Here is a 55,088-nt window from a genome sequence, read left to right as displayed (position 1 = left end):
GTCAGGGATGTCTGACTTGGAAGAGTCCCCGCTAAACATGTGTAACGATAACGATTAACATTATTGTCGGCGTATTTGATGTAGCACTCTCTCGACACTGGCACTGTGCCCTGTCGCGAGAGTGCGGCGGTAGCAACCAATGGCAACGACAGCAAGCGACGAGTTCGACGGCGCACTCGACGACCTCAGAGAGACGGTACGGGGAACAGTGATAGAGCGCGGCGACCCGGGGTTCGACGACGCGCGTGAGATATACAACGCGATGATAGACAAGCAGCCGAGACTTGTCCTCACGTGTACCGACGTCGCAGACGTGAAGGCGGCCGTAAACTTCGGACGCGAACACGGTCTGGATACGGCAGTACAGAGCGGCGGCCACAGCGGGCCCGGTCTCGGGCTCGTCGAGGACGGGTTGGTCATCGACCTCGGCGAGATGACGGGCATCCACGTCGACCCGGAGGCGGAGACGGCACGCGTCGAGGCCGGGTGTACGTGGGGGGACGTCGACCACGCGACCCACGCGTTCGGGTTGGCGACGGTCAGCGGCGTCATCTCGACCACGGGTGTCGGTGGCCTGACGCTGGGCGGCGGGCACGGCTACCTGACCCGCAAGTACGGCCTGACGATAGACAATCTGCTGAGCGCCGACGTGATACTGGCCGACGGCCGAATGGTCCACGCCAGCGAAGACGAGAACGAAGACCTGTTCTGGGCGCTCCGCGGTGGCGGCGGCAACTTCGGCGTCGTCACCTCGTTCGAGTACCAACTGCACCCGGTGGAGACGGTGGTCGCCGGGCCGATGTTCTGGCCTCTCGACGACCTCGAAGCAACGATGCGCTGGTACCGCGAGTGGCTTCCAGAGGCACCGGAAGACGTCTACGCGTTCTATATGGTAGCGGAGGTCCCGGGCGACCCGTTCCCGCCGGAGATACACGGCGAGAGTGTCTGTGGACTGATGTGGTGCTGTACGGGTGGAGAAGAACTGGCCGAGGAGATGCTCGACGAGGCGCGTGGCGTCGCAGAGCCGATGTTCGAGCACGTCGGCCCGATGCCGTACCCGGCACTGCAATCGATGTTCGACGACCTCTACCCGCCGGGTGACCAGTGGTACTGGAAAGGCGACTTCGTCCGGGACCTGTCCGACGAGGCCATCGCGGCCCACGAGCGATTCGCCGAGGTGCCGACGCCGAAGTCGACCATGCATCTCTACCCCATCGACGGCGCAGTCCACGACGTCGGCGAGGACGAGACGGCGTGGAGCGTCCGCGACGCCAACTGGTCGATGGTCATCGTCGGCGTCGACCCCGACCCGGCCAACACCGAGACGATTACCGAATGGGCACAGGATTACTGGGAGGCCGTCCACCCGCACACCGTCGGCGGGTCCTACATCAACTTCATGATGGAGGAAGGACAGGACCGCATCCGCGCCACGTACGGCGACAACTACGAGCGGCTACGGGCGGTCAAAGCGACCTACGACCCCGAGAACTTCTTCCACGTGAACCAGAATATCGAACCGGCGAACTGAGGGCGAGAGCCCAACAGCCAGTTCCTGTGCCGGTCCCCACCCGCGATTCACCATCGGAAACACATAGGTGGCCGCCGTCACAACGTGTATCCATGTACGTCCTCGGTATCGCCGGCCACTCGGACACCGGCAAGACGACGCTGGTCGAGCGCCTCGCCGAGCGGTGTTCGTCGTCCGGGTCGGTCGCGACGGTCAAGCACTGTACCCATTCGCCCGACGTCGACACGGACGGGAAAGATTCCGCGCGCCATCGCGACGCGGGCGCGAGCGAGACGGTCGCAGTGACCGACGACGGCGAGTGGTTCGCGACCGGCGACTCCCGGACGCTGACCGACACGCTCGACGACCTCGCACCGGACTACGACTACGCCTTCGTCGAGGGGTTCAGCGACGCGACGATTCCGAAAGTCGTCCTCGGCGACCGGGACGCGGCCGACCCGGTCCTCCACCGGGCCGCGGACGGCGAGTCGGCAGACGTCGACGCTATCCTCGACGCCCTCCACGACCGTGACCCCTACGTCACGCTGGAAACGCTCGTCGAGGAGGTCAAGCGCTCGCCCGACGAGGACCGAGCGGGCGCCATCGCGACGTTCACCGGACGCGTCCGTGCGAAGGAGAGCGCGGACGACCGGCCCACGGAGTATCTGGAGTTCGAACGCTACGACGAGGTGGCCGCCCAGCGGATGGCCGAGTTGCGGGCGGACCTCGAAGCCCGCGACGGCGTTCACGCCGTCCGCTTACACCACAAGACCGGCGTGGTCGACGCGGGCGAGGACATCGTCTTCGTGGTGATCCTCGCGGGCCACCGCGGCGAGGCGTTCCGCGCCGTCGAGGACGGCATCAACCGCCTGAAAGAGGAGGTCCCGCTGTTCAAGAAGGAAGTGACCGTCGACGACGAGTTCTGGGCCCACGAGCGGGACTGTTAGCGCCACGGCGTCGCCCGCAGACCGTGGACCACGAGCAACGTTCCGAGCGCGACGCTCAACAGGACGACGGCGACGGGGAGCGCCGCGTCGAGTCCGCTGGAGATGAACGACGCCCAAATCTGGACCGGCAGGGTCCGCGGGTAGTACGCGAGCATCATCGTCGCGCCGAACTCGCCCATGGCGCGAGCGAACGTGAGGACGAGGCCGGCGAGGATACCCGGTTTGGCGAGCGGAATCGTCACCGAGCGCATCGTCTCGGGCCAACTGCGGCCCAGCGAGCGGGCGGCCTCCTCGAAGTGACTGTCGACGCCGTCGAAGGCCGCCTTCACCGTGACGACGAAGAAGGGCGCGGCGACGAACGTCTGGGCCGCGACGACGCCGAACAGCGAGCGAGTCAGGCGGAGGTCCGTGAGGCCACCGAGGCCCTCCGGCCCGACGACGGTCAGCAGGAGCATTCCGCTGACGACCGGCGGCAGGACGAGGGGGAGAACCACGACGCCCAGCGCCACCGTGGCGAGGACGTGGTCGCTCCGGGAGAGCCAGTACGCAAGCGGGAGGCCGAAGACGAACGCCAGCACCGTACTCGACAGCGCCGCGAGCAGGGAGGTGGTCGCGGCGTCGACGACGTAGCCCGCGGCGAGGTTCGACAGCGCCGTCGGCGAGTAGGTGACGACGAGGACGGCCACCGGGACGACGAAGTACAGCAACAGGACCGCGCCGAGGACCGGCATGAGGTGTCGAAGTTCGAGCCCGACGCGCCGGGAGGCCGCCTCAGCCTCGGAGACCGTTCGGGACATCGCCCTCCATGCGCGGGTACTGACCGTGGACGACGAAGCCGTAGTCACGGAGCCACTCGCCCGCGAGCAGTGTCTCGAACGCCCGTTTCGTCTCGTCGTCGTCGGCCCGGCGCGTCGCGGCGTACTCGATGGGCGCGCCGCGGGCGACGGTGCCGCCGGGGAGTTCGTACTGGACGTCGGCGTAGGTGTCGGCGTGGGCCGGGTCGCCGAGGTTGACCGCCGGTGGCAGTTCGCGGAAGGGGTAGTCACGCTCTATGGCCATGCTCCGGTAGACGACGGCGGCGTCGATGCTCCCCGTCTCGAACTGCGCCAGCAGTTGCGTCTCGGGATAGCGCTGGTCGGGGGACAGCACCTCGTCGACGAGGTGCGGGTCGTCGCGCCGCCGAGCGGCCAGTTCGAGCGCGAAGATGGTCCGATAGCCGAGCGGGTCCAAGTCCGGGTCGGTCCGACCCAGCGAGACGCCCTCGTGGCCGAGCGGTGCCGCCCACTCGTCGGCCTCGGCGACGCGACGGCCGCCGGGCGTCTCTGTGTTGTACGCCAGCACGAGTTCGTTGCTCGCGACCACGGCGTACCACGGCGTCGACAGCAACCGCTCGAACAGTTCGGGGTCTGCGAGCGCGAGCACGTGCGGGTCGCGCTTGCCGTCGGCGACCAGTCGCGCGGCGTGGACCGAACCGTGGGCCTCGACGGCGAGTTGCGGCCCGGTAGCCCGTTGTAGCGACTCGCTCGCGGCCTGTAAGCTCCCGGCCACGAGCGTCCGTACGCGCGACCGTCCGACCGCACCGCACCCAGCGACACCGACGGCGGCACCGCTCCCGAGGAGACGCAGAACGTCCCGGCGATGCCAGACAGTCATCGGTCGCTGATTCAGCGTTCGGGCACTTGCCTGTTCGGATGGGCACCAACAATTGGCGGTGCTTTATCCGGACGGTGGATTTATAACCTAGTGATATAACTAGCTTATCTGATGACGCAACTGGCAGCCGCCCGACACGGAACCGTCACGGAAGCGATGGAACGCGTCGCCGAGAGGGAGAACTGTGAGGCCGAGTTCGTCCGCCAGCAGGTCGCCGACGGACAGGCCGTGATTCCGGCCAACGTGGGCCACGACGCGCTGGACCCGATGATTATCGGCCGCGAGTTCGGGACGAAGGTCAACGCGAACATCGGCAACAGCGAGGAGACGAGCGACATCGAGGGCGAACTAGAGAAACTCCACACGGCGGTCCACTACGGCGCCGACACGGTGATGGACCTCTCGACGGGGGCCAACCTCGACGCTATTCGGGAGGCCAACGTCGAGCACTCACCGGTACCGATCGGGACTGTACCCATCTACGAGGCCGTCAAGCGAGTCGACGACGTCACCGACATCACGCACGAACTACTGCTCGACGTCATCGAGAAGCAGGCCGAGCAAGGCGTCGACTACATGACCATCCACGCCGGCGTGTTGATGGAGCACCTCCCCCTGACCGACGGCCGGAAGACCGGCATCGTCTCCCGCGGCGGGTCAATTCTCGCCCAGTGGATGGAGGAAGTCGGGATGCAGAACCCGCTCTACGCGACGTTCGAGGAGATATGCGAGATATTCGCCGAGTACGACGTGACGTTCAGCCTCGGTGACGGCCTCCGTCCGGGCTGTCTGGCCGACGCCGGCGACGAGGCGCAGTTCGCGGAACTGGACACGCTCGGCGAACTCACACGGACGGCGTGGGACCACGACGTACAGGTGATGGTCGAAGGGCCCGGCCACGTCCCGATGGACCAGATAGCCGAGCAGGTAGAACGCCAACAGGAGGTCTGTGACGGCGCGCCGTTCTACGTGCTGGGCCCGCTCGTGACCGACATCGCGCCGGGGTACGACCACATCACCAGCGCAATCGGCGCCACCGAGGCGGCCCGCGCCGGCGCGGCGATGCTGTGTTATGTCACGCCCAAAGAACATCTGGGACTGCCCGACCGCGAGGACGTGCGCGACGGCCTCGCAGCGTACCGCATCGCCGCCCACGCCGGTGACGTAGCGAACGGGCGGGAAGGCGCCCGCGACTGGGACGACGCCCTCTCGGAGGCGCGCTACGCCTTCGATTGGGGCGAACAGTTCGAGTTGGCGCTGGACCCCGAGCGCGCCCGGTCGTACCACGACCAGACGCTCCCCGGCGACAACTACAAAGAGGCCCGTTTCTGCTCGATGTGCGGCGTGGATTTCTGTTCGATGCGCATCGATCAGGACGCCCGCGACGCGGGCGAGATGGAATCCATCGAGGCCGAGGACGGCGAGCGAACGGACGTCGCGGTGTCTGCCGCCGCCGAAGTGAACCGACCGCCAGTCGGCACTCACGACAGCACGCCAGTCGACGAGGCCACGCCGGCCGACGACGACTGACGACAATCTGGCGATAGTTCTTTATGAGCCAGTTGCGTATATAGAGGCGATGTCGAAGAAGGTACTCGCCGTCGTCGCAATCGCCGCCCTCGCACTGGTCTACTTCGCGAAGAAGTAAGGGCAGAGGGTCCCCAGCACAGTTTTCAACCACCCTTTTCAGAACCCTTACCCGGAACAGCGACCAACGGGACTCCATGTACGGCGTCGTCACCCGCAACGAGGAGGAGACCGAGTGGTCGGAGTTCGACCGGGCGTTCTACGAGGTCAAGGACGTCACCGGCCGGGCCGTGGAACCCATTTCCGGTGCGGTGAACATGGTGTCGTGTTTCGGCGACAACGCCGTCGAGAGCGAGCAAGACCTGCTGGCGTTCGACGACGAGGGGACCGCCGCCACCCGGAACGAACCGTACTTCGACTGGACGTACGTCTGTCCGACCCACGAGCGCTACCGCGAGGGACTGCTGGACATCGTCGAGGAGGCCGCCACCGTCAACGAGAACGTCCGCCTCGACGACGTGGGCTTCCCACGCGACGAGTACTGCCACTGTGACCGGTGTGAACGGAAGTTCGCCGACAGCGAGTTCGACGACTGGGCGGCGTGGCGGACGAACGTCATCACCTCCTTCGTCGCAGACGCCCGCGAGCGAGTGCCCGGCGACCTCTATCTCACGCTCTACCCCGACCCCTATCCCGGTCATCTCGAATCCCGGACCGGCATCGACGTGGACGCCGTCGACGAGTACGTCGACGAGTTCGTCGTCCCCATCTACGACATGGCCTACTCCACGACCTACTGGCTGGAGATTCTGGCGAAGGGGTTCCGTGACCGACTTGACACGCGGTTCAGCATCGAACTGTACGCCGTCGACGTCGACATAGACGACCTCTCGAAGGCCGTCGAGGTGGCCGCCGAGTACGGCCACTCGGTCCTGTTCGGCTACGACGCCAGCAACGCCCGCGCGACGGTCCGGCGTCTCGACGCCGACGCCCGCGAAGGGCGGTCGTTCGGTCCCGAGTAATCGCCGGTAGCCAGCGCATGCTTTTTTCCGTCCGACGCGTGTCGGGTCGTATATGAAAGCACGAATCAAGCGAACCGTCAGTCGCGCGAAGTACGCCGCAATCGGTGGCGCCGTCGGCGGCGCACTGGGCGGCCTGATAGGGCGAAACGCCGCGAGCACGGCCGCAGGCCTCGGTGCCTTCGTCGGTGCTATCGTCGGCGAGAAGTGGGCGTCGGCCGCGCCGATGGTCGAGAAAGCGAAGTCGAGAGTCCCGAAGAAAGAGACGCCGGACGCGGCCGAGGACGAGGCGTAACTTCTCGCCCGTCGACGGTCACACTGTCCGCTCGGCCGCGATGTGAGTCAGTCGAACCGCCGCTCGCGCCAACGAAGAATCTCCTCGCGGTCCCGCGTGTCATCGGGCAACTCGCCGAACCACCGGGCAGCGCTTATCTCGTGGTCCGGGTCGTCGACAGAGGGATCGATGGTCTCGGCACGCGCCTCGAAGACGGGGAGGACGCCCCACGTGTCGTTGCCGTCACAGTAGAACTCTACACGGCCGAGCATCCCCAGTCCCTCGATAGTCGCCTCGATACCGCCCTCCTCGCCGAGTTCGCGGATGGCGGCCTCCCGAAACGTCTCGTCGCCGTCGAGTTCGCCGCCGGGCAGGACCCACTTGTCGACCCCCTCGTGGCGGACCAAGAGGAGTTCGCCAGAGGGGCGGTACGCGAGGGTATGCGCGCCGAAGGGCGCCCCGTGGTCCCGGGCGTCCTCAGCGACAGTGCGGAACCGCGGGCGAGGCACCCGCCGGCGGCGGGTGAACTCGACGAACCCGTCGTGTCGCTCCGTCAGGGCGTGATAGGTCTGCTCGGCCTGTTGGCTGGCGACGTCAGCGAGATACCACAGATCGTCGACGGTGGTCATCTGTGGCCGCAGCGTGGGGCGTATCTGCCGCACGGAGACAGCGACTGGAGCAGCGTAGACGAACCGGTCATGGCCACAGATACGCGTGAGATTCACTATAACCCTTCGACACCAAGTTGGACGGACCGCGGTCGACGCCGGGTGAGCGACCGACAGCGGCAGTCGGGGCGAATCAGTCCCTTTTTGACCGGGCATCCAGTACCGCCGAGCATGGCATTCGAAGAAGACGACAGCGTCATTCTCCACGACGAGCACAGCGACTACGACGGGCAGGAAGGTACTATCACGCAGGTCGTCGAGACGATGTTCGGCGACGCCAACTACACCGTCTCCTTCGAGGACGGCCAGGAACAGGGCGTCCCCGAAGACAACCTCGAAGCGGCCGAGGAGTAAGGCCCCGATGTCGTCGGTGCCGTTCCACTACGTCGACCTCCGGACGTTCTGTTACGCCACGGAGGACGAGAAACGCGTCGAGGAAGCCCTGCGTACGTTCCTCCCCGAGGACTGGGAGATAGAGCGGACGGAGAGCGAGGGCCACTACGGCGACCGCATCGTCGTCCTCTCGGCCCGCATCGAGAACGCCGACGACGTGCGCCACGTCCTCTCGCAGGTGGCGACGCTCGACGACATCGACGACGTGCGTGCGGAACTCGACGACAGGGTCGACGACAACTGCTCGTTCTTTCTCACCTTCGACAAACAGGCCGCCTTCGGCGGCGAGGTTCGCCGCGGCGACGGGATCACACTGCGGGCGAAGGTCGAAGCCTACCCCGCAAAGCGGGAGAAGGCGGTCGCTAACGCCCGCGAACTGCTCGACGAACTGTGATGTACGAGGCCGTCCACGCGCACCCGGACGGCGACAGTACCGTCGCCAGACAGGCGCTCACCGCCGCCGAGTACGGCTTCGAGGGCATCGTCGTCCGCAACCACGGTGACGACCCCGCAGACTACGACGCGGCGGCCGTCGCCGACGCGTACGGTATCGACGTCGCCGATGGCGTCGAAGTGCGGGCAGACACCACCTCACAGGCCAGCGGTCTCGTCGGGAACCACCGCTCGAAACACACTGTCGTCGTCGTCCACGGCGGCGACCGAGCCATCAATCGGTTCGCCGTCGAGAACCCCACAGTCGACGTGCTGGCCCATCCGATGCGAGACGACGGCGACTTCAACCACGTCCTCGCGAACGCGGCGGCCGAAAACGGCGTCCGCGTCGAATTCTCGTTGGGACCGGTGCTGCGAGACAGCGGCGGGAGTCGCGTTCGGGCCCTGCAGGACCTGCGGAAGTTACGGGAACTCATCGAGGACGCAGACGCCCCCTACGTCGTCTCGGCGGACCCGCGAAGCCACCTCGAACTCAGAGGGCCGCGAGAACTCATCGCGTTGGGCGAGCGGATTGGGTTCACAGCGGACCAGATACGCGGCGGCCTCGAAGCGTGGGGGCACCTCGTCGAGCGAAACCGCCGGTTGACCGACGACTCGTTCGTCGAACCGGGGGTCCGACTGGACGAGACCGACGGCTGACACTGTCGACCGGTTGAACGACCTAGTGGATTTATTTGCGATTGGGTCGCACTCGGATATATGTCAGAAACCCGTCCGACGTTCGGTGCTCTTGTTCTCGCCTCGCTCGCCGGCGTCGTCGGCACCAAGTACCTCCTCGGCGGTGCCTTAGCGATGGTGACGGGGTCGGTGGGGAGTTCGATGCTGGTCGCCGACTCGATAACGCTGACAGTTGGCTGTGGCGTCATGCTCGGTGTCGTCACTGGCGGGTTCGTAGACGGCGCGGTCTGGGCCAGATTCGCCGCGATCGCCGCGTTCGTCGTCGTCTCCGGCCTCAGCGTCTCTGCCGTACTCGCCGCTGACCCGGTCGTCCTCGTAGAGACGGTCGGCATGGTACTGGCGGTCCCCTATCTGCTCGTCCGGAACCCGATAGAGCGTATCGCAGAACCCGACGTCGAGTCCGAGGACAGCGCCAGCAGGTTCGGTTCGACGCTGCGCTGACCGGCGACGACACCGCACTGTTCTTTACCCCGATACGCGAAGGCTAGGTATGCGACAGTCAGCGGCGGAGGGAGGGCGATGAAACACCTCCCGAAACACCTCCAACCACGGTGGCGCTACCTCGCCGTCGAACTCGAAACGTGGCCCGACGCCGACCTCGACCGCCGGGCGTTCCAGCGCGAGGTGTGGTACGCGGCACAGAACCTGCTTGGCGACACCGGCAGCGCCGACGCCGACGCTACCGTCCTCCGGTTCGAACACGCCGACGGTCTCGGTCACGCCATCGTCCGCGTCCGCCGAGGCCAGACCGACGCCGCACGGGCGGCACTGGCCTGTATCGGTTCGGTCGACGGGGTGCCAGTGGGCCTGCGCGTGACGGGCACGAGCGGGACCGTACGCGCCTGTGAAGAAAAATATATACGCGGGCCGGCGGAACCGTTCGAACAGAGACACGTCGTGTTCGAGAACGCAGAACGGCGCGCCGTCGCCCGCGAGACGCGAGTCGACGTGCGCACCGACCACACGTTCGTGGGCGCGACAGACCTCGATTTCCGATAACTATGCAGGGACAAAATCAACAGCAGGCGTACGACCGCGGGATTACTATCTTCTCTCCGGACGGACGTCTCTATCAGGTAGAGTACGCCCGTGAGGCGGTCAAACGGGGTACGGCGAGCATCGGCATCCGAACCAGTGACGGCGTCGTCCTCGCCGTCGACAAGCGCATCCGCTCGCCGCTGATGGAGCGGTCGTCCGTCGAGAAGATTCACAAGGCCGACGACCACATCGGCATCGCCTCGGCCGGCCACGTCGCCGACGCGCGACAGCTCATCGACTTCGCCCGCCGACAGGCGCAGGTCAACCAGCTCCGGTACGGCGAACCGGTCGGCGTCGAGACGCTCACGAAGGAGATTACCGACTACATCCAGCAGTACACGCAGGTCGGCGGCGCCCGCCCGTTCGGCGTCGCCCTCATCATCGCCGGCATCGCCAACGGCGAACCCCGTCTCTACGAGACGGACCCGTCGGGCACCCCTTACGAGTGGAAGGCGCTCGCAGTCGGCGCGGACCGCGGCGACATCCGCGACTACCTCGAATCGCACTACGACGAGGAGATGGATCTGGACGCTGGCGTCGACCTTGCACTCGCGGCGCTCGCGTCGGTCAACGACGACGGCCTCGCCCCCGAGGGCATCGGCATCGCCGTCATCGACGTCGAAACCGAGACGTTCCGAGAACTCTCCGACGAGGAGAAAGAGACCCACCTCGCCGAGGCGGACCTGCTCGCCACCGAGGACGAGGCCGACGAATCCGAAGACGAAGAGTAGCGTTCCGGCCGTCCCGGGTTCTGGCCGCCAACGGGGTTTCGAGCGACTGTCTGACCGTCCGACGCAGTAAGGCCTTTAACCGACCCACCGTTACCGACAGGTATGATATCGCTTGACGAGGCGGTGACGGCGCGCCTCGAGACCCACGGACAGCGGTTCGAGGTACTGGTCGACCCCGACGCAGCCCTCGCCATCAAACGCGGTGAGTTCGAGGGCGAACTGGAGGACGTCATCGCCGCCGAGGACATCTTCGAGGACGCCTCTCGCGGCGACCGACCGCCGGAGGAGAGCCTGAAGGAAGTGTTCGACACGACAGACCCAATGGAGATTATCCCCGAGGTCATCAAACAGGGCGAGATACAGATAACGGCCGACCAGCGCCGGGAGATGCAAGAGCAAAAGCACAAACAACTCATCCAGCGCATCACCCGCAACGCCGTCAACCCGCAGATGGACGACGCGCCACACCCACCCGAGCGCATCGAATCGGCCCTCGAGGAGACGGACTTCCGCGTCGACCCGATGGAACCCGTCGAGACGCAGGTCGACGACGCGCTAGACGCTCTGCGGCCGGTCATCCCGATTCGGTTCGACGAGATTACGGTCGCCGTGCAGGTCCCGGCCGAGTACGCAGGCAGCGCGCAGGCGAAGATTCGGCAGTTCGGCGACTTAGAACGCGAGGAGTGGCAGGCCGACGGCTCGTGGGTCGGCGTGTTGACGTTCCCGGCGGGGATGCAGAACGACTTCTACGACGTGGTCAACGAGAACACGAGTGGCGAGGCCGAGACGCGCATCATCAAGGACGAAGACGACATCAGTACCCGCGGATAGCGGGCACCGGGGTCAAAAAACCGCGCCGAGCGTTATCCCTTCTTGAAGCCGACGAGGAAACCGCCGGTAAAGCCCGCGCTGACGGGCAGCGCCGAGAGAATCGACATGAGCCACGAGGGCGGTTGGCCGGCCGCTGTGTCGGTCGCGCCCCGTGTGGCGTTCTGTGCGACCCCGCCGATGGCCTGCCAGTTCACTTCGAGGATGCCTCGCGTTTCGAGGAACTTGAATAGGGCCAGTTCGAGGCCGACGATGACCGCGATGAGTTTCGCGACCTTCTTGGCGGCGAAGCCGATGATGCCGCCGATGAGGCCGCCGGCCCCGAACTCCAGCCCCATCTGCTGGAGGCCGAGCCCATCCATCTGGAGAGCAAACTCTACCATACTGGATACCTGACTGTGACGTTTTAAATCCTTTGTGCTAACAGCGGTGCCGTCCCCGATTCGGTGCCCCCTACCCTGCAGATTAAATAACCGGACAGCGTAGTATCGGGCGAGTGACGGCGACACACACCACGGACCGGGCTGTTGTCGCGAAACGGGTCGACAGTGGCACGGCCGACACCGAGGAGATTCGTGACCTCGCGCGGGCCGCCGGCTACGACGTGGTCGGCGAGATAACCCAGACGCGGACCGAAGACCCCGCCTACCACCTCGGCGAGGGGAAGGTGACGCGACTCAGCAACACGGTCGCCAGAGAACGAGCGACGACGGTCATCTTCGACAACCAGTTGGGGCCCTACCAGACGTACAACATCGGGAACGAACTCCCCGAGGGCGTCACGGTCATGGACCGATTCCGCCTCATCATCGAGATATTCGGCCAGCGGGCACAGACCCGGAAGGCACAGCTACAGGTCGAACTGGCGGAACTACGCTACGAACTCCCGCGTGCCGAGGCGAAGGCCAGCCTCGCGAAACGCGACGAGCGCCCCGGGTTCATGGGGCTGGGCGAGTACGACGAGAGCCGCGAAGAGGACATCAAAAAGCAGATAGCGAACATCCGAGACGAGTTAGAATCCATCGAGGAGACCGAGCAACACCGGCGCGAACAGCGCCGGGAGTCCGGGTTCGACCTCGTGGCACTCGCGGGCTACACGAACGCCGGGAAGTCGACGCTGTTGCGCCGCCTCGCCGACGATCTGGAGGTCGACGAGAACGAGGACCTCCACCCCGACCTCGATACGACCGCCGAGAGCGAGGACCGCCTGTTCACGACGCTGGGAACGACGACCCGCCGCGCCGAGGTGGGCAAACGCGAGGTACTCGTCACCGACACCGTCGGGTTCATCCAGAACCTCCCCCACTGGCTGGTGGAGTCGTTCAAGTCGACGCTCGACTCCGTATACCGGGCCGACCTCGTGTTGCTCGTCGTCGACGTCTCGGAGTCCGTCGAGGAGATACGCGAGAAACTGGTGACGAGCCACGACACCCTCTACGAGCGCAACGAGGCCCCCATCGTCACGGTGTTGAACAAGACGGACAAGGTGGACGACGAGGAGGTTGAGCGCAAGCGTGCGGCGCTCTCGAAACTCGCACCCAACCCCGTGGCCGTCAGCGGCAAAGAGGGGCTGAACATCGAGGAGTTGGCCACTCGCATCGACGAGGAACTCCCCGATTACGAACACGAGCGCCTCGTCCTGCCGATGACCGAGGAGACCATGAGCGTGGTGTCGTGGATTCACGACCACGCCGTCGTCGAGGACGTCGACTACGGTGACCAAGTCGTCATCGAGTTCGAGGCCCGGCCGGCTATCGTCGAGCAGTCTCGTGCGAAAGCCGGTGAGTTGGTGGGCGCGTCAGCCTGACGACGTGTTTCGGTCGCTCTCGCGGATATTCTCGTCGAGGAAGCGAAGCGTCTTCGACCACGCGTCCTGTGTCGCGTTCGAGTGGAAACGCTCACCGCTCGGGTTGGCGAAGGCGTGGCCGGCGCCCTCGTAGACGTGTATCTCCGTCTCGACGCCGAGGTCGGCCAGCGTCCGGTTGAACTCACGGACGCTCTCGATACTCACGACCTGGTCTTCGGACCCGAAGATGCCTAGCACCGGCCCGTCGATGCGCTGCAGCGTCGTCTCGTCCGTCGTCAGCGTCCCGTAGTAGATGACCGTCGCGTTCAGGTCGGCGTCGCTCAGGCTCAACTGGAGACTCTGGCCGCCGCCGAAACACCACCCCAGACTGGCGACGCGGTTCGTCGTGTCCGATCGGTTTCGGAGGCCAGCGGTGGCACGGCTCATCTTCGTCACGGCCTCGTCTGGGTTGTCTCGGACCTCGCCCGACAGCTCGGCGGCGTACGAGGCGTTGGTCGCCACGCGACCGTCGTAGAGGTCGACGGCGAAGACGACGTAGCCGTGGCCGGCGAGGATGTCGGCCATGTGCCTGATGTTCTCGTTGAGGCCCCACCATTCGTGAATCATGACGACGGCGGGGTACGTCCCATTGTCGGCCGGTCGGGCCAGATACCCCGGTGTCCCGTTTATCGTCGTGTTCGCCGCCGTTATCGCCGAGAGGTTCTCGGCGTCGAATATCTCGGCGTTCGAGTCTGAGGTGACCACTCGGCAAGTGCCGTTCTTCTCGATAGCGCCCGGCTGACATCCCATATGTGGCGTCTGGGTGTAGGTCGCTTCCGCGCTGGTCGGCTGTGCGGTCGGCGTCTCCGTCGGCGTACTCGTCTCGGTCGGCGTCGTTGCACCGCTCTGAGAGAGGCCGGCACAGCCACTCAGGGCGACCAGGACTGCGACCGCCACCGCGAGCGTACTGGCGCGCATGGTCTACGCAGAGGGAGAGTTCGTGTAAATTGGTTGTTACTAGTTATCTCGCAGATAGATTCGCGCCGCGAGACGACGGGGGCGAGCGACCACACACTGCCGGCCCGGGGGTCGAAACTGCCGTCAGTCGGCGGCGTCGTCCGCCCACAGCGCCGGTGGCACCGCGTCGAGCAGGTCGGTCGCGACCAGTCCGTACCCCCGTTCGTCGACAACCGCGTCGCCGGCGCCGCCGACGGCGTGGGCCGCGATAGCCGCGGCGTGGCGCGGTTCCTGCACACAGGCCAGTGCACCGGTGACTCCCGCCAGCACGTCGCCGGTGCCGCCGACAGTCATCCCGGGATTGCCGGTACGATTGACGCGGGTGCGCTCGCCGTCGGAGATAACGTCGTAGGGGCCTTTCACGAGCACGGTATGGCCGAGTTCGGCCGCGAACGACTCGACGAGGTCCGCGCGTTCGCGCCAGTCGTCGCTGGTCTCGCCTCCATCCCGACGAGTTCGCCCTGATGGGGGTACAGACGAGGTCGGCGTCGGTCTCGATGTCGGGAACCACCGAGAGGGCGTCGGCGTCGACGACGGCAGTGCCGTCGAACCGTTCGAGGAGGTCTGTGACGGCATCGAGCGTCGCGTCGGCGTCGCCCAGTCCCGGCCGAGGACGAGCGTGTCGTGGTCGGCCGCGAAGGCGGCGAGACGGTCGACGTGGGGCGGTGCGAGCATCTCGCCGTCGTACGGTCGGACGATGAGGTTCTCGCTGTAGCCCTGAATCTCGCGAGCGACGAGTTCCGGCGCAGCGACGCGGACGAGGTCCGCGCCACCGCGAAGTGCCGCCTGTGCGGAGAGGGCTGGCGCGCCGGTGTAGGGGCCGCCGCCGACGACCAGTACCTCCCCGTTGTCGCCCTTGTGGCTGGCCGGGTCCCGCGTCAGCCGCCGAAGGTCGCCCCGTTCGACGAACAGTTCGGCGGCCTCGGGGATGCCGATGTCGGCGACGGTGACGTCCACGTCGAGGGCCGGGAGACCGGGCTTCGTGTCGTGGAACGTGACGACGTGGTCGGCCTCGACGGCGTTCTCGGCGAGGGTGCCGTCCTCGGCGTCGAGGCCGGACGGCACGTCGACCGAGAGAACCGCCGCGTCGCTCGCGTTCATCGCCGCCGCTGCGGTGGCCTCGGGTTCTCGGAGCGCCCCGCTGATGCCAGTGCCGAGCATCGCGTCGACGACGATATCCGGGTCACCGAGGTCGAACTGCGAGGCGTCGCGGACCTGTTCGGTCGGATACTCCGCCGACTGGAGGGCGTCCCAGTTCTCTCGGGAAATGTCGGTCGTGATCGTCTCGGGGCGGCCGAGCAAGAGCATTCGGAGGTCGTAGTCGTCGAGAAAGCGCGCGGCGACGAGGGCGTCGCCACCGTTGTTACCGCGGCCGGCGACGATAGTGACACTCGCACCGGGGTCGGCGAGGTCCCGGACCGCGCCCGCGACGGCGTTGCCCGAGGACTCCATCAACTGCTTGCGCGGCACGCCCAGCGCCGCCGCGTTCTCGTCGACGACGCCCATCTCTGAGCCAGTGAGCATGCGTGGCGGTTCGCCCGCCTCCGTGGTAACGGTACGGGACCGGAGGCCCCGACGGCTACCAGCGGACTTCGAACCCGTCTACCCCCTCCGGGTCTTCCTCGTCGACCTCGACGTCGGTGACGGTTGCCCGTGTACTTCCCTCGTGACAGTACTCGACCATCGCGTCGACGGCGTCCGGGTCGCCCTCGAAGACGGCTTCGACGCGGCCGTCGTCGAGGTTCTTCACCCACCCGTCGACGCTGTGTTCGCGGGCCGTATCCCGCGTCGTCGCCCGATAGTAGACGCCCTGTACCTGCCCTGAGACGTAGACGTGGACTCGCTTCCGACTCATGGGCGACAGTCCCGTCGGCGACTACAAAAATCAATCCCCGGCGGACGATCACCAGAAACGATAGTATCCAGTATTACCGGATGGTTGCTTGCGGCAGTTGCGTTACTTGGAATAGTATTTCTATTCATACGAGGTCTCAAAGAAACATGAACTAGTGTATCGTTTGAGTGGCAGTGGTTAGTTACGAGTGCAAGTGCGGCGGTCGGCAAGTCGGAGATGGTCAGCGTCTCGACGCCGTTCTCGCTGTGGACTGGCTCACGACCACGAGCGGCACGGGCTCGGTGACTTCGCGACGTAGCGCGCCGGGGTGAAAACACCCGGCGCAGATGGTGGGGGTGTGGGAATGGCGGACACGCCGAGAGTGATGGCTCCAGCGGTGTCCGCAGCGGAGGCTACCTGCGTGATACGTAAACTGGTTCTGGTACACGCGTCTAACTGTGAAACGTAACCGGTGGATTGGGGTTGGTGCAGGACGTGTCAACCCCAAATACCGTGAGTGGTCCCACTGACGGCCGCTGTGGTGCCTCTGACAGCCCGCGTCAAGCGTATCGAACCGCCAGTATAGAATAGTACCTATCAATTACTATTCGAGTTGTAAAACCCGCTGGGGAGGGCACCCCAGCGGCGAACCACTGCCGACCCGCACTGCGTCATGGCCGGCAGCGGCGGCTGTCAGAGGTGCGGGCGCTGTGCCCGCACCAGAAATATCACGGTCAATGTACATAGGTGTTGTGAGCGTATATTCAACTCCCCCACTATTAACTCGTATAGGTGTACATTTCCCAACCTTATCATCAATATCGATATGTTTGTCGACTTTTTAGACAGGTATCGTTGACATCCACTGACGGAGTGTGATGTACGCACCGGGGTGAAAACACCCGGCACGATCGTGGGTGGTGAGGGTGAGAATGTGGTAATCTGCGGGCACCTGAGGGGGTGGGGTTCGGCAGTGCCCGCACTCCGACTATCTGTCACAGACGGATGGCCGTTGGGACTAGACAATTAAAACCGAGCGGCGACGTTGCCCATCGGCGGTCGTGTCGCCGTCGACGAACTCGACCCCAGCGCCGGACAGCGCCGACGAGGAGCTGGGCCTGCGTGACCATCTGCCGGCGGACGCCCTCGACCAGCCCCCGGGCGTCGCGAGCGATCTGTGAGGATGCTCCTAACACTGGGGGTTATTCCGTCCTCGGGATAATTGTCAAGTGGGATCGGGGAGGCCTCTGACAGTTCGAACCCCCCAGTTTCCGAATCGGACTCCCCGTTGCCCCTCTACTGGAATCCAGACGATTGGAGAGTGTACTCTGTACCGCCTGAGGACTGAGCGCTCATCCGTCGATCACCTCCCACGCAGGCTCGTGGCCGTCGGCACGGATTTGCCCGACAGCCGCCTCGAGGACCACCTCGTTTACAGGGATGTTCGGGTTGCCCAGTTCCCGCCCCTCGGCGACCATCTCGGCCTCCAGCCGGAGCATCTCGACGTCGTCAGTCGTCGGGGACCGACGATGGTCTGCTCGCGTGTCTCGTGCCCGGCTTCGTTGGTCTCGTCGTAACGGTCGCTGTCGATGAACGACGTGTCGAGGTTGGCCTTGCGGCGCCGACGCGATTCTGCGCAGTGTCGATCTCGCTGACGCCGTCGTCGCCCTCGCGATGGATATCGACGGGGCGCGTGAGTGTGTCGGCGCTCATGCCGCTCTCACCTCGGGTTCGAGACAGCCGAAAATGCCGAAAACCGCTACTCGGGACTGCTTCTTCCCGTTCGTAAGAAATGGAACAGATAGGTCTGCGTGTAGCCCGCGTACTCGCCGCCGAGCGTCTCGCGGATGGCACGGGAGGTGTCCGTGTAGTTCCCCCGTTCGCACTCGGGGTAGTACTCCTCGATGGTCTGGCGAATCCACGTATCCAGCGGGACGGCCTCCAGGTACCCCAGCGAGAACAGGAGGATGCAGTCGGCCACCTTCTCGCCGACGCCGACGAACTCGGTCAGTTCGTCGCGGGCGTCCTCGTAGGGGAGTCCCGCCGCGTCTCCCGGGTCGGCCTCGCCCTCGGCGACCATCTCGGCCGAGCGCTTGACGTAGGGCGCCCTGTAGCCGAGGTTCAGGTCCCGCAGGTCCGTCTCGCTCGCCTCGGCCAGCGCCGCTGGCGTCGGGAAGGCGTAGTAGGTTCGGCCGTCGAAGGTGACCGCTTCCCCGAACTCCCGGCGCATGGCCTGTTGCATCCCGTGGATGCGTCCGACCCGCATCTGGGCCGAGCAGATGAACGAAATCAGGGTCGGGAACGGCGGGTCCTGAACGATGCGCATCCCCCAGTAGGCGTCGTAGGCGTCGTCGACGACGGCGTCATGGGGGGCCGTCTCCCGAATCGCGGGCAAATCGTCGTCGAGGCCCAGCAGCGTCCGCAACCGGGACGCCGCATCGAACGACGATTCCCAGACGAGGGCACCGTCGGTCTGCCGGACCCGGATTACGTGGGGGTCGCCGTCGACCCGAACCGTGGTCCAGTACCACGCGTCGCCGCCGCTGGCGGCCGTCCGCTCGTACATCTCGCCGTCCTCGCGGTCCCAGAGGTAAGACTGGCCGCTCTCGACGGTCGCTTGCAGGTCGATGCCCCCCGAGAGCGCCCCCACGTCGATGCGTCCGCGTTCCATCGTCTCGTGGAAGGGTTCGGAGGCCTTTCCGGGTTTCTATCCTGTGTGACGGCGAGCGCCCGTCAGGTCGCGGCGTCCGCCGTGGTCCGGAGAAGCAGGATGGCTCCGACGACGCCCACGACGGCGGCGCCCGCCGCCTGCGGAGCGGTGACTGAGACGCCGACGACGCCGCCCAGACCGGAGACGAGCGTGAACGCGAGGAACAGCGGAAGGGCGACGGCGACGGCGTAGTACCACGGCAGACCGACCATCCGGGCGACGGGGCCGGCCCCCTTCTCGTACTCGTCGAGCGCTGCCTTCCCCAGCACCCACCCGTCGAACAGCAGGAATCCGAGCAGTCCGGCGGTCAGGACGAGGTTGGCGACAGTGTTCGCAAGCAGTGCGAACAGCGACGGCGACAGCGCGGTGACGCTCCCGGTGACGAGAAACAGGCCGCCGACGCCGGCGGTGGCCTGCGAGCGGGTGACCTCGTGTTCGTCGACGAGGTACGAGACGAGCACCTCGAAGATGCTGATGGCCGACGACAGCGCCGCAAGCAGGACGACGCCGAAGAAGACGACGCCGACGACGCGACTGTACGGGAGGTCGGCGAACGCGCCGGCGAGACTGACGAACAGTGCGCCCGGGCCACCTTCGCCCGGCGAGACGCCCAGCGAGAACAGCAGCGGGAAGATGACGAGGCCCGCGAGGACGCCGATGCCCGTGTTCAGCCCGGCGATGATGGTTCCGTCGGCGGCCAGCGAGCGGTCCTCGTCGACGTAGGAGGCGTAGGTGAGCATCGCACCGGCCCCGACAGAGAGGGTAAAGAGCGCTTGTCCCGCCGCGGCGACGAGGACGTCGACGAAGTTCGCCCGGAGGTAGCCCACGTCCAGCGAGAGGTAGAACTCGTAGCCGCCGGCGCTGCCCGGTAGCGTCGCGGCCCAGACGGCCAGCGCGCCGAAGAGGACGACGATACCGGGCACCATCACCGTCGTCGCCACTTCGATACCGCGGTCGACGCCCGCGTAGACCACGGCTATCGTCGCGAGTAGGAACAGGACGTGAAAGCCCGCCGCGCCGACGCCGTAGTCGATGGCGGCGAAGTACCCCTGCGGGTTCCCGAAGTACGCGCCGGTCGCGCTGGCGAGCGTATACCGCAGAATCCAGCCGCCGACCACCGAGTAAAACGAGAGAACGACGACGGAGGCGAGCAAGGCCACGCCGCCGAGTACGCGCCATCGCCGCCCGCCAAGCGCGCCGAACGCGCCGACCGGGTTCCGGCGACTCCGCCGGCCGATGACCATCTCGCCGAGCAACCCAGGGACGCCGACGAGGACGATGACGAGGACGTACAGGAGCAGAAACGCAGCGCCGCCGTTGGTCGCGGTCAGCCACGGGAACCGCCAGATGTTCCCGAGGCCAACGGCGCTCCCGACGGCGGCGAGGACGAACCCGAGTCGCGTCCGCCACGTGGCTCGCGCCATCGTCTCACCGTCCTCCCACGCGTCGACCGTCGTACGGAGAGCGTTGTATGCACATCAGAACGGTTGGAAGAAGTCGGCGTTCTCGACGAGAAACATCTCGTTGATACCGAGGCCAAGCGTGCCGAGGATGGCCACGACGACGACCAGACGGAGCGTCCAGAGCCACACCGGCCCGACGGGGCCGAGGCCTTCGGTCCCCCGGGTGAGTTCGTCGACGGCGTCGTGTCCGACGACCCACCCGACGAAGAGGACCAACGCGAGCACCGAGAGCGGCAAGAACACCTGATAGGCAACGCGGTCGAACCACGTCAGCCAGGCGGTGTCCCACGCCGACGGGAGGCCGAGTACAAACAGGCCGACACCCGTCGCGGTCGCGAGGTACGGTCGCGGTATCCCGAAGTTGTCGTTGGCGTAGGAGACGGTCACTTCCAGCAGACTGATGGCCGACGACAGCGCCGCGATGAGGACGACGCCGAAGAAGACGACGCCGAAGACGCGACCGAAGGGGACGGACCCGAACCCGGCCGCCGTCGCGACGAACAGCGCTCCCGCCCCGCCAGTCTCGGAGGTGACCTCCGCGCCGATAGTGAGCAGGATGGGGAAGACGACGAGGCCGGCGAGGACGCCGACCAGCGTGTTCGTGACCACGACCGTCCCACCGTCGAAGACGAGGTTGTCGTCGCTGCCGACATACGAGGAATACGTGATCATGATAGCCATTCCCAACGAGAGCGTGAAGAAGGCCTGTCCGACGGCAAAGGGAATGATGCTCCCGGCGTTTGCGACCATCGTGTCGACGTTCGGCGAGAGGAAGAAGGCATAGCCCTTGGCCGCGCCGGGCAGCGTCGTGACCCACGCCGCGAGCGCGACCATCAACACGACGATGCTGGGGACCATCACTTTCGTCGCCTTCTCGATACCGTCCTCGATGCCCAGCGCCACGATGCCGACGACGATGGCGAGGAAGGCGGCCTGTGCGAGCACAGCACCCGGGCCGGAGGAGACGGCCCCGAAGTAGCCGCCGGGGTCGGCGAAGTACGCGCCCGTGACACTGCCGACGACGTAGCGGATGACCCACCCGCCGACGACGTTGTAGTAGGACAGAATCCAGAACCCGGTGAAGACGGCGAGGCCGCCGACGACGCGCCACTGTCTGTGGCCCAGTTCGCCGAACGCGTCGACGGCGTTGACGTTGGTCCGGCGGCCGACGACGAACTCGGCGAGCATCGCCGGGAACCCGACGAGGACGACCGCCGCCAGATAGAACACGACGAAGGCCGCCCCGCCGTTGGTTGCGGTCTTGAACGGGAACTGCCAGAGGTTCCCGAGACCGACTGCGCTCCCGATAGCCGCGAGGATGAACCCGACCCGCGTGGCCCACGTCTCTCGTTCGCTCATAGACGCGCCCTATCTCGTTCGTCCGGTTAACCGCTGTGATTCGGCCTCGATATCACGCCGTGGCACCCCCGCTCACGTGACCCATTGAGCCCTATATACCAATATTATCAACGCACTAATGCCGCGCCCCGTGAGTATCACCCGTCCACACTCGTTGCCAGCACCAACCAGTCAAGAGCCTCATTGTCATGGTGTCCCAACGTCTCTCGTCTACCGCCAGTGTGGACAGGCAATCGTGCGACACGACGGCGACTCCCCACCGTCGTCGTTCCTCTCTTTCGGATTCGGTAGGCGTCGTCTCAGCGCTCGTCAGCGACGTCGCCTCCCCTCGGTCTACGCCTCCCCGTAGACCGGGACGGCGGCGCCACTCGTGACCGACGCCGCGTCGGAACACAAGAACACCATCGTCGCAGCGATGTCCGCCGGGTCGACCCACTTCTCGAAGTCCGAATCCGGCATCATCTCGCGGTTCATCGGCGTGTCGATGACGCTGGGCATCACCGCGTTCGCGCGAACAGTCCCGAGGTTCTCCTCGGCGATGGTCTCTGTCAGCAGTCGCACCCCGGCCTTCGTCGCACGATAGATACCGTCGCCCTCACCGCCTTCGAGCGACGAACGAGCGGAGACGGAGACGATAGCGCCCCCCGTCTCCTGTAGGTGGGGTAAGGCGTGTTTCGACGCGAGAAACATCGTCTTCAGGTTGACGTCGAACAGGAAGTCGAACGTGTCGACCTCGGTCTCGTGTATCGGGTCGCCGCCGCGCCACGTGCCGGCGATGTTCAGCAGGTAGTCCAGACGGCCGTGTTCGTCGACGACGGTCTCGACGACCGACGACACGTCGTCCTCGTCGGTGAAGTCGCCTCGATGGAAGTGGATGCGGTCGGGGTCCGATAGCTGGAAGTCCTCGCTGTCGGGTTCGACCACGTCAGCGCCACAGACGGTAGCGCCCGCTTCGAGGAAGGCGTTGGCGACGGCACTGCCGAGTGCCCCGCCGACGCCGGTGACCAGTGCGACCTCGCCGCCCATGTCGAACGTGACGGACATGTGAACGGAGAGGTGCGGCAGGCGGTTAAAGGGTCAGGGCGTGACGACCAGTTTGCCGAGGAAGCTCTCCGACATCACGTCTTCCTGTGCGTCGGCCACCTCGACGAGGTGGTACGTGTCGGCTACCTCGGCCGTCAGGTCGCCGTCCTCCAGCAGGTTCGCGAGGCGACCGAGGACCGCGCCGAAGTCCGGCGTGTTGAACATCGAGACGTGGTGGACCGACACGTCCTTCGCGCGACACTGCGGGACGTTCTCGAAGGTCGCGGCCGGGTCCGTGTTCCCCATCGCCGCGATGCGACCGCTCTGGGCGGCGACGTCGACGTCGAACGAGAGGTAGTCGTCGAGGCGGTGGTCTACAATCACGTCGGGTCGACCGGCCTCGACGACCGCGTCTTCGAGGTCCTCGCGGCGGTAGTCGAGGACGTCGTCGGCACCGAGTGTCCGCAATCGGTCGTGGTACTCCGGCGCGGCCGTCGTCGTGACACGCGCCCCCGTCGCGGCGGCCAACTGGACGGCCACGTGGCCGACGCCGCCACTCCCGCCGTGAATCAGGGCGCGCTCGCCGGGTTCCAGCGAGCAGGCGTCGACGAGCGTCTGCCACGCGGTGACGCCGACGAGCGCTATCGCCGCGCCCGTCTCGAAGTCGACGCCGTCGGGGAGGTGGGCGAGGTGTGACTCGGGGACGGCCGCGTACTCGGCACAGGTCCCCTGTAGCCAGTTGCCCAGTCCCGTCGCGAAGACGCGGTCGCCCTCGTCGTAGCCGTCGACGTCGGCCCCGACCTCGGCGACCGTTCCCGCACAGTCCGACCCCGGAATCCACGGCAGTTCGCCGGGGTCGTACCCGCCCTCGCGGAAGTACGTGTCGACGGGGTTGATAGCCGCCGCGTCCACGTCGACCAGTACCTCGTCGGCATCCGGTTCTGGCCGAGGAATCTCCTCGACTGTGAGTACCTCGGGACCGCCGTGCTCGTGAAATCGGACTGCACGCATGGGCCATACGTGGACGGGTGCCAGCAAAAGGATAGTGCTACAGGCTAGCGAGGTTCTGCCGGAGTTTGATGGTCGCCGTCATCAGCGTCGTCGCGGTCATGATGACGAACACCACCTGTATGTGGAGGACGATGACGCGGTCTAACCCCGCCAGCACGGCGATTTCGACGGCCGGTACCAGCGACGCGAACAGGAGGACGGGAAGGAGGTGGCGTAGGAGGGTATCGACGACGGTGCCCTGCACGCGCGTCTCGGCGGCCCCGCGCCGGCCGAAGGAGAACCCGGCCACGGCAAAGGCGAGGGCACTACCGCTCAGCACGGCCAGCAACGCCGGTCGGCGACCGACGAGCGCGAACCCGACGAAGACGACGGCGACGCCGAGAACGGCCGCCCGGGCCAAGGTACGCTCGCGAGAGGTCCCGCCATCGGCCGCAGCGGGAACGACGCTCCGATAGAGCATCCGCATCGTCACCGCGAGCAGGAACACGTGTGCGAGCAACAGCGCGCTCTTGAACGGCAACACGTACGTCGTCAGAATCTCGACCAGACCGAGGACCGCGAACCCGACCGCGAGGAGGCCGACGAGTGCGAGGTAGTCCCACAGTCTGTGTTCGGCCACGAGTTCGCTCTCCCGCCGGTTGCGGTAGGCGTAGAAACTGAACCGAAGCCCCAGCACCACCAGTAAGGTGAGCGCGATGAAGAAGATGAACGTCAGGTTCGGGTTGTTCGGCGCGAACGGTAACCCCACCGCGATGCTACCCACCATCGTCCTCCTGTGGGTCCCTGAGAGCACGTAGCTCTTGCGCAAGATGTGTCGCCGTCTCGTAGCGGGTGAGTTTCTTCGTCGCCATCGCTTTCCCGACGACGGCGTCGAGTTCCGCGGGCACGTCGGCCACGTCGGTCGGAACGGGTGGCGGCCCGCGGAGCACCTGCTCGCGGACCGCGTCGAACTCGCCCCGGTAGGGTGGCTGGCCGGTGAACAGGCGGTAACAGACCGCGCCGAGTTGGTAGATGTCGGTCGCGTGGTCGATGCGACCGAAACGCCGCTCGTAGTACTCCGGTGCGGCGTAGCGCGGGTCTAAGAACTGTGACGGGTCGGCGTGCTGTCTGTACACCGAGAGGAGGCCGACGTTGTCGAGCAGGGGTGGCTGTCGGTCGCCCTCCCGGAGGACGTTCCCGTAGTACGCGACGGCGGCCGAGTCGATGCCGGCGTGGACGATGCCCCGTTCGTGGAGCGTCGCGAGGGCGCTCGCGAGTCGTTCGGCGTGCCACGCCGCCTCGGCGGGCGGGAGACGGTCCCGGTCGGCGAGTCGCTGGTCGGTGTACTCGCTGGCGATCCAGAACCGCGGGTCCTCGTTCCAATCGTACAGCGTCACGACGTTGGCCTCGTCGCCCACCGACGCCCAGTCGGACAGGCGATTGCGGAGGCCCGAGCGGTAGTCCGTGTCCCGAGTGTCGCCGCCACGGAGGATACGGAGGGCAACGGCGTACTCCTCGTCGTCGACGACGCCGAGGGTGCGGTACGTGTCGCTGTACCGTCGACGGTCCCGTGGTGCCAGAACGGTGAGCGTCTCGAACCGGCTCTCGTACTCGACCAGCGAGAGCCACTCGGCGTCGTTCGCCCGCGGACGCTGGGGGATGGTTCGGCCCGTTTCGTCGGCCAGTTCGTCCGGGACGTCCTCGGTCTCCTCCTCTGTGTCACCGTCGGCGTCGGCCTCGTCGGTGTACACGCGCCGCGGCCCGGGAGCGACACCGGCCCCGGCGAGCGTCGTCCGTCCGATGTCCCGGTTTCCGAGGCTGCCACGCATCGGCGTCGACTGCTCGACGTCGTAGGACGATTCGTCGGCCCCGAGGAGCGCGTCGAGTTCTCGCTCGACGGTCTCTGGATGGCGAGCGGCGAGATAGTCGAGTACGAGGGCGGCCGGGAGGTCGTCGTCGCTCTGTATCCGGTCGAGCAATCGTCCGGTCAGGTACGCCACCGTGTTCGGATGCTCCTCGGCGAGGACACAGAGCGCCGTCGCTGCCCCGAGACGAACCTGCCGGTCGCCCACCTCCAGCAACGCCAGCAGCGTCGGCAGACGGTCCCGGTCGACGTTTGCCCCGGTCAGTACGTCCGCCACGACGGCGCTGGGTGCCGCTCCCCCACCTGACTCCGGCGTCATTGGCGCGATACGAACACAATCGACGGTGAGAACGTATCACTGTTTTGGCGCGAATCGTGTAGTCCACCCGTCGGCGTCCGGCTTATCAGGTGTGAAAATGGCGGAGGAAGCCTTTAACCGACGTTTTCCATACATCTTGGAGATGCCAACAGACAGGGATTCGCCGCTCCCGAGCGTCGTCGGGGATAGCTACGCCGCGCGCCTCGGAGTCGCGCTCGCGTTCGCTATCGTCGTCATCGTCGCGTTCGGCGCCGTCGTGAGCCTGCAAGCCTCCGCAACGCTGGAAGACGACGTCGCCAGTGACATGACCGCGTTGTCCGACACGCAGGCCAGCCAGCTGGACGCGTGGCTTACGACGACGCGGCGGGACGTGCGGACGACCTCACGGCTACCAGTCTTCACCGACGGATCGCAGGCAGAGATACAGGACAGACTGACGGACCTCGTAGCGAACGACGAGGTGCCGCCGGACGTGGTCGCGGTCCACTACGTGAACACCGGTACCGGTGAAATCGTCGCTAGCTCGAACGAGCAGTTCGTCGGCGTGAACGCCGCCGAGCAAGGTGCGCCCTTCGCGACGGACCCACCCTCGTTCAGCGACCCGGACGACACGCACGTCACCGAACCGTTCAACGTCGCCGTCGTCGACCACCCGATCATCGCCGTCGTCTCGCCGGTTCCGGGCGCGGAGAACCGCGCTATCGTCTACATGACGGACCTCGAATCGAAGGCGGACGACATCTCGAATCAGCGGTCGGGGTCGTACACCACCGTCGTCAACACCGACGGCGAGTTCGTCGCCCACCCGAACACGTCGAAGATTGGGACGACTGCACCCGTCTCGCAGTTGGCGCGTGATCCAGTCACCTCGCTGGCCCCGGGCAACAGCACCTTCGTCGAAACGGGGTCGATGTTGATGGGTCTCACCCGACTGCAGTCACACGGTTGGGTCGTGATGGTCCACTCGAACGCCGAACAGGCCTACGCGCTGAGTGACCAGATCAACTCGGACCTCGTCGGTCTCATCCTGCTGGCCGTCATCAACCTCGGACTGGTCGGCGTGACCATCGGCGGGAACACGATAGCCTCGCTCCGCCGCCTCTCCGCGAAGGCCGAGACGATGGCAGAGGGCGACCTCGACGTCGAACTCAGGACGTCCCGGACCGACGAGTTCGGGACGCTCTATGACGCGTTCGACGACATGCGGTCGAGCCTCCGAGAACAGATATCGGAGGCCGAGACCGCCCGTGAGGAGGCCGAACGGGCCAAGCAGGAGGCGCAGGCCGCGAAGGAAGACGTCGAACAAGAGCGCAACGAGATGCAGGCGCTCAGCGGCCATCTCGAACTGAAAGCCGACGAGTACAGCGACGCGCTGGAGGCCGCCGCGAACGGTGACCTGACCGCCCGCGTCGACGAGGATAGCATGAGCGACGCGATGGCCGACGTCGGGACGGAGATTAACGCCACGCTCGACGCGCTCGAAGACACCATCGCGGACATGAAGGCGTTCGCGGCGAACGTCCTCCAGTCCAGCGACCGCGTCGGCTCGAACGCAGAGCGCGTCGATCGGGCGAGTCAGCAAGTCTCGAAGTCGATTCAGGAGATATTCGAGGGCACCACCGAACAGAGCGAACGACTGCAAGAGGCCTCTGGCGAGATGGACAACCTCTCGGCGACGGCAGAAGAGGTCGCCGCCTCCGCACAGCAGGTGGCAGACACCTCACAGTCCGCCGCCGAGGTGGGCGAAGACGGTCGCGAAGCCGCACAGGAAGCCATCGAAGAGATGAGCGCCATCGAAGCCGAGACCGAGGAGACCGTCGAGGAGATTACCGCACTCGACGAGGAACTCGACGAGATCGGCGAGATTGTCGGCGTCATCACGAACATCGTCGAGCAGACGAACATGCTCGCCCTGAACGCCTCCATCGAGGCCGCACACGCCGACGGCGACGGGGCCGGGTTCGCCGTCGTCGCAGACGAGATCAAGGGCCTCGCCGAGGAGACCAAATCCGCCGCCGGCGACATCGAACAGCGCATCGAGCGCATTCAGTCGCAGGCCGGCGACACCGTCGAGACGATGGAGTCGACGAGCGAGCGCATCACCGAGGGCGTCGGTACCGTCGAGGAGACGGTCGACGCGCTAGAGACCATCGTCGAGTACACGGAGGAGGTCGACACCGGCATTCAGGAGATCGACCGGGCGACCGAAGAGCAAGCCCGCACGGCACAGGAGGTCATGGGCACCATCGACGACCTCTCGACCATCTCACAGCAGACAGCGACCGAGGCCGACACCGTCGCCGGGGCGGCCGAGGACCAGTCGGCCGCCATCGCGGAGGTGGCCGACTCCGCCCGGGAACTCCGCGAGCGAGCCGACGACCTCGAATCGCTGCTCGACCGCTTCGACGTCGACACCACCGACACCGCGGGTGTCGGCGGCGCGACGGCCACGACGGACGACTGACAATGGACACGATAACTATCTGGTTCACGCTGGGACTGCTCGGAGAACTGCTCGGGACGGCCGTACTGGCCTACGGCTACACGCTCGTCCCCGAAGCGACGCGCAAGCGGTACCTGCTACTGGTGGCGATTCCGGGAGTGGCCATCGTCGCGTACGTCCTGCTGACGCTCGGTGTGGGCAGGATACAGGCGGCCGGGCACACGGTGTACGTCGTTCGCTACGCGGACTGGCTGGTGACGACGCCCATCAACGTCCTCTATCTGGGACTGCTCGCACAGGCTGCTCGCGACGATATCGCCAAACTGGTCGGCTTGCAGGCGCTGACCATCGTGTTCGGGTTCGCCGGCACGGTGGTCCCCGACCCACTGAACTACGGCCTGTTCGCCCTCGGTGCCGCCTGCTTCGCCGGCGTCGTGTACCTGCTGTATGGCCCCGTAGCGTCCGCTGCAGTCGCGGCGCTCTCCGATCTCGAAGTGAGCCTCTACCGGACGCTGCGGAACTTCGTCGTCGTCCTCTGGATGGTGTATCCCGTCGTCTGGCTCCTCGGTCCCCCGGGAATCGGTCTGCTTGACGTCGAGACGGCGTCGCTGGTCATCGTCTACCTCGACGTGGTGACGAAAGTCGGGTTCGGCGTCATCGCGCTGCAGGCGTGGACGACGATACGGGAAGTCACTGTCGGGGACAGCGTCGTGACGGTGACCGCCGACTAGCGGCGAGAAGCGTTCGGAGAAACGGCGGACGAGACGAGTGTGGCGATGCGGGCAGTCAGTGGATGCCCATCGCTTCGATCTGCTCTTGATACCGGTTCCGGATGGTGACCTCTGTCACCTGTGCCACGTCGGCGACCTCACGCTGTGTCTTTTTCTCGTTACAGAGTAGCGACGCGGCGTAGATGGCGGCGGCGGCATAGCCCGTCGGGGACTTCCCCGAGAGCAGGCCCTGTTCGGCAGTGGTGTCGATTATCTCGTTGGCCTTCGACTGGACCTCCTCGGAGAGGTCCAGTTCCGAGGCGAACCGGGGGACGTACTGCTTGGGGTCGACCGGTTCCATCTTGAGTTCGAGTTCCTGGGCGACGTACCGGTACGTGCGCCCGATCTCCTTCTGCTCGACCCGTGAGACGTCCGAGACCTCTTCGAGACTTCGTGGGATGCCCTCCTGTCGACAGGCGGCGTACAGACAGGCCGTCGCGACGCCCTCGATGGAGCGGCCTCGGATGAGGTCCTCGTTCAGCGCCCGTCGATAGATGACGGAGGCGACTTCCCGCACCGACCGCGGGACGCCAAGCGCGGAGGCCATCCGGTCGATTTCCGAAAGCGCGAACTGGAGGTTGCGTTCACCGGCGTCTTTCGTCCGGATTCGCTCCTGCCACTTTCGGAGACGGTGCATCTGGGAGCGTTTCTCCGAGGACAGGGACCGCCCGTAGGCGTCTTTGTCCTTCCAGTCGATCTGTGTGGTCAGCCCCTTATCGTGCATCGTCTGCGTCGTCGGCGCCCCGACGCGTGACTTCGACTGGCGTTCGGAGTGATTGAACGCGCGCCACTCGGGCCCGCGGTCGATGTTCTCGTCTTCGATGACCAGCCCACAGTCCTCACAGACGAGTTCACCCCCGCCGTCACTGGAGATATTCTCCGACTCACATTCGGGACAAGTTTGTTGACCAGTGTCCTCGGACTCCTGCTCACGCTCCTCTTGGTCCGTATCCCGCTGGCGCGTCGGCCGTTCCATGTGTTCTTTTACGGAGAAAGGCCTATTACGTATAAATGTTTGGGTGGTTGGTACCGCCTAGAGGGGGGGAAAACCCGCCGACCGGGGCTCCATAGCGGCCGAATAAACGCTTAACCCGAGGGAGTGCGGTAGTTGGTGCATGATTGTGGCCGTACTGGGGGCCGGTCCACACGGGCGAGCCCCAACCCGACGATGCGTGCGCGCAGGCCACGCCGTCCGTCTGTACGACGAGGACCCAACCGCTGTGATGGACAGCGTCGACGCACTTGACCGAACCCTCAGCGACGTGGCCGTCACGGACTCGCTCGACGGCACTACGGGACTGCAGAGTGCCGTCGACGGGGCCGACGTCGTCGTCGACGCCACCGACCGCGACCTGGCGTCTCGGCGGGACTTGCTCGCAGAGGTCGAGACGATGCTGGCCGAGGACACCCTCGTCGCGACGGGCGGGACGACGGTGTCGGTGACCGCTGTCGCGGCCGGGTTACAAGCACCCAACCGGGCAGTAGGACTTCACTTCCCGGCTCCGACGGCGAGCGACGTCGTCGAAGTCGTCCTCGCGGATCAGACGACGGCGGCGACGCGGGACCGCGCGACGACGTTCGTACGCGGTCTTGACGGCGTGCCAATCGTCGTCCGGGACGTGCCGGGGTTCGCCACCGCTCGCCTCGAACTCGCGAGTATCGTCGAAGCGGTCAGGATGGTCGCAGACGGCGTCGCCACCATCCCCGACATCGACCGGGCGGCAACGCGCGCCGACGCTGACTGGGGGCCTCTCGCGCGCGCCGACGCCATGGGACTCGACGCCGTCCTCGCTGGACTGGACGACCTGACCGCACGACTCGACGCGCGATTCGACCCACCGGCGATGCTCCGCGAGGCGGTCGAAGCGGGCCGACTCGGGAAGCCGACCGGCGAAGGATTCTACGTGTGGACGAACGGAGAGCCGACTCGCCCCAGCGAACTGAACCCGGCCGTCACAGCGCGCGCAGACGGGGTCGACGAGCGATGAGTACCGACGACCTCGAGACCGACGACGATGGCATCAATGAGCTATTCGACGAACTAGAGGAGTTAGCGACCATCGTCGACTCGCCGGAAGAACGCAGGCAGGTCAGAGAGGCGATGCGGGCGGCGGCCGAGGCTCAGGACGACGAACCGGTCGTCTTCGGTCGCATCGTCTACGGGTTCGACCGCAAGGACCTCGCGGAGTCCGTCCTCGGGTCGCTCCTGTTCGGTATCCCGATGGCCGTCGAAAGCGGGACGGTAGAGGCCGGTCGCCACATCGCCCAACACCCGCTGTATCTGTTTGGGACGCTGGCCTCGGCTGTCGTGATGGTCATCGGTATCCTCTACGTCGCCGACTTTCAGGACGTCCGGGTGGCCAACCGAATCCTCGGCCTCGTCCCCCGTCGGCTTGCCGGGGTCACTCTGACGGCGTTCGTCGTCGCCGTCGCCCTCCTGACTGGCTGGGGGGTAGTGGAGTGGTCGACCACCGACCCCGCCGTCGTCTGGGCGTCGTTTTGCGTCTGTAGCGTCGCGTTCGTACCGATGGCGATCGGTGCGGCACTGGGCGACATCCTCCCGGGGAGCTAACCGTGGCACACTCTCGCGTGGTGGCGGCGACGTTTGGCAACCGTTAAAAGCCGCGGTCGGATACGGGGTGGTATGAGCGAGAGCCAGCAAAAGCGGACGCAAAAGTGCGTCTCGTGTGGCATCAACATCGCCGGCACGAACGCCGCCGCGTTCAAGTGCCCGGACTGCGGCCAGCAGATTTACCGCTGTTCGACCTGCCGCAAGCAGAGTAACCTCTACAAGTGCCCCGACTGCGGATTCACGGGTCCATAACCATGGGAAAGGTAGCCGCCAAGATCAAGATCATGCCGCAGAGCCCGGAAGTCGACCTCGACGACCTGCAGGAACGTCTCGAAGGGTCGCTTCCCGAAGGAGCGAAGATCAAAGGCTTCGAGCGTGACGACGTCGCGTTCGGCCTCGTCGCACTCCTCCCGACGGTCATCGTCCCCGACGACGCCGGCGGGACCGAGGCCGTCGAGGAAGCGTTCGCCGACGTCGACGGCGTCGAGTCCGTCGAAGTCGACAGCGTCGGTCGCCTGTAACCACTGGCTCCCGTTTTCGCGTTCCTCGAGTTCGGTAGCCGCGGCACCGCGAGAACCCGTGCCGCCCGCGGTCGTGGAACGCACGTTTTATTAGGGCGACCGGACAAGCGGTGAGCAAGAATGCCTAGTTCAAACGGCCCTCTCGAAGGAACTCGTAACAAACTCAAGAACAAGCCCCGAGACGGTGGTACCTCGCCGCCACAGCGCGCCGTCGAGCAGTTCGAAAACGGCGAGAAGGTCCACCTCAAAATCGACCCCTCGGTGCCCGAGGGTCGCTTCCACCCGCGATTCGACGGCCAGACCGGCACCGTCGCCGGCCAGCAGGGACGTGCCTACCGGGTCGAAATCGTCGACGGCGGCAAACAGAAGACGGTCGTCGTCAAGCCCGCGCACCTGCGTCGCCAAGAGAACTGAACTGAGCGATGACCATCTTCAAAGAGAAGGTCGACGAGGAGTATCTGACCGTCGCCGAGACCAAGGAGGTCCTCGAGGACCTCGAGATGGAACGAGCGGCAGACGAAGAGCGTGAGATGCGCTACGAACTCAAGCGAGCCATCGAACACGTCAACCGCTTTGCCCTGCTCGACCCCGAGGAGTCTCTGGAGTTCGTCGAGCAACTGCAGGAATTGGAGAAGGTCGACGAGGCGACAGCCTACAAGATAGCGAACCTCCGTCCCCTCGACCGGGACGAACTTCGCGCCGTCTTCGCACAGGAGCGCTACACGCTCACCGGCGAGGAACTCGACGACATTCTCGACATCGTCAAGCAGTACGCCTGAACGGCCGGGTTTCGACCCGACGGGCGTAGTACGTCTATCCATCGCCATTAAGTGCGTTCTCATCGTACCGCAGTACATGAGCAGCACGGAGAGCGGTGGCGACGACATGGTCGCGGCAGTGCTCGACGTCCTCCCACACGGCCGGAGCGACGACGACAGGCCCCAGCACCAGAAAGAGCCGCTCGCATATGCCCTCGGTATCGAGGAGTTCTACATCTACGAACTGACGCTCTCGGACGACGCCGACATCGCGTTCGGGGACCGCATCGACCTGACCGAGTTCGGTCGCGTACGGGAGCGAGAGTTCGACGACCTCCCCAGCGGCGCCCGCTCGGAACTGGAGTACGCCGTCGAGGAGATCGTCGAGGCCGACCAGCAACGGTTCGTCGACTTCTACAACGACGCCCAGCCGATTACCCTGCGACTCCACCAGTTGAACCTCCTGCCGGGCATCGGGAAGAAACTCCGAAACACGATTCTCGACGAGCGAAAGCGAAAGCCCTTCGAGAGCTTCGAGGACCTCGAAGACCGGGTCAGCGGCCTCCACAACCCCAAAGAGGTACTCATCGAGCGCATCCTCGAAGAACTGCGCGAAGACGACCTGAAGTATCGGTTGTTCGTCCGCCGGAGCGAGCAAGGCGAGGGTGAGTGAAACGAACCCTCGTAGCGGAACGGTGAACGGAGTGAACCGTGGAGCGAGGCGAGGGCGGCGAGTAAACGGAGTGAAGGCGTCCGCCTCGAAGCGGAGCGGCGGTCCCGTAAGCGTAGCGACGCCCGAGGCGGCGCGGGCCGAGTAGTCGGCCTTTTCAACCGCCGACCGTCTACGGGGTCACAATGACCGAGACGCCGACCGGCAGTCGCGACCCCGACGCGCTCGTCCGCCGGGCGGGCAAACGCGCCGACACCCGGCAGGACCAGCACTTCCTCGTCGACGACCGTGTCCTCGACCGCATCCCCGAGTACGCCGTCGAGACGGGGATGGACCTCGCACACGTCCTCGAAATCGGTGGCGGCCCCGGCGCGCTGACCGACCGCTTGCTTGCGGTCGCCGACCGAGTGACCGTCGTCGAACGGGACCGCGACTTCGCGGCCCACCTGCGCGAGGAGTTCGCCGACGAGATCGCGGACGGGCGCTTGACCGTCGTCGAGGGCGACGCACTCGACGTCGGCCTCCCCGAGTTCACGGCGAGCATCTCGAACCTGCCCTACGGCGCATCGTCCGAGATAGCGTTCCGGTTGCTGCCCCACGGTCGTCCGATGGTGCTGATGTTCCAACAGGAGTTCGCCGAGCGGATGGCCGCGGACCCCGGGACGGACGACTACGGCCGGCTGTCGGTGACGGCGGGCCACTACGCCGACGTGGAAGTCGTCGAGACGGTGCCCAAGCAGGCGTTCGACCCACAGCCACGGGTCACGAGTGCGCTCGTGCGAACGACTCCCCGGGAACCGGACTACACCGTCCCGGACGACGACTTCTTCATGGACTTCCTGAAGGCCGTGTTCACCCAGCGCCGGAAGACGATGCGTAACGCCGTCCGGAACACCGCCCACATCTCTGGACTGGGCGACCCGGACGCGGTGGTCGACGCCGCCGACGAGGACCTGATGAGCGCCCGCGCCGGGAACCTCACGCCGGCGGACTTCGCGGATCTCGCGACGCTGGCGTACGACGTCGGCGACCCGGAGGCGTGACCGATGCGCGGTGACGGGGGGAGCGACGAGACCGAGGGGTCCGGACGGCCAGCGCTGGCCGACCAGCGCGGCGTCGAGTCGGTGTACCAACCGGCCGAAGACTCGGCGCTGCTCGCCCGAGCGGTGAGCGAGCGCGTCGACGACGGCGACCGCACGCTCGACGTCGGAACCGGATCCGGATTCGTCGCGGCGACGATGGCCGAGGCCGGTGCCGACGCCGTCGGCGTGGACGTGAATCCGCTCGCCTGTCAGCAGGCCCGCAAACGAGGGGTCACGGCGGTTCGAGGCAACCTCGTCGACCCGTTCCGCGACGAGGTGTTCGACCTCGTGGCGTTCAACCCGCCGTACCTCCCGACCCCAGCGGAAAAGGAGTGGGACGACTGGATGGAACACGCCCTCTCGGGCGGCGAAGACGGCCGGCGACTCGTCGACCCGTTCCTCGAATCGGTCGGCCGAGTGCTCGGCCCCGACGGCGAGGCGCTGCTGTTGGTCAGCAGCCTCACCGACCCCGACGCAGTCCGCGAATACGCCCGTCAGCACGGGCTGGTCGGCGAACAGATCGCGAGCGAGAAGCACCCGTACGAACGGCTCGTCGTCCTCCGGTTCGTGCGGGAGTGATTACTTTGGCGCATTTTCTCGAATAGGAAATATTAAAGCCCGTCATTTCGTAGCCGAGTGCAATGACACAGATAGTCGCCACGACACCCGGCCTGTTCCCGCTACCGGACTGGGCCAAGGACGAACTGTCTGACCTGAAGGGTCACCAGAAGACGGACCTCATCAGCGGTGACGAAGGTGGGGAAATCGTCGACGCATACGACCGCGCTCGCGAAGAAGTGATTTCGCTCCAGCAGGACGCCGGACTCGGCCGCGTCGTCGAGGGACAGCTCCGCTGGGACGACATGCTCGCCCACCCGCTTGCGGTCCACGACAGCGTCGAGACCCGCGGCATCGTCCGCTACTACGACAACAACAACTTCTACCGAGAGCCGGTCGTGCAGGACGACCTGACGGCAGACGGTGACGTCGCCGCCGAACTCGACGCCGCCGCCGAACTGGTCGACGACGGCCTGCAGGCGGTCCTGCCGGGCCCGTACTCGCTGGCGGACCTCGCGACCGACGACTACTACGGCGACGAGGCCGCCTTCCTCGACGCCATCGCCGAGTTCCTCGCCGGCGAGGTCGAGCAGTTCCCCGACGTCGAGACGCTGTTCCTGCTAGAGCCGTCGCTCGTCGAGAACGACCCCGATGACGGGACGGACGAACGCGCGAGCGAAGCTATCGACGCCGTCGCAAACGCCACCGACGCCGACGTGGTCACCCACACCTATTGGGGTCCCATCGAGGAGAAGACCTACGCCCACCTGATGGACGCCGACGTCGACGCCATCGGCTTCGACCTCGTCTCCGATCACGACAGCAACGTCTACAACGTTCAGGAGTACGGTACGAAAGACGACGTCGCCCTCGGCGTCGTCGACGGCCAGAACACGCTGGTGGAGTCCCCCGAAACCATCCGTGACCGCATCGACTGGTTCGAACAGCAGACCAACACCGTCTATGACACCGTCTATGCCACCGCGAACACCGAACTGTTCTATCTCCCCGTCAACAAGTTCGCGGACAAACTGGAATCGCTTGCGAACGCCGCTGACTTAGAAGAGGTGGAAGCATGACTGGCCCACGAGAGCAGTTCCGACCGGAGGATCACCCGAACGACCACTTCCTGCTGACGACAGTCGTCGGCTCCTACCCCAAGCCGAAGTGGCACGACCGCGCCCGCGAGATGTTCGAGGACGAGGACGCCGACTTCGGCGAGGAAGAGTGGGAGGAGTCGAAAGACGACGCCTCGCGACTCATCACACACGAGCACGAACGCTGTGGTCTCGACGTCATCTGTGACGGCGAGATGCGACGCAACGAGATGGTCGAGTACTTCGCTCACCGCATCGACGGCTACGAGTTCAACGGCCGCGTGAAGGTGTGGGGCCACAACTACTTCGATAAGCCATCCGTCGCCGACGAAGTCGAGTACGGCGAGCAGTGGCTCGTCGAGGAGTTCGAGTTCACCGACGAGGTCGCCGAGCGACCCGTGAAGGTCCCGATTACCGGCCCCTACACGCTCGCGAACTGGTCGTTCAACGAGGTCTACGACAGCGAGGAGCAACTGGCCTACGAACTGGCCGACCTCGTCAACGAGGAGATAGAGGCGCTGGTCGAGGCCGGCGCGCGCTACATCCAGATCGACGAACCGGCGCTGGCGACGACGCCGGACGACCACGCCATCGTCGGCGAGTGTCTCGAACGCATCGTCGACGAGATTCCGGACGACGTGCGACTCGGCCTGCACGTCTGTTACGGCGACTACTCTCGTATCTACCCCGAGATTCTGGACTACCCCGTCCACGAGTACGACCTCGAACTCGCCAACGGGAACTACGAGCAACTCGACGTGTTCAAGGAACACGAGTTCACGAAGGACTTCGCGATGGGCGTCCTCGACGCACACACCGCGGAGGTCGAATCCGTCGAAAGCATCAAGGACAACATCAAGAAAGGGCTCGAAGTCGTCCCGCCGGAGCGACTCACCGTCTCGCCGGACTGTGGCGTGAAACTCCTGCCTCGCGAGATTGCGCGTGGCAAGATGGAGAACATGGTTCAGGCGGCCCGAGAAGTCGAACAGGAACTCGACGCCGGCGAAATCGACGTCGTCGCGAGCGGTGCTGAAGCAAGCGCGGACGACTAACGAGGTACCGACCGTAGGGGCTGCCCCTCGAATAGCGAGCGGGGAACGCAGTGACCCGCGATCGAGTACCGTCACGAGCGGTCTCTTCTCGAACCGTCACTGTCGAAAGCGGCTACCGGCCAGTCGCCACCACGGCGGGCGGATTTCGTCCGTCTCGCTCGCCGGTCGAACCACCGGTGAATACCGCGTGGTAGTACACCCCGGAATATTTCGACGCCGGACGAAACAGCCATCGACCAGCGCAGAAATATCGTTGTTACTTGTTGTCATATTACGACGTGATATATACTCCGAAAAGTGAATATTACGGCACTTTCGAGCTCCATTGCTCGCAATTCCTTCGTGAGAATATGTAGTTACTCGAATATGGAAATCTGGGAAAGAGTTTAGTTGTCGTCAGGAGATGGTTCGAACGAGAGGGCCATGACAGACGACACACACCTTCGGGCGGAACTGTATCTTCGCGGAGACACTTACGGCACGTTCGATGCCCAGCAGCAGGTGCTCAATCGGGTCAAGCGGCTCGAAGCCAACGGCGTCTTCACGGACTCGATGGTCGCTGGTGAGTGGCAGCGCATCCGGACGATGGCCGAGGACAAGCGGTCCGGCGCGCTCGCGACCTACGAGGAGTTCCGCGACTGGGCAGACCGGAACGGTTCGTCGCTCGAACCGGCGTTCGAGCGGCGGACTCGAAGTTACGTCGGACTGGACCGGGTCGACGACGTGGTCGTGTTCCCCGTCGTCTCGCTGGCCATCTACGACGACACGCAGTTGGAGGCCGTCTTCCCCTGCACCGACGACGACATGACCTACACCGTGGGTGACGCACTGGAAGCGTTCGAGCGTGGCGACGAGGACTGGCTCGTCCAGTTCGATTCGGTGACGGTGGGCCGGACCGAACCGTGGCTCGAACCCGGCGTCGAGACGACGCCCTAACCCCGTAGCGCTTCGACCGGTTCTTCGCTCGCTGCTTTCCACGCCGGATAGAGACCGCTGACGATGCTCGTCACCACGGCGAAGCCGAAGGCGGCGAGCAGGTACCACGCGTTCGCGAGGCGGAACACCGCCGTCGCGTCGCCGACGGTGTAGTGGTTGATAGCGAGGCCGGCCCCGAGGCTGAGGACGACGCCGACCAACCCGCCGATGATGCCCAGCAGCGTGGCCTCGGTCAGCATCACTTTGAGGACGTCGCGCTTCTGGTAGCCGACGGCTCGCAGGACGCCGATCTCCTCGCGGCGTTCGACGGTCGACATGAGCATCACGTTGAGGATGGAGATGCCGGCGACGAGCAGCGAGATAGAGGCGATGCCGACCAGCACCGTATTGATTATCTGGAACTGCTGTTCGATGGTGTCGACGAGCGATCCGAGTTCGTTCACCGTGACTCGTTGCTCTCGGTCGTTGAGAGCGCCCCTGATGGCGCTGGCCGTCTCGTTGGCCTGCGTGCCGGTCCGAGCGGTGACGTACACCTGTGCGTACCCGCGCTCGTCGAAGTGTGAGGGAGGGAGGATGAGGCGGCTGTCGGGGTTCAACTGGGAGAAGGCGTCGCCCGATTCGAGCACGGCACGGACCCTGACGGTCGTCCCGTTGACGGCGATGGTGCTCCCTGGGTGTAAGTCGTGTTCTTCTGCGATGTTCGTCCCGACGAGGGCGCCCGAGCGGAACGGTTCTGGGATACGCCCCTCCGATGCGTTGTATACCTCGCTGGGACGCTCTAACCCGTAGATGAACTCCGACGTGTTCTGCTTGCGGTCGTACGCGACCGGTTCGATACCCTGCTTGACCGGAGAGACTGTCACGCCCGGCCCGGCGACGCGCTGAATCTCCCGGATGTCGCGTTCCGAGAGCGAGGTGACGCCGGCGTCCCGGTTCGGCGAGACGGTCACCTGATTCCCGAGGTCACCGAGGTTCTGTGTAAACGAGTACTGCAGTGCGACGCCGAACATCCCCAGGGAAGCGATGGCAATGACGCCGATGACGATGCCAAGTGACGCGAGCAGCGAGCGCATCTTCGTCCGTGTGAGGTTCCGTCGAGCCATGAGTACCGACGGAAACCGGCGGTACAGGGGGTCAAGCATTCAGCACCTCCTTGCCGACGGTGCCGTCGACGAGGTTGACGGTCCGGTCGACGTACTCGTTGACCAGTTCGTCGTGTGTCACGGCGACGATGGCGACGTCCTGTTCGTCGGCGATGCGGCGGAACTCGTCGAGAATCTGCCGACCCGTCTCACGGTCTAGGCTCCCGGTGGGTTCATCGGCGAGGACGATAGTCGGGTCGTTGATGAGCGAGCGAGCGATGGCGACGCGCTGTTTCTGCCCGCCAGAGAGTTCGTCGGGTCGGTGGTCCAGACGGTCACCGAGTCCCACGCGCGTCAACAGGTCCTCAGCGCGGGCGGTTCGGCCGGGATCACGGTCGAACAGGCGAGGGACCTCGACGTTCTCGACGGCAGAGAGCGTCGGGAGGAGATAGAAGTGCTGGAAGACGAATCCGATTGTCCGTTTGCGGAGGCGCGTTCGCTTCCGGTCGCCGAGGTCAGTCACGTCGCGGCCGTTCAGCGTGAGACGGCCCTCCGTCGGCGTCGCGAGTAACCCGAGGATGTTCAGGAGCGTGGTCTTCCCGCTGCCGCTCGGCCCCATGATCGAGACGAACTCGCCGGCAGACAGCGAGAAGTCGACACCGCCGAGCGCTTCCAGCGTCTCGCCACCGGTTCGATACCGCTTGACGAGGTCGTATGCGTCGATGACGGTCATAGGTCCTCGTCGTCGTCCCCGCGCTGATACCGCCGGACGAGGATACCCCCGACGATGAGGAGGGCGACGGCCCCGACGGCGGCGACCGGCAAGAGACCACTGCTGGACCGCTGGTCCGTCGGCGTCCCGTTCTGACTGGTGTCGGCGCTGCCGACGTTCACCTGTACTGTCCGGCGCTTGCGGTCACCGTCGACGAGATACGACACCTCGACCGGGACCGACGTGACGTTCCCGTCGGTCCGCGCAGTCAGGTCGAACGAGACGAAATCGCTCGCCGGAACCGTCCCGACGAAGTAGTCTTTGTTCGGCGCCGCCGGTTCCACGCCGTCGGCGGGGACGACGCTGAGGACGACGCTGTTGGCCTCGGTCATCCCGAGGTTGCTCGCACTGCCCGTAACCTGGACGACCCCACCCTCGCGGGTGACCGACAGGCCGGTCAAGCCGATAGTGCCCGGGGCCGACCGGAGTTCGGCGGTCGCCGTCGCACGTCGCTCGGCCGTACCAACTTCGTACCGAGTCTCGACGGTGACGTTGGCGCGCGGTTCCGAGAGAGTGGCGTTCAGACGGACGCGTTCGGACGACCCGGGTTCGACCTCCCGTACGATGGCCTGACGGAACGTCGCGCTGTCGGACGCGGCCGTGACGACGACGTCCTCGATAGGCGCGTTGCCCTGATTGATGACGTCGACGGCGAGGGCACGGTCGCCGCCGCTGCCGACGCCGGTCGCATCGAGGACGACACCTTCTCGGAGGCCCTCGCTGCGAATCGTCTTGCTCCGGGTCACTGTCCGTTCGGTGTCACCGGCGATGGTGTACGAGAGCGTCGCTTCGAGTTCGTGCGGGCCCTCGCTCTCCGGACGGAACCGGAACGGCGCTGTCACGGTCTCGCCCGGACCGAGCGTGGCCACCACGGTCCGCTCTTCGAGCATCGTGACGCCGTCGCCGGAGACCGTTATCTCGGCGTTGGAGACGTTGGTATCGAGGCCGTTCGCGACGGTGACGGTTCCCGACGAGGGGACGCCAGCGACGGAATCGTTGGCCTTGATATCGAGTTGCGGATGCCGCTCCCGAACGGAGACTGAGACCGGATACCGGAGCTGGACAGTCTCGCTAGCGTTGGGATTGTACGCGTAGACGAACACGCGCATATCGCGGGTCCCCGCCGTCTCGAACGTGTGTGTGAGCGGCACCTGAATTTCGGATCCCGGTGTGATGGTCCCGACGTTGCGCACTCGCGTATATTCGGTGATGCCCCCGCCACCGGCGCGGCGGAGCGCGATGGCCCGAATCTCGAGCGAGTCGCTGCTGCTCTGGAGGTTCCGTACCGTCGGTGTGAACGTGACCGTCTCGCCGGGAGCGGGCCCGGACGGCGTGACGTCGACGCCGGTGACCGACGCGTTGATGCCGGCACCGGCGACGGTCACCGGCACGACGGCGACGAGTACCGCGACCGCGAGGAGCGTCAGACGTCGCATCGTCGCCTCCGAACCGGCCGAACGTTCGTTCGAGAATCGATGCACAGAGGGACGACTCGCGAGGGGAGGGCGACCGTCATAGGTCGGCTTCCGTATAGCTACGGATTAAAACTACTGAAATTTGTTCCCAACTCACTTCTGAACGCTGCTTTGGCGTGTTCGAAGTATGTCCGTCGGCCGCACCGTCCCACACGGCCTGTGTAGGTCGGCGGTCGCCGGGACCGCCCTACGAGTGGAAAAGCGGGGCGAGTCAGGACGGAATCGTCTCGATGAGACGCTCGAACTGCTGGCGGTACTGTGCCTCGGCACGGGCCTGTGCGAGGCCCGATTCCTCGGCGAAGGCGGCGTCGAACCCGGCCATCCGCCACAGCAGCGTCGAGAGCTGATAGAGGGGACGTCGGTTCTCGTATCCCTCCTCGAACGTCATCGGCCGCTGTGAGCGATAGCCCTCGTGGAACGCCGAGCGGAGCGTCTCGCGTATCTCCGGGTCGCGAAACGAGGAGTCGACAAAGAGAAACTCCGTCTGTGCGAGGTTGTATTCCGGTAAGGCCGCCAGTACGTCCTGCCAGTCGAGGACGGCCGTGATAGGGGCTTTGGCCTCGGCGTCGAACATGAGGTTCGCCGGCCGGAAGTCGTCGTGGACGAGTCTCGGGACGCCGTCCTCTGGGACGACGTCTAGCGCTGGCTCGATGCGCGTCGTCGCACGGTCGGCGACGTCGGCGAACCGAGTATCGTCCAGCCGCGAGAGGTGGGTCCGGGTGAGCTGTTCGAAGTACTCGCGCCAGCTCCCCATCCAGTCGCGGACGATGAGCCGACCGTCGTGCAAGTCGAGGCGGCCGAAGGCCTCGAACCCGATTTCGGAGTGCATATCTCCGAGAATCGTACCCGCCTGTCGAAGGATTCGGGAGCGGTGGTCGGTCGAGAGCCCTGCGAACTCCTCGGCGAGGTTCTCGCCGTGGACGCGTTCGGTGACGAAGTACGGTGGGACGTCGACGGTCGGGTCGCGCTTGAACACGAGGATTCGCGGAACCGGCACGTCAGTCCGGTTCGCGACGTACTCGTGGAGTTTCGGTTCGACGTCGAACGGCACGTCGCCCGGCGGTTTGAACTTCACCACCACCTCGTACTCCTCGCCGGCGTGCGAGAGCGTCACCAGGTAGACGTCGCTCTGGTGGCCACCACCCGGAGTCTCGAACGAGAACCCGTCGTAGTCGGGACCGGACTCGTCGAGAACCGCCTCGATGTCTCGTTCCGGCGTCGACACACTGAGCGGCTAAGCGGGAGGGCTAAATAAAACTGTCAGTCGCCTCGTCGCGCCGACCGCCCGTCCAGAGTCGAGGTGTGACTCACCGATAGCCCAGTTGTTCGAGGTGCCGGACAGTGTCGTCGTCGACGGTCGCCGCCGCAGTCCCGTCGACCGCGCCTCGCTTGGCGGACTCGATTGCGGTCTCGAAGGGCGGGTCGGTGTCGGCGGCCGGGAGGCCGTCTCGCCGTCCGACCCTCGACTGCCAACTTGGTCGGTCGGCGTCGAGGGTGTACCGTCGCGTCTCGCCGGTCGCGTCCCACACGGTCTTCGTGCCGTCCTCGTAGACGCACCGCACCGCGCGGTCCCACCGGGGGTCATCGGGCGGGTCGTCCCACGTCGGCGTGCGTCCGAGGACTTCAGCGGCGACCCGGTCGGCCGTCACGTCGCGGAGTTCGTCGACGGTGAGGCCGGAGACGAACGCACCGAGACGACGAAGCGGGAGGTGACGGCCAGCGTTCAGCGACGGCACGGCGCCGTCGGTCGGTGGATTCACCACGGCGAACGGGACGTGCAACAGCCCCTCGGTGAGGCTGCTGGTGTGGTCGAGGAGACCCCTGTCGGCCGGATACGCGAGGTTGTGACCGTGGTCGCTCGTGACCACGACGGTGGTCTCTCGGTCCGTCTCCGCGACGACCGAATCGACGAAATCGGCCACGATGCGGTCGAGATAGCGGACCCGTGCGTCGTAGATGGCTCTGAGGGAGTCGACGTCGTCGGCGTACGGCCCCATGTCCTCGGCCGTGTTGACGGCCCACGTATCCAGCCGTCGGTCCGACCACCGTCTGGAGACCCCGTGGTCGGCCATCCCCCGCCAGTGCCAGTAGGGGGCGTGTGCGTCCATGACGTTCGCGAAACAGACGACCGGCGCCTCGCGGTCGACGACCGCTCGGCGCGCGCGTTCGAGTACGGCGGTGCCGCCGTTGTCAGTGGGGGCGGGGACGGGCAACCCCTGCAGACGAGGGCGGTCGAGCATCGCCGAACGGACCCGGTCGGCGGCGACGTTGGTCAGTTCGCCGAGTGGTCGGTCACCGGTGACTGCGGCACGGACCGCAGTCAGCGTTCCGTCGGCATCCCACGCGGGGTTCCGTGCGTCGGGGACCACGCACCCCCCGGGAACGAACACCGTCTCGTCGAAGAACCGGTCGATGCCGAACGCATCGCTCACCCACCGGTTCGCGCTGATACAGGCGGTGTGGTACGCGTCCGGGAGGTCGCCGAGGAACGTCTCACTCGGCCCGACGCCGTCGTAGTGTCGAGCGTGCGTGTGGACGCCGTGCTGGTGGGGTAACTCGCCGGTGAACAGGCTGGCGTGGCTCGGGACGCTCCACGCGCTGGGTGCCCGACAGCCACCGTGGACCAGGGCGGCCCGGTCGCGTATCCTGTCGGCGTGGACGCAGAAGCTGTCGGCACGGACCGTATCGAGACACAGGACGACGACGTTTCGCTGGGCCATCGTGACGAGAGCGGGTTGTGTGTCGTTAGGACTGCCCGCAAAAATACGTATCGTGCCCCGACGGAAGTGGAGGGTCTATGTACACGCAGTCCTCAGTCCCGGCCATGCGCACGGTCGACATCGACGGCCTCCCGGTGGGGGACGGTCACCCGACGCGAGTCATGAGCGTGTTGAACATGAGTTCGAACTCGGGGTACAAGCCGAGCGTCTATCTCGACCCGGCCGAGGCCGCCGAGGCCATCGAGAACACGCTCGTCCCCGCCGGGGCCGACATCGTCGACGTCGGCCTCCAGTCGGCCAACCCGAAGTACGAGTCTAAACCCGTCGAGAAGGAACTGGACCGACTGGAGGAGGTCGCGCCCCTCGTCGACGAACTAGACGCCGACGTGCCGCTCTCGCTGGAGACGCGGTACGCCGAGGTGGCCGAGGCAGCCATCGGCTACGGGTTCGACCTCATCAACGACGTCTGTGGCTTCGCGGACCCGGAGATGAAGTCGGTCGTCGAGGCCCACGACATGCCGGTCGTGAAGATGGCGAGTCCGCCGGACCTCGCCGCGCCCGGCGCGTTGAAGACGATGGACGAACTGTTCGAGGCCCTCCAGCGTGACGGCTTCACGGACCAGACCATCATCGACCCGGCCTTCGGTGGGTGGTACGACGGCAAGGAGTTCGAGGACAACTGGGAGCTGTTCCGCCGCCTGCGGGAGTTTCGCGCGTTCGGCCGGCCGATGCTCACTGCGACCAACCGCGAGGACTTCCTCGGTGACCTCGCCGGGCGACCGGAGACGGAGGACCAACTGGCCGTCAGCCTCGCCGCGGCGACGATGGAGGTCGAACGCGGGTCCCACATCATCCGGACACACGACACGAAAGAGACACACGACGTCGTGAAGGTGGCCGACGCACTGGGCGACGAGCGGACCGTCCGACCGGAGACGGAACCGGGGCCGACCGTCGCCGAACTGACCGACGTGACCGTGCGAGAGGTCGAGCGCAACCAGTCGCTCGGCGAGACGCTGGCTGGCGACACCGAGGACGGTGCGACGCTGACGTTCCTGCTCGGTGACCTCGCCGGAGACGAGGCTGCGAGCGTCCGTGCCGTCGCGGACGTCGTCGACGTGGTACTGGTCGAGAAGTCAAACGGCGCGCTGTATCTCGGCGGGTCGGCGGCCGCCGTGAAAGTCGTCGCCGACAGTCTGGCCGAGGACGGCCACCGCGAACTGGCGGGCGGGATTCGAACCTCGCTCTCGCGGCGGGTTTGAACCAGCGCGGGCCACCTATCGTTATTGTGTCGGAGAACGCTCAGGTTCGGTATGGACCGGACTGCAGCGTGGGGACTGCGGATTCGGATGCTCGTGATACTGCTCGTCCTCGGGTGCGTGGTGCTCGCCCTGCCCGTTCTCGCCCTACTGGCGGGGTCTTCGTGACTATCCCGGTGTTTCTCTTGGTCGCGTTCGCCGTCGACACCGTGACGTCTCTCACCGCGATACCGAGCGCACTGTGGGTGGCTGGCTTCGTCCTCGGGACCGTCGTATCGACCGTCGTCATCCTCCGAGACGTGTGGCGTCTGTCTGTGCGTCCCGGCGAGTCGGTGGTCGACGACTTGGAGACGGAACCCGCCCGTCCGGAACTGGTGCGGACCGTCGAGCGACTCGCACAGCAGGTCGACTGCCGGCCACCGACGGTCCGGGTGACCGACGTGGCCATCGGTGGAGCCATGACGGTCGGTACGCGCCCCTCGGCGTCGACGCTCGTCCTCTCCCGTCGGGCGGTCGACACGCTCGCCGATGGGGAACTGCGGGCGGTCGTCGCCCACGAACTCGCGCACCTCTCGAACCGTGACGCCGCCGTGTTGACGCTCGCCTCGAAACCGCTGGTCGTGCAGTCGACCGACGAGGGCGACGAGTCGACCCGGCTCTGGGGCGCGACGGTCAGCGAACTGCTGGTCGCGTGGCTCTCGCGGACCCGCGAACTCGCGGCCGACCGAGGTGCCGTCGGAGCGACCGGCGACCCGGCGGCGCTAGCTAGCGCACTGGAGGCGCTCGACGACGGGGCCGAGGCGCCGGACGAGGACCTACGGACCACCACGCAGGCGGCGTTCGGCATCGTCCCGCCCGACGACGAGCGGACGGTGGGCTACGACCCGTCGTGGCCCCGCGAGCCCCTGTTCTGGTCCGTCCGAAAGCCGATTCGGAAGGCGCGCGCCGCGCTCGGGGCGACCCACCCCCGCACCGAGGACCGCATCGAACGCCTCCGAGAGATGGCCGAGTCCGCGGAGCAGTAGTCCGGGCGTGGCACGGCGTTACGCCAGTTCGTCCACGAGGTCGTGGAACGACCCGATGGTCAGGTCGGGATCGCCGGCGAAAGCGTCCCACGGGCCGTCGTCGCGGTTCACCCACACGCCCTGCATCCCGGCGTGCATCGCGCCGTAGACGTCGAAGTAGCCAGCGGTGACGTGGGCGATTTCGTCGATGGGCGTTCCCGTGCGCGCGGCGGCGTGGCGGTACAGTTCGGCGTCGGGTTTGAACGTCCCAATCTCGTCGGCGCTGACCGTATCCTCGACGAGGCCGCCGATGCCGGCGTGGTCGACCATCGAGTCCAGCATCTCCGGATTGCCGTTCGAGACCACGTAGAGGTCGTAGTCGGCGTCGTACAGGCGGTTCATCCCCTCACGCACGTCGTCGAACACGTCGAGTTCGTGGTAGACGGCCAGAATCTCGTCGCGGTCCTCGGCCGAGATGTCGACGCCGTGGGCGTCCAGCGCGTACTGGAGAGCGTCGCGGTTCATCTCGTAGAACGGCTTGTAGGCGTCGACGGCGTTGGCGATGAACGTGTAGGCGAGCGACCGCGAGCGCCAGAGCCGCGAGACTGGCTGCGGGTCCGGAACTCGCTCACTGAGCGCCTTTTCGGCGGCCTCGACGTCGACGATGGTGCTGTACGAGTCGAACGTTATCGTCGTGACGCGGCCGGGGTCGAACGTCATAGCACCCCATTGGTGGGCCGGACGGAAAAGAACGGCCGGCCCATTGAACTCCGTTTGCACACCGCGACCCCGACGCGCCTGTGGGTTTATGCCACGCCCGCTCGCAGTCCGGGCTATGCCGGACAGGTTCGGCGTCGGCGGGTCAACGGTAGTCACCGGCGCGTCGAAGGGGATCGGACGGCCCGTCGCCGCCTCGTTCGTCACCGGCCAGACGCTGACCGCGCGCGGCCTGCCGCCAACAGAGGAGACACCCGACCGATGACAGTCAGAGACATCTACCTGCCAGTCGCCGCACAGCCCTCCGTCGACGCGCTCGTCGGGATGAGCCAACTCGCCGAAGACGCCGGCTACGAACGCGTCTGGCTCCCTGAGACGTGGGGCCGGGATGCCGTCACGACACTGACGAGTATCGCCGAACACACCGACGGCGTGGGCATCGGCACGTCGGTGATGAACGTCTACTCCCGGTCGCCGGCGCTCATCGGGCAGACGGCCGTCACCTTACAGGAAGTGTCCGAGGGCCGCCTTCGGATGGGCGTCGGACCGTCCGGCCCCATCGTCATCGAGGGGTGGCACGGCGTCGACTTCGAGCGACCGCTCCGCCGGACACGAGAGACCATCGAGGTCGTCAAGCAGGTTCTCGACGGCGAGACAGTGAATTACGACGGCGACATCTTCCAGTTGTCCGGGTTCCGCCTGCGCTGTGACCCGCCGGACCCCGTCCCCCCAGTCGACGCCGGCGGCCTCGGCCCGAAGTCCGTCGAACTCGCCGGCCGGTTCGCCGACGGGTGGCACGCCCTCCTGATGACCAGAGCAGGGTTGAGAGACCGACTGGAAGACTTCGAGCGCGGGACGGCCCTCGGAGACAGGAACCGCGAGGACCAGCGTGTGACGCTCTCACTGCCCTGCTGTGCGCTCGACGACCGGGAGCGGGCCCGGGACCTGACCCGTCAACACGTCGCGTTCTACATCGGCGGCATGGGCACCTACTACCGGGACGCGCTGGCGAGACAGGGGTACGAGGACACGGCGTACGAGGTGGCCGAGAAGTGGGCCTCCGGCGAACAGGCGGCCGCCACCGACGCCATCGGCGACGACCTGTTGGATGCGATCGCCGTCGCCGGGACCCCCGAGGAGTGTCGGGAGCAGATCGGACAGTTCGAGTCGCTGTCCGGCGTCGACGCACTCAACGTCTCGTTCCCGCGAGCGGCCGAGCGAGACGACATCGAGGCCACTATCGACGTGCTGGCGCCCTGAGTCTGCCGTCACCGCGGACTGACGACCGGTGTAATCGAGTCTCGGCGGCCGTCGAGGACGTCGAACCGTTCGCCACGTCGGAGTTCGAGCCAGTGGAGGAGGCGTTCCGCCCACTGGAGTTTCCGTCGTTTCTCCGGGTTCACGTCCGGGTCGTCGAAGTCCCACCCGACGAACCGGAGCGAGTCGGCACCGAAGTGGTCGGCGAAGAAGGCCGCCCGGTCCCCGTCGGTGAACCCACCGAAATTGTGGACGGTATCGGTGGGTGCAGCCTGTGTCGTCGGGACGACGAAGGCGGGGTCGTACGTCGGGACGTGGTCCTCGACCGCAGGGACGTTGTCGCCGTGTGCGTGGACGAGGACGGGAGTCGCCGATTCCGTGAACTCGCGTGCGGTCTCGGGGTTCTTATCGAGGTCAGTCACCATGCAGTCGACGGCGACACCCACCGCTCGTAGTCGGTCGGCGGCCGTCGAGGCGGCAAGCACCACGTCGGCGTCGGCGGCCCGGTCGGCCCCACTCTCCAGCGAAGGGCCGGCCCCGGCGATAGCTACCGCCTTCGACCCGAGGGCGAGAGTCGCCGGTCGGTAGGTCTCGCTGTCGGAGAGCAACGCGTCGAGTCTGTCACGGGCCCGTTCGTCGCCGGCACGACCGTAGCCAAAGTCCGTGAGGATGGCGGTGTAGACGGGTTCCCAGGTGTCGAAGTCCATAGCTGTCGCTATCAGTTCGGTACCAGATAAACCGGATTGAGCCGAAATGGCACGTCCGTGTACCCCTACCCGGGTGCCCTTTCGGCTTTCACTCAAGTCTTCTGACGCCTCCGGTATAAGCTTTCTCTTACTCCCACCTGTAACGCACGAACGTCCCGGGTTATTACCAGTCCACGACAGTCTAAAGGCGGAGACGCATCTACTATAGCGGAAGATGGATGAGTCGAGTGCCGATACGCTCCCGGACTCACTGGTAGTCGTCTCGAACCGTCAGCCCTACAGCCACGAGTGGGTGGCTGGCCCCGTCGACGGTCCCGTCGAGGACGACGACGTGACCGTCACGGAAGCGACCGGCGGCGTCACGAGCGCACTCGACCCGCTGATGCGGGCCCGCGGCGGGACGTGGGTGGCCTGGGCCAGCGGCGGGGCGGACATGGCCGTCGCCGATGACGGTATCGTTCCCGTGCCGCCCGGCGAGGAGTCTTACCGCCTGAAACGCGTCCCGCTGTCGGACGAGGCCATCGACGGATACTACCACGGCTACTCGAATCAGGTCCTCTGGCCGCTCTGTCACGAGGACACCGGCCGGATGTGGGGCGAACCCGCCTTCTGGGAGCAGTACTGTGCGGTCAACGACCGCTTTGCCGACGCCGTCAGGACCGTGACAGACGCCGACGAACTCGTCTGGTTTCAGGACTACCACCTCGCTCTCGCCCCCCGAACGGTACGCGAGGCGCGACCAGACGCGACGCTCCATCACTTCTGGCACATCCCGTGGCCGGCGCCGTCGGTGTTCGAACACTGCCCGCACGCCGAACGACTCCTCGATGGGTTGCTGGCGTGTGACGCCGTCGGCTTCCACACGGCGGTGTTCGCCTCGCGATTCCGCCGTTGTGTGGAGGCGACGCTGCCAGAGGCGACAGTCGACGAGGATTCGGGCGTGGTCCACTACGACGGGGCGTCCACCCACGTCGTCGCGAATCCGCTCGGTATCGACGTCGACGGCGTCAGGAAGCGGGCCAAAGCAGCGGACACCGCGGCGGTCAGGCGGCGCGTCCTCGGCGAGACGGTCCCGGACCCGTCGATTCCGGTCGTACTGGGGGTCGAACGCCTCGATTATTCGAAGGGGATTCCGGAACGCATCGCCGCACTCGACCACCTCTGGGAACGGCGCCCGGACCTCAGGGGGGCGTTCACCTACGTCCAGAAGGCCAGTCGGACCCGGGAGGGTATCGCCACGTACCGACGGTACCGACAGGACGTCGTGTCGGAGATACAGCGTGTCAACGACGTCTACGCCACCGACGACTGGCAACCGATAGCGTACACGGAGCGGCAACTCAGTACGGAGACGCTCGACGGCCTCTACCGGGTGGCCGACGTGGCGCTCGTGACGCCACACCGAGACGGCATGAACCTCGTCGCACACGAGTACCCCACCGCCTGCGTCGACGGCGACGGCGCACTCGTCCTGAGCGAACTCGCCGGGGCGGCGACCCAACTCGACGGCGCGCTCACCGTCAACCCCCACGACATCGCCGGTATCGCGGATGCACTGGAACGAGCGCTCGAACTCGACCCCGACGAGCGTCGGGACCGACTCGAACGGTTACAGGAGAGCGTCGCGGCCCTCGACAGTCGCCACTGGGTCGAGCGACAGTTCGCCGCCGGTCCAGACTGACCCCAGCCGGACAACGGTGTGTTTCGGCGTATTCGCGCGGTAGAGATCCCTTTATGCCGAATTATTCGAGCGTTCGATTCCCAGCCTTCGGGAATGTCCCCATAGATATATCTCATATTAAAGTATACTATTAGACATGAGTACGAGACAGACACTTCAATCGGAGATACTCGGCCGGGACGTCACCTTCGACTACTCGGAGACGTGGGTCGGCTACTCGCTGTTCCTCCTCCGCATCGTGATGGGCTGGACGCTGTTTCAGGGCGGTGTGACGAAGCTCGTCACCTACCTCGACGGCAACCCGGAGAACAACTGGACCGCGGCGGGCTTCCTCGCCAACGCCATCCCCGAGGGGAACCCCTTCACCGGGATGTTCGCCGCGATGGCCGGGAACCCCGCCATCGACTGGTTGAACATGCTGGGCCTGACGCTGGCTGGTTTAGCGTTGCTCCTCGGGGCGTTCGTCCGGTTCGCCGCGTTCTGGGGCGCCGTGATGATGCTGTTCTACTGGCTCGCGTCGCTGCAGGGCGGCCTGCTTGCGGGCCTGCCGGTAGCCCACGGCTGGGTCGTCGACGACCACATCGTCTACGCCGTCCTGCTGTTCGGCCTCGGCGCGTTCGGTGCCGGTCGCATCCTCGGGTTGGACAGCTACCTCGAAGACATGTCGCTCATCGATAACAACCAGTGGCTCCGTTACGTCCTCGGATAAGAGTCACACCGCGCTCTTTTAGTCTCGCTGCCGACTACGGCGGCGTATGGCCAAGGTCAACATCGGACTCCGCGGGTGGCGGTTCGACGAGGACGTACTGAACGACGAGGGCAAAGTGCGACCGCTGAAGACGCTGGAACCCGAGGTGCGCCAGCGCATCCTCGTGCTGGCCGACCGGGTCGTCGACCCGTGTGACGCCTGCTGGCTCGTCCACGGCGAGGAGAACGTCGAGGAGTGCAACGTCGCCGAAGTCATCTACGGCGAACCCCGCGGGTCGGTCGTCCTCTGTTCGGTCCACGAACCTGACTTCCTCTACTGGTTTCGCGAATCCGGCGGCGACGCCTACGCCGGCGAACTCGAACTCCGCGATGCGTTCTACGAGTGGTTCGACGACGGGAACCGGGCCCCCGACGACTACGAGGGCCTCGACCACGTCGAGGAGGACCCCACGGCGCTCCCGGACGCCCCGGACGCCTCAGAGGCCGTCCCGGGCCTACAGGAGGAAGTCGACGAACTCGACGACGAGGACCTCGAAGCGATCGAGACGGACCTCAGCGACCTCGACGTATGATCGCCGTCGCCGTCGTCGACGCCGAGACGCCGGGCAACGTCGGCACCATCGCTCGCTCGATGAAGAACTTCGGCCTCTCGGAGTTACTGCTCGTGGACCCGCCGGAACTGGACCCGGACGGCGAAGCGTACGGCTTTGCCGGACAGGCCCGAGAAGACATCCTCCCGGAGGCTCGTGAGGTCACGTTCGACTACCTCGTGGAGAACTACCACACCGTGGCCTGCACCGCGACGACGAACGAGGACGCCTCCAACCACGTCCGCTACCCCGCGAAGACGCCGTCGGAACTCGCCGACTCGCTCGCCGGCGTCGACAGCGACACCTGCCTCGTCTTCGGCCGCGAGCGGGTGGGCCTGACGAACGACGAACTCGCTCGGCTGGACGAACTCTGTTCGATTCCGGCCGCTGCCGACTACCCCGTGTTGAACCTCGGACAGGCCGCCACTATCGTGCTGTACGAACTCCGGTCGGTGACGGTCGAACGCGACCAGCACCCCGAGGAGCTACACGCTCGGGCCGACGAGCGAGCCCTCGAAGGCCTTCACGGCGAGTTCGAGACGTTCCTCGACGCCATCGGTCACCCGGCGGAGAAGCAGGCGAAGACCCAACGGATGTTCCGCCGCTTACTGGGGCGGGCCCATCCGACGGGACGGGAGACGCGGACACTCCGAGGCCTGTTCCGCCGGGCCAGACAGCGTATCGACCGGGCCGCCGCCGAGTCCGACCCCGAAAACGAGACGTGAGTCAGTCGGTCGCCGGTTGGCGCTCCCGTCCCGCCGAGGGGTCGCCGTACGTCTCCGTGAGGTAGGCGTCGGTACGCCGGACGAAGTCACTGTCGTACGTCCAGACCCCCTCGTATTGCCCGCCGCCGTCTCGCTCGACGGCGAGCACGGCGGCCTGCTGCTGGGGGTCACCGTCGCCGTCGAAGACGACGAACCACGACTCCGATAGTTCGCTCGCCTCGCCACTGTGGACGGTCACGCCGGGGAGCGACGCGTCAGTGTCGTCCACGCCGTAGACGTGGACGTCGAGTCCGCTGTCGGCCAGACGCTCGTAGATGCGGGCGCTCTCTGGGTCACCGGTCAGCCGGGAGAGGTACTGGAATCCGGCGTGGAGACGGCCGCGGCCGACTCTGTTTGCCAGCAGTTCGATGGTGTGACTCACGTCGGCGAGGAGGGTCTTGTCCGCCGCGGCGGCGCCGAAGACGGACCGGTCCAGTTTGGCCAACAGGTCGCTCGTCTGTCGTTCGGTGAACGCGTCGTCCTCGTCGGTCTGGATGTCGATAGCCGCGGCCAGCGCCGCCACCGACTCGCTTCCTAGCAAGTCGTCGCCGTGGTGTAAGAGGGCGATAGAACGCGGTTCGGCCACGTCGAGCGACGCGTCTCGAACGGTGACGCCGTGCCGGTCGAAGTACCGCTCGACCGACTCGAGCGCCTCGGCCGCCCCCTCGTAGTTACAGACCGTAAGCGTCGGGACGTCCGCGCGGACCGAGTCCAGTACGGAGCGAAGCGACTCGGGGACTGCTCCGTCTGTCGGGTGGGTCCGAGCCGACCGGTCGGTCGGGTCGAACGGCGTCCACGGCGTCGGTTCGGGTTCGACGCCCAGAACCCGGAGTTCGGCCCCGCCCTCGTCTTCCCGTACCTCGACGACGCCGTCGGCGAACGAGCGGAGTCGCTGGAGGTGTTCGGGGTCCATCGTGTCAGAGTGTACGACGACGAACCCGATGCCGTCGGCCTCGCCGATACGGTTCGTGACGACGTGCAGGAACCGGACGACCTGTTCGGGCGACGCGTAGAGCGACATCGTCGTCAGCGAAAAGAGTCCGAACCGAATCCGGGTCGAGTGGTCCGTGTACAGGTCCTCCAGCAACCGCGTCAGCTCCATCCCGATGCCCGTCAGATCGGCGGGAGAGCCGACGCGACCGTCGAGCGGCGCCAGTCCGCTCGCCCCGTGTGTACCACTAACGCAATCTACGACGCCGAGCGGCAGCTTCTCCGGTGACCGACCGACCGACCGACGGCGTCCGCGAGCGACTCGCGGACGTCCTCGGCGCTGGTGTCCGTCGAGACGACGGCGGCCGCCTCACCGTGGTCGAATCCGTCGGCGAGGAGTCGGGTTACGAGGGAGCGCTTGCCCGTCATCGGCGGCCCACGACGAGCAGGGTCGACCCCGGGTCCAGATACTCGACGGGGAGGTGATCCCCGATATCGTACATACTGTTCGTACAGGCGAGCGGGATAGAAGTGTACCGGCCCACCTATCAACGCGTCGGCATCTCAGGCCCGCTTCTGTATCTCTTCGCGCAACACGTCACTGACCGTGTCGCCGTCGGCCTTCCCGCGCAGGGCACCCATGCACTCGCCCATGAGCGCGGAGAACGCACCCATTCCCTCCTCGGCGACCTGTTCCTCGTGGCGTTCGACTACGTCGGCGACGGCCGAACGGACCTCGTCCTCGTCGACGCCTCCGAGGTCTTCCTGTTCGATGGCTTCCTCGGCGGTGAGCGACGGGTCCGCTGCGAGCGCCGTCAACAGGTCCTCGATACCCTCGCGAGGCACCTCACCGCTGTCGACCAGAACGAGCGTCGCACG

60 protein-coding genes and 1 pseudogene (1 of these 61 running past the window's edge) are annotated in these 55,088 nt (G+C 66.0%); 35 read left to right on the top strand and 26 right to left on the bottom strand.

What is annotated here, in order from left to right; all coding sequences use genetic code 11:
• Positions 1-139 precede the first annotated feature (139 nt).
• The gene (locus tag G9465_RS09755; RefSeq protein ID WP_166969426.1) at positions 140-1,531 is read left to right on the top strand and encodes an FAD-binding oxidoreductase; all 1,392 of its coding nucleotides are present in this window, start codon (positions 140-142) and stop codon (positions 1,529-1,531) included.
• Between the two features lie 92 nt (positions 1,532-1,623).
• On the top strand, positions 1,624-2,457 hold the full coding sequence (locus tag G9465_RS09750; RefSeq protein ID WP_166969424.1) for a molybdopterin synthase: 834 nt from the start codon (positions 1,624-1,626) through the stop codon (positions 2,455-2,457).
• Here the strand turns inward: G9465_RS09750 and G9465_RS09745 are convergent.
• Both G9465_RS09745 and G9465_RS09740 read right to left on the bottom strand, forming a co-directional pair.
• Entirely contained in the window at positions 2,454-3,254 is an 801-nt protein-coding gene (locus G9465_RS09745) for a molybdenum ABC transporter permease (protein ID WP_166969422.1), read from the bottom strand. The two genes, G9465_RS09750 and G9465_RS09745, sit on opposite strands and share 4 nt — an antisense overlap.
• A complete protein-coding gene (locus G9465_RS09740; RefSeq protein WP_166969420.1) occupies positions 3,229-4,110 on the bottom strand; it encodes an extracellular solute-binding protein in 882 nt (293 codons plus the stop codon). Before G9465_RS09740 ends, G9465_RS09745 begins: the two co-directional genes overlap by 26 nt.
• A gap of 111 nt (positions 4,111-4,221) precedes the next feature.
• Between G9465_RS09740 and thiC the strand changes: the two genes are divergently transcribed.
• The 3 genes from thiC (at position 4,222) to G9465_RS09725 (ending at position 6,951) form a co-directional block, all read left to right on the top strand.
• Positions 4,222-5,640 (top strand): phosphomethylpyrimidine synthase ThiC, encoded by a 1,419-nt coding sequence (thiC, locus tag G9465_RS09735; RefSeq protein ID WP_166969418.1) that lies wholly within the window; start codon positions 4,222-4,224, stop codon positions 5,638-5,640.
• Between the two features lie 194 nt (positions 5,641-5,834).
• Positions 5,835-6,659, top strand: a complete 825-nt coding sequence (locus tag G9465_RS09730; protein WP_166969416.1) for a hypothetical protein — start codon at positions 5,835-5,837, stop codon at positions 6,657-6,659.
• A gap of 52 nt (positions 6,660-6,711) precedes the next feature.
• A complete protein-coding gene (locus G9465_RS09725) occupies positions 6,712-6,951 on the top strand; it encodes a glycine zipper 2TM domain-containing protein (protein WP_166969414.1) in 240 nt (79 codons plus the stop codon).
• Between the two features lie 47 nt (positions 6,952-6,998).
• On the opposite strand, the gene G9465_RS09720 is transcribed toward G9465_RS09725, so the two are convergent.
• The gene (locus G9465_RS09720; protein WP_166969412.1) at positions 6,999-7,559 is read right to left on the bottom strand and encodes an NUDIX hydrolase; all 561 of its coding nucleotides are present in this window, start codon (positions 7,557-7,559) and stop codon (positions 6,999-7,001) included.
• 210 nt (positions 7,560-7,769) lie between these two features.
• Here G9465_RS09720 and G9465_RS09715 point away from each other — a divergent pair, with 210 nt between their 5' ends.
• The 7 genes from G9465_RS09715 (at position 7,770) to G9465_RS09685 (ending at position 11,722) form a co-directional block, all read left to right on the top strand.
• Entirely contained in the window at positions 7,770-7,952 is a 183-nt protein-coding gene (locus tag G9465_RS09715) for a DUF1918 domain-containing protein (protein WP_166969410.1), read from the top strand.
• A 7-nt stretch (positions 7,953-7,959) separates the two neighbouring features.
• Positions 7,960-8,385 carry an RNA-binding protein gene (locus G9465_RS09710; RefSeq protein ID WP_166969408.1) on the top strand — a complete coding sequence of 142 codons (426 nt, stop codon included), beginning with the start codon at positions 7,960-7,962 and terminating at the stop codon, positions 8,383-8,385.
• Positions 8,385-9,083: an RNase P subunit p30 family protein gene (locus tag G9465_RS09705; protein ID WP_166969406.1), complete on the top strand. Its 699-nt coding sequence runs from the start codon at positions 8,385-8,387 to the stop codon at positions 9,081-9,083. The genes G9465_RS09710 and G9465_RS09705 overlap by 1 nt, the downstream gene beginning before the upstream one ends.
• 60 nt (positions 9,084-9,143) lie before the next feature.
• The gene (locus G9465_RS09700) at positions 9,144-9,563 is read left to right on the top strand and encodes a hypothetical protein (RefSeq protein WP_166969404.1); all 420 of its coding nucleotides are present in this window, start codon (positions 9,144-9,146) and stop codon (positions 9,561-9,563) included.
• A 78-nt stretch (positions 9,564-9,641) separates the two neighbouring features.
• The gene (locus tag G9465_RS09695; RefSeq protein WP_166969402.1) at positions 9,642-10,121 is read left to right on the top strand and encodes an Rpp14/Pop5 family protein; all 480 of its coding nucleotides are present in this window, start codon (positions 9,642-9,644) and stop codon (positions 10,119-10,121) included.
• 2 nt (positions 10,122-10,123) lie between these two features.
• Positions 10,124-10,891: an archaeal proteasome endopeptidase complex subunit alpha gene (psmA, locus tag G9465_RS09690; RefSeq protein ID WP_166969400.1), complete on the top strand. Its 768-nt coding sequence runs from the start codon at positions 10,124-10,126 to the stop codon at positions 10,889-10,891.
• A 102-nt stretch (positions 10,892-10,993) separates the two neighbouring features.
• Complete coding sequence (locus G9465_RS09685) at positions 10,994-11,722, top strand: ribosome assembly factor SBDS (RefSeq protein ID WP_166969398.1); 729 nt, start codon at positions 10,994-10,996, stop codon at positions 11,720-11,722.
• Between the two features lie 32 nt (positions 11,723-11,754).
• Here G9465_RS09685 and G9465_RS09680 read toward each other — a convergent pair whose 3' ends face one another.
• Positions 11,755-12,102: an FUN14 domain-containing protein gene (locus tag G9465_RS09680; protein ID WP_166969396.1), complete on the bottom strand. Its 348-nt coding sequence runs from the start codon at positions 12,100-12,102 to the stop codon at positions 11,755-11,757.
• Between the two features lie 113 nt (positions 12,103-12,215).
• Between G9465_RS09680 and hflX the strand changes: the two genes are divergently transcribed.
• Positions 12,216-13,526 (top strand): GTPase HflX, encoded by a 1,311-nt coding sequence (hflX, locus tag G9465_RS09675; protein ID WP_166969394.1) that lies wholly within the window; start codon positions 12,216-12,218, stop codon positions 13,524-13,526.
• Here hflX and G9465_RS09670 read toward each other — a convergent pair.
• The 11 genes and pseudogenes from G9465_RS09670 to G9465_RS09620 form a co-directional block, all read right to left on the bottom strand.
• Positions 13,518-14,483 carry a dienelactone hydrolase family protein gene (locus G9465_RS09670; protein ID WP_166969392.1) on the bottom strand — a complete coding sequence of 322 codons (966 nt, stop codon included), beginning with the start codon at positions 14,481-14,483 and terminating at the stop codon, positions 13,518-13,520. The genes hflX and G9465_RS09670 overlap by 9 nt on opposite strands.
• Positions 14,484-14,606: 123 nt before the next feature.
• Positions 14,607-16,046, bottom strand: a pseudogene (locus tag G9465_RS09665) (NAD(P)H-hydrate dehydratase).
• 55 nt (positions 16,047-16,101) lie between these two features.
• Entirely contained in the window at positions 16,102-16,377 is a 276-nt protein-coding gene (locus G9465_RS09660; protein ID WP_166969390.1) for an acylphosphatase, read from the bottom strand.
• Between the two features lie 1,331 nt (positions 16,378-17,708).
• A complete protein-coding gene (locus G9465_RS09655) occupies positions 17,709-17,855 on the bottom strand; it encodes a hypothetical protein (protein ID WP_166969388.1) in 147 nt (48 codons plus the stop codon).
• 260 nt (positions 17,856-18,115) lie between these two features.
• Positions 18,116-19,027, bottom strand: a complete 912-nt coding sequence (locus tag G9465_RS09650; protein WP_166969386.1) for a DNA-3-methyladenine glycosylase — start codon at positions 19,025-19,027, stop codon at positions 18,116-18,118.
• Positions 19,028-19,089: 62 nt separating this feature from the next.
• Positions 19,090-20,490, bottom strand: a complete 1,401-nt coding sequence (locus G9465_RS09645) for a sodium-dependent transporter (RefSeq protein WP_166969384.1) — start codon at positions 20,488-20,490, stop codon at positions 19,090-19,092.
• A 54-nt stretch (positions 20,491-20,544) separates the two neighbouring features.
• A complete protein-coding gene (locus G9465_RS09640) occupies positions 20,545-21,888 on the bottom strand; it encodes a sodium-dependent transporter (protein WP_166969382.1) in 1,344 nt (447 codons plus the stop codon).
• A gap of 333 nt (positions 21,889-22,221) precedes the next feature.
• Entirely contained in the window at positions 22,222-22,932 is a 711-nt protein-coding gene (locus G9465_RS09635; protein ID WP_166969380.1) for an SDR family oxidoreductase, read from the bottom strand.
• 33 nt (positions 22,933-22,965) lie between these two features.
• Positions 22,966-23,922 (bottom strand): NADPH:quinone reductase, encoded by a 957-nt coding sequence (locus tag G9465_RS09630; RefSeq protein ID WP_166969377.1) that lies wholly within the window; start codon positions 23,920-23,922, stop codon positions 22,966-22,968.
• Between the two features lie 37 nt (positions 23,923-23,959).
• The gene (locus G9465_RS09625) at positions 23,960-24,688 is read right to left on the bottom strand and encodes a hypothetical protein (protein ID WP_166969375.1); all 729 of its coding nucleotides are present in this window, start codon (positions 24,686-24,688) and stop codon (positions 23,960-23,962) included.
• A complete protein-coding gene (locus G9465_RS09620) occupies positions 24,678-26,084 on the bottom strand; it encodes a hypothetical protein (RefSeq protein ID WP_166969373.1) in 1,407 nt (468 codons plus the stop codon). The genes G9465_RS09625 and G9465_RS09620 overlap by 11 nt, the downstream gene beginning before the upstream one ends.
• Before the next feature lie 142 nt (positions 26,085-26,226).
• Here G9465_RS09620 and G9465_RS09615 point away from each other — a divergent pair, with 142 nt between their 5' ends.
• On the top strand, positions 26,227-28,548 hold the full coding sequence (locus tag G9465_RS09615; protein ID WP_166969371.1) for a methyl-accepting chemotaxis protein: 2,322 nt from the start codon (positions 26,227-26,229) through the stop codon (positions 28,546-28,548).
• Positions 28,549-28,550: 2 nt separating this feature from the next.
• Positions 28,551-29,258, top strand: coding sequence for a bacteriorhodopsin (locus G9465_RS09610; RefSeq protein WP_227015516.1), 708 nt, complete (start codon positions 28,551-28,553; stop codon positions 29,256-29,258).
• A 55-nt stretch (positions 29,259-29,313) separates the two neighbouring features.
• On the opposite strand, the gene G9465_RS09605 is transcribed toward G9465_RS09610, so the two are convergent.
• Complete coding sequence (locus G9465_RS09605; protein ID WP_166969369.1) at positions 29,314-30,273, bottom strand: transcription initiation factor IIB family protein; 960 nt, start codon at positions 30,271-30,273, stop codon at positions 29,314-29,316.
• 139 nt (positions 30,274-30,412) lie between these two features.
• On the opposite strand from G9465_RS09605, the gene G9465_RS09600 reads away from it, so the two are divergent.
• From G9465_RS09600 to G9465_RS09545, 12 genes are all read left to right on the top strand, one after another.
• Positions 30,413-31,285 (top strand): 3-hydroxyacyl-CoA dehydrogenase family protein, encoded by an 873-nt coding sequence (locus G9465_RS09600; RefSeq protein WP_166969367.1) that lies wholly within the window; start codon positions 30,413-30,415, stop codon positions 31,283-31,285.
• On the top strand, positions 31,282-31,869 hold the full coding sequence (locus tag G9465_RS09595) for a DUF2391 domain-containing protein (protein ID WP_166969365.1): 588 nt from the start codon (positions 31,282-31,284) through the stop codon (positions 31,867-31,869). Before G9465_RS09600 ends, G9465_RS09595 begins: the two co-directional genes overlap by 4 nt.
• Before the next feature lie 72 nt (positions 31,870-31,941).
• Entirely contained in the window at positions 31,942-32,121 is a 180-nt protein-coding gene (locus G9465_RS09590; RefSeq protein WP_166969363.1) for an HVO_2753 family zinc finger protein, read from the top strand.
• Positions 32,122-32,123: 2 nt separating this feature from the next.
• Entirely contained in the window at positions 32,124-32,390 is a 267-nt protein-coding gene (locus G9465_RS09585) for an elongation factor 1-beta (protein WP_166969361.1), read from the top strand.
• A 120-nt stretch (positions 32,391-32,510) separates the two neighbouring features.
• On the top strand, positions 32,511-32,804 hold the full coding sequence (locus G9465_RS09580; RefSeq protein WP_166969359.1) for a 50S ribosomal protein L21e: 294 nt from the start codon (positions 32,511-32,513) through the stop codon (positions 32,802-32,804).
• A gap of 8 nt (positions 32,805-32,812) precedes the next feature.
• Entirely contained in the window at positions 32,813-33,169 is a 357-nt protein-coding gene (locus G9465_RS09575; RefSeq protein ID WP_166969357.1) for an RNA polymerase Rpb4 family protein, read from the top strand.
• Positions 33,170-33,245: 76 nt separating this feature from the next.
• Positions 33,246-33,821 carry a DUF655 domain-containing protein gene (locus G9465_RS09570; RefSeq protein ID WP_166969355.1) on the top strand — a complete coding sequence of 192 codons (576 nt, stop codon included), beginning with the start codon at positions 33,246-33,248 and terminating at the stop codon, positions 33,819-33,821.
• Between the two features lie 182 nt (positions 33,822-34,003).
• Positions 34,004-34,861 (top strand): 16S ribosomal RNA methyltransferase A, encoded by an 858-nt coding sequence (locus G9465_RS09565; RefSeq protein ID WP_166969353.1) that lies wholly within the window; start codon positions 34,004-34,006, stop codon positions 34,859-34,861.
• Positions 34,862-34,864: 3 nt separating this feature from the next.
• Entirely contained in the window at positions 34,865-35,479 is a 615-nt protein-coding gene (locus tag G9465_RS09560; RefSeq protein WP_166969351.1) for a HemK2/MTQ2 family protein methyltransferase, read from the top strand.
• Between the two features lie 62 nt (positions 35,480-35,541).
• Positions 35,542-36,537: a 5-methyltetrahydropteroyltriglutamate--homocysteine methyltransferase gene (locus tag G9465_RS09555; protein WP_166969349.1), complete on the top strand. Its 996-nt coding sequence runs from the start codon at positions 35,542-35,544 to the stop codon at positions 36,535-36,537.
• Positions 36,534-37,607 (top strand): methionine synthase, encoded by a 1,074-nt coding sequence (locus G9465_RS09550; protein WP_166969347.1) that lies wholly within the window; start codon positions 36,534-36,536, stop codon positions 37,605-37,607. Before G9465_RS09555 ends, G9465_RS09550 begins: the two co-directional genes overlap by 4 nt.
• 423 nt (positions 37,608-38,030) lie before the next feature.
• Complete coding sequence (locus G9465_RS09545) at positions 38,031-38,543, top strand: HTH domain-containing protein (protein WP_166969345.1); 513 nt, start codon at positions 38,031-38,033, stop codon at positions 38,541-38,543.
• On the opposite strand, the gene G9465_RS09540 is transcribed toward G9465_RS09545, so the two are convergent.
• From G9465_RS09540 to G9465_RS09520, 5 genes are all read right to left on the bottom strand, one after another.
• On the bottom strand, positions 38,540-39,685 hold the full coding sequence (locus G9465_RS09540) for an ABC transporter permease (RefSeq protein ID WP_227015515.1): 1,146 nt from the start codon (positions 39,683-39,685) through the stop codon (positions 38,540-38,542). The two genes, G9465_RS09545 and G9465_RS09540, sit on opposite strands and share 4 nt — an antisense overlap.
• Entirely contained in the window at positions 39,678-40,358 is a 681-nt protein-coding gene (locus tag G9465_RS09535; protein ID WP_166969343.1) for an ABC transporter ATP-binding protein, read from the bottom strand. Before G9465_RS09535 ends, G9465_RS09540 begins: the two co-directional genes overlap by 8 nt.
• A complete protein-coding gene (locus G9465_RS09530) occupies positions 40,355-41,833 on the bottom strand; it encodes a hypothetical protein (protein ID WP_166969341.1) in 1,479 nt (492 codons plus the stop codon). Before G9465_RS09530 ends, G9465_RS09535 begins: the two co-directional genes overlap by 4 nt.
• Before the next feature lie 250 nt (positions 41,834-42,083).
• Positions 42,084-43,097 carry a phosphotransferase family protein gene (locus G9465_RS09525; protein ID WP_166969339.1) on the bottom strand — a complete coding sequence of 338 codons (1,014 nt, stop codon included), beginning with the start codon at positions 43,095-43,097 and terminating at the stop codon, positions 42,084-42,086.
• 82 nt (positions 43,098-43,179) lie between these two features.
• Positions 43,180-44,592 (bottom strand): sulfatase-like hydrolase/transferase, encoded by a 1,413-nt coding sequence (locus tag G9465_RS09520; protein ID WP_166969337.1) that lies wholly within the window; start codon positions 44,590-44,592, stop codon positions 43,180-43,182.
• A gap of 104 nt (positions 44,593-44,696) precedes the next feature.
• Between G9465_RS09520 and G9465_RS09515 the strand changes: the two genes are divergently transcribed.
• Together G9465_RS09515 and G9465_RS09510 are read left to right on the top strand one after the other, a co-directional pair.
• Positions 44,697-45,854, top strand: coding sequence for a dihydropteroate synthase (locus G9465_RS09515; RefSeq protein ID WP_166969335.1), 1,158 nt, complete (start codon positions 44,697-44,699; stop codon positions 45,852-45,854).
• Positions 45,855-46,015: 161 nt separating this feature from the next.
• Positions 46,016-46,876 (top strand): M48 family metallopeptidase, encoded by an 861-nt coding sequence (locus tag G9465_RS09510; RefSeq protein ID WP_166969333.1) that lies wholly within the window; start codon positions 46,016-46,018, stop codon positions 46,874-46,876.
• 18 nt (positions 46,877-46,894) lie between these two features.
• Here G9465_RS09510 and G9465_RS09505 read toward each other — a convergent pair whose 3' ends face one another.
• Positions 46,895-47,575, bottom strand: coding sequence for a haloacid dehalogenase type II (locus G9465_RS09505; protein ID WP_166969331.1), 681 nt, complete (start codon positions 47,573-47,575; stop codon positions 46,895-46,897).
• Between the two features lie 115 nt (positions 47,576-47,690).
• Here G9465_RS09505 and G9465_RS09500 point away from each other — a divergent pair, with 115 nt between their 5' ends.
• On the top strand, positions 47,691-47,837 hold the full coding sequence (locus G9465_RS09500; protein WP_166969329.1) for a hypothetical protein: 147 nt from the start codon (positions 47,691-47,693) through the stop codon (positions 47,835-47,837).
• On the top strand, positions 47,834-48,832 hold the full coding sequence (locus G9465_RS09495; protein ID WP_166969327.1) for a TIGR04024 family LLM class F420-dependent oxidoreductase: 999 nt from the start codon (positions 47,834-47,836) through the stop codon (positions 48,830-48,832). Before G9465_RS09500 ends, G9465_RS09495 begins: the two co-directional genes overlap by 4 nt.
• 8 nt (positions 48,833-48,840) lie before the next feature.
• On the opposite strand, the gene G9465_RS09490 is transcribed toward G9465_RS09495, so the two are convergent.
• A complete protein-coding gene (locus G9465_RS09490) occupies positions 48,841-49,536 on the bottom strand; it encodes a 6-hydroxymethylpterin diphosphokinase MptE-like protein (RefSeq protein WP_166969325.1) in 696 nt (231 codons plus the stop codon).
• Positions 49,537-49,750: 214 nt separating this feature from the next.
• Between G9465_RS09490 and G9465_RS09485 the strand changes: the two genes are divergently transcribed.
• From G9465_RS09485 to G9465_RS09470, 4 genes are all read left to right on the top strand, one after another.
• Entirely contained in the window at positions 49,751-51,217 is a 1,467-nt protein-coding gene (locus G9465_RS09485; RefSeq protein ID WP_166969323.1) for a trehalose-6-phosphate synthase, read from the top strand.
• A 136-nt stretch (positions 51,218-51,353) separates the two neighbouring features.
• Positions 51,354-51,926 (top strand): DoxX family membrane protein, encoded by a 573-nt coding sequence (locus G9465_RS09480; RefSeq protein ID WP_166969321.1) that lies wholly within the window; start codon positions 51,354-51,356, stop codon positions 51,924-51,926.
• 46 nt (positions 51,927-51,972) lie between these two features.
• The gene (locus tag G9465_RS09475) at positions 51,973-52,497 is read left to right on the top strand and encodes a hypothetical protein (protein ID WP_166969319.1); all 525 of its coding nucleotides are present in this window, start codon (positions 51,973-51,975) and stop codon (positions 52,495-52,497) included.
• Entirely contained in the window at positions 52,494-53,240 is a 747-nt protein-coding gene (locus G9465_RS09470; RefSeq protein ID WP_166969317.1) for an RNA methyltransferase, read from the top strand. Before G9465_RS09475 ends, G9465_RS09470 begins: the two co-directional genes overlap by 4 nt.
• Before the next feature lies 1 nt (position 53,241).
• Here the strand turns inward: G9465_RS09470 and G9465_RS09465 are convergent, their stop codons facing one another.
• The 3 genes from G9465_RS09465 to gatE all read right to left on the bottom strand — a co-directional run.
• Positions 53,242-54,381: a DICT sensory domain-containing protein gene (locus tag G9465_RS09465; protein WP_166969315.1), complete on the bottom strand. Its 1,140-nt coding sequence runs from the start codon at positions 54,379-54,381 to the stop codon at positions 53,242-53,244.
• 86 nt (positions 54,382-54,467) lie between these two features.
• Entirely contained in the window at positions 54,468-54,638 is a 171-nt protein-coding gene (locus tag G9465_RS09460; protein WP_166969313.1) for a hypothetical protein, read from the bottom strand.
• 135 nt (positions 54,639-54,773) lie between these two features.
• On the bottom strand, positions 54,774-55,088 hold the final stretch of the coding sequence (gene gatE / locus G9465_RS09455; protein WP_166969311.1) for a Glu-tRNA(Gln) amidotransferase subunit GatE. Its footprint extends 1,560 nt past the window's final position; only the last 315 of its 1,875 coding nucleotides appear in the window; its start codon lies beyond the right edge, outside the window — the gene reads right to left on this strand; the stop codon is at positions 54,774-54,776.

It is taken from the genome of Haloarcula sp. JP-L23 (genome assembly GCF_011602445.1).
Lineage (GTDB): Archaea > Halobacteriota > Halobacteria > Halobacteriales > Haloarculaceae > Haloarcula > Haloarcula pellucida.
The sequence above is the reverse complement of the archived record's forward strand: the minus strand, read 5'-3'. Positions and strand labels throughout refer to the sequence as shown.

Excerpts from the sequence above, each read along its gene's own strand:
- G9465_RS09755 (WP_166969426.1), top strand. The coding sequence starts at position 140 with ATGGCAACGACAGCAAGCGACGAGTTCGACGGCGCACTCGACGACCTC.
- G9465_RS09750 (WP_166969424.1), top strand. The coding sequence starts at position 1,624 with ATGTACGTCCTCGGTATCGCCGGCCACTCGGACACCGGCAAGACGACG.
- G9465_RS09745 (WP_166969422.1), bottom strand. The coding sequence starts at position 3,254 with ATGTCCCGAACGGTCTCCGAGGCTGAGGCGGCCTCCCGGCGCGTCGGG.
- G9465_RS09740 (WP_166969420.1), bottom strand. The coding sequence starts at position 4,110 with ATGACTGTCTGGCATCGCCGGGACGTTCTGCGTCTCCTCGGGAGCGGT.
- thiC (WP_166969418.1), top strand. The coding sequence starts at position 4,222 with ATGACGCAACTGGCAGCCGCCCGACACGGAACCGTCACGGAAGCGATG.
- G9465_RS09730 (WP_166969416.1), top strand. The coding sequence starts at position 5,835 with ATGTACGGCGTCGTCACCCGCAACGAGGAGGAGACCGAGTGGTCGGAG.
- G9465_RS09725 (WP_166969414.1), top strand. The coding sequence starts at position 6,712 with ATGAAAGCACGAATCAAGCGAACCGTCAGTCGCGCGAAGTACGCCGCA.
- G9465_RS09720 (WP_166969412.1), bottom strand. The coding sequence starts at position 7,559 with ATGACCACCGTCGACGATCTGTGGTATCTCGCTGACGTCGCCAGCCAA.
- G9465_RS09715 (WP_166969410.1), top strand. The coding sequence starts at position 7,770 with ATGGCATTCGAAGAAGACGACAGCGTCATTCTCCACGACGAGCACAGC.
- G9465_RS09710 (WP_166969408.1), top strand. The coding sequence starts at position 7,960 with ATGTCGTCGGTGCCGTTCCACTACGTCGACCTCCGGACGTTCTGTTAC.
- G9465_RS09705 (WP_166969406.1), top strand. The coding sequence starts at position 8,385 with ATGTACGAGGCCGTCCACGCGCACCCGGACGGCGACAGTACCGTCGCC.
- G9465_RS09700 (WP_166969404.1), top strand. The coding sequence starts at position 9,144 with ATGTCAGAAACCCGTCCGACGTTCGGTGCTCTTGTTCTCGCCTCGCTC.
- G9465_RS09695 (WP_166969402.1), top strand. The coding sequence starts at position 9,642 with ATGAAACACCTCCCGAAACACCTCCAACCACGGTGGCGCTACCTCGCC.
- psmA (WP_166969400.1), top strand. The coding sequence starts at position 10,124 with ATGCAGGGACAAAATCAACAGCAGGCGTACGACCGCGGGATTACTATC.
- G9465_RS09685 (WP_166969398.1), top strand. The coding sequence starts at position 10,994 with ATGATATCGCTTGACGAGGCGGTGACGGCGCGCCTCGAGACCCACGGA.
- G9465_RS09680 (WP_166969396.1), bottom strand. The coding sequence starts at position 12,102 with ATGGTAGAGTTTGCTCTCCAGATGGATGGGCTCGGCCTCCAGCAGATG.
- G9465_RS09670 (WP_166969392.1), bottom strand. The coding sequence starts at position 14,483 with ATGCGCGCCAGTACGCTCGCGGTGGCGGTCGCAGTCCTGGTCGCCCTG.
- G9465_RS09660 (WP_166969390.1), bottom strand. The coding sequence starts at position 16,377 with ATGAGTCGGAAGCGAGTCCACGTCTACGTCTCAGGGCAGGTACAGGGC.
- G9465_RS09655 (WP_166969388.1), bottom strand. The coding sequence starts at position 17,855 with ATGCTCCGGCTGGAGGCCGAGATGGTCGCCGAGGGGCGGGAACTGGGC.
- G9465_RS09650 (WP_166969386.1), bottom strand. The coding sequence starts at position 19,027 with ATGGAACGCGGACGCATCGACGTGGGGGCGCTCTCGGGGGGCATCGAC.
- G9465_RS09645 (WP_166969384.1), bottom strand. The coding sequence starts at position 20,490 with ATGGCGCGAGCCACGTGGCGGACGCGACTCGGGTTCGTCCTCGCCGCC.
- G9465_RS09640 (WP_166969382.1), bottom strand. The coding sequence starts at position 21,888 with ATGAGCGAACGAGAGACGTGGGCCACGCGGGTCGGGTTCATCCTCGCG.
- G9465_RS09635 (WP_166969380.1), bottom strand. The coding sequence starts at position 22,932 with ATGTCCGTCACGTTCGACATGGGCGGCGAGGTCGCACTGGTCACCGGC.
- G9465_RS09630 (WP_166969377.1), bottom strand. The coding sequence starts at position 23,922 with ATGCGTGCAGTCCGATTTCACGAGCACGGCGGTCCCGAGGTACTCACA.
- G9465_RS09625 (WP_166969375.1), bottom strand. The coding sequence starts at position 24,688 with ATGGTGGGTAGCATCGCGGTGGGGTTACCGTTCGCGCCGAACAACCCG.
- G9465_RS09620 (WP_166969373.1), bottom strand. The coding sequence starts at position 26,084 with ATGACGCCGGAGTCAGGTGGGGGAGCGGCACCCAGCGCCGTCGTGGCG.
- G9465_RS09615 (WP_166969371.1), top strand. The coding sequence starts at position 26,227 with ATGCCAACAGACAGGGATTCGCCGCTCCCGAGCGTCGTCGGGGATAGC.
- G9465_RS09610 (WP_227015516.1), top strand. The coding sequence starts at position 28,551 with ATGGACACGATAACTATCTGGTTCACGCTGGGACTGCTCGGAGAACTG.
- G9465_RS09605 (WP_166969369.1), bottom strand. The coding sequence starts at position 30,273 with ATGGAACGGCCGACGCGCCAGCGGGATACGGACCAAGAGGAGCGTGAG.
- G9465_RS09600 (WP_166969367.1), top strand. The coding sequence starts at position 30,413 with ATGATTGTGGCCGTACTGGGGGCCGGTCCACACGGGCGAGCCCCAACC.
- G9465_RS09595 (WP_166969365.1), top strand. The coding sequence starts at position 31,282 with ATGAGTACCGACGACCTCGAGACCGACGACGATGGCATCAATGAGCTA.
- G9465_RS09590 (WP_166969363.1), top strand. The coding sequence starts at position 31,942 with ATGAGCGAGAGCCAGCAAAAGCGGACGCAAAAGTGCGTCTCGTGTGGC.
- G9465_RS09585 (WP_166969361.1), top strand. The coding sequence starts at position 32,124 with ATGGGAAAGGTAGCCGCCAAGATCAAGATCATGCCGCAGAGCCCGGAA.
- G9465_RS09580 (WP_166969359.1), top strand. The coding sequence starts at position 32,511 with ATGCCTAGTTCAAACGGCCCTCTCGAAGGAACTCGTAACAAACTCAAG.
- G9465_RS09575 (WP_166969357.1), top strand. The coding sequence starts at position 32,813 with ATGACCATCTTCAAAGAGAAGGTCGACGAGGAGTATCTGACCGTCGCC.
- G9465_RS09570 (WP_166969355.1), top strand. The coding sequence starts at position 33,246 with ATGAGCAGCACGGAGAGCGGTGGCGACGACATGGTCGCGGCAGTGCTC.
- G9465_RS09565 (WP_166969353.1), top strand. The coding sequence starts at position 34,004 with ATGACCGAGACGCCGACCGGCAGTCGCGACCCCGACGCGCTCGTCCGC.
- G9465_RS09560 (WP_166969351.1), top strand. The coding sequence starts at position 34,865 with ATGCGCGGTGACGGGGGGAGCGACGAGACCGAGGGGTCCGGACGGCCA.
- G9465_RS09555 (WP_166969349.1), top strand. The coding sequence starts at position 35,542 with ATGACACAGATAGTCGCCACGACACCCGGCCTGTTCCCGCTACCGGAC.
- G9465_RS09550 (WP_166969347.1), top strand. The coding sequence starts at position 36,534 with ATGACTGGCCCACGAGAGCAGTTCCGACCGGAGGATCACCCGAACGAC.
- G9465_RS09545 (WP_166969345.1), top strand. The coding sequence starts at position 38,031 with ATGACAGACGACACACACCTTCGGGCGGAACTGTATCTTCGCGGAGAC.
- G9465_RS09540 (WP_227015515.1), bottom strand. The coding sequence starts at position 39,685 with ATGCTTGACCCCCTGTACCGCCGGTTTCCGTCGGTACTCATGGCTCGA.
- G9465_RS09535 (WP_166969343.1), bottom strand. The coding sequence starts at position 40,358 with ATGACCGTCATCGACGCATACGACCTCGTCAAGCGGTATCGAACCGGT.
- G9465_RS09530 (WP_166969341.1), bottom strand. The coding sequence starts at position 41,833 with ATGCGACGTCTGACGCTCCTCGCGGTCGCGGTACTCGTCGCCGTCGTG.
- G9465_RS09520 (WP_166969337.1), bottom strand. The coding sequence starts at position 44,592 with ATGGCCCAGCGAAACGTCGTCGTCCTGTGTCTCGATACGGTCCGTGCC.
- G9465_RS09515 (WP_166969335.1), top strand. The coding sequence starts at position 44,697 with ATGCGCACGGTCGACATCGACGGCCTCCCGGTGGGGGACGGTCACCCG.
- G9465_RS09505 (WP_166969331.1), bottom strand. The coding sequence starts at position 47,575 with ATGACGTTCGACCCCGGCCGCGTCACGACGATAACGTTCGACTCGTAC.
- G9465_RS09500 (WP_166969329.1), top strand. The coding sequence starts at position 47,691 with ATGCCGGACAGGTTCGGCGTCGGCGGGTCAACGGTAGTCACCGGCGCG.
- G9465_RS09495 (WP_166969327.1), top strand. The coding sequence starts at position 47,834 with ATGACAGTCAGAGACATCTACCTGCCAGTCGCCGCACAGCCCTCCGTC.
- G9465_RS09490 (WP_166969325.1), bottom strand. The coding sequence starts at position 49,536 with ATGGACTTCGACACCTGGGAACCCGTCTACACCGCCATCCTCACGGAC.
- G9465_RS09485 (WP_166969323.1), top strand. The coding sequence starts at position 49,751 with ATGGATGAGTCGAGTGCCGATACGCTCCCGGACTCACTGGTAGTCGTC.
- G9465_RS09480 (WP_166969321.1), top strand. The coding sequence starts at position 51,354 with ATGAGTACGAGACAGACACTTCAATCGGAGATACTCGGCCGGGACGTC.
- G9465_RS09475 (WP_166969319.1), top strand. The coding sequence starts at position 51,973 with ATGGCCAAGGTCAACATCGGACTCCGCGGGTGGCGGTTCGACGAGGAC.
- G9465_RS09470 (WP_166969317.1), top strand. The coding sequence starts at position 52,494 with ATGATCGCCGTCGCCGTCGTCGACGCCGAGACGCCGGGCAACGTCGGC.
- G9465_RS09465 (WP_166969315.1), bottom strand. The coding sequence starts at position 54,381 with ATGGAGCTGACGCGGTTGCTGGAGGACCTGTACACGGACCACTCGACC.
- G9465_RS09460 (WP_166969313.1), bottom strand. The coding sequence starts at position 54,638 with ATGACGGGCAAGCGCTCCCTCGTAACCCGACTCCTCGCCGACGGATTC.